This is a genomic window from Kocuria cellulosilytica (assembly GCF_040981245.1).
Taxonomy (GTDB): Bacteria; Actinomycetota; Actinomycetes; order Actinomycetales; family Micrococcaceae; genus Kocuria; species Kocuria cellulosilytica.
This window is the reverse complement of record NZ_JAVFWZ010000001.1, coordinates 395,755-453,425: the sequence shown is the minus strand read 5'-3', so window position 1 is coordinate 453,425 and position 57,671 is coordinate 395,755. Positions and strand designations below refer to the sequence as shown.

Below are 57,671 nucleotides of genomic sequence, written 5' to 3'. Positions count from 1 at the left end.
TCCGGCTCCTGTACCGACTCGTGGGAGGACCTGCCCGATGAAGCTGCACCGTCTCCGGCTGGAGAACTTCCGCGGCGTGACCGCCCGCGAGGTCGAGTTCCCCGACGCGGGGGTCGTCGTGCTGACCGGCCGCAACGAGATCGGCAAGACCTCGATGATCGACGCCCTGGACGCGCTGATCGAGCTCCCGGACAACAGCAAGCACAAGAAGATCACCGGGGCGAAGCCCGCCGGCCGGGACGTGCCCGTCCTCGTGGAGGCGGAGTTCTCGATCGGACCCACCCGGGTCGTCTACACCAAGCAGTGGCTGAAGCGGCCGTCCACGACCCTCCGCCACGTCGGCGGGGACGGCCGCACGCTCACCGGCCGCGAGGCCCACGACGCCGCCGAGCAGCTGTGGGGCGGAGCCGACACCGCGCTGTGGAAGGCCCTGCGCTTCATGCAGGCCGGCGGGCTGACCCAGAACGCCCTCACCGACAGCGCGGCGCTGCGCCGGGCCCTGGAGTGCCACGCCGGCCAGGCCCAGGGCGACGACCGCGAGGTCGCCTCCCTCTTGGAGCGCGTGCGCGCCGAGTGCGACAAGTACTGGACCTCGACCCGGAAGAAGAACGCCCGGTTCGTCCAGGCCGAGACGGACTGCCGAGCGGCCGAGGCCGCCGCCGCGGAGACCGCCGAGGAGCTGCGGGACATCACGGTGGTCGAGGAGGAGCTGGCGGAGCTCACCGAGGTGATCGCCGCCACCGGCCGGAAGCTCGGCACCGCCCGCGCGGAGAAGACGGAGCTGGACCGGGCCGCCGGGGAGATCGAGGCCGTCCAGCGGCAGCGGCAGGAGGCGCAGCGCCGCCGGGACGCCGCCCGGGCCGAGCTGGACCGGGCCGGCGAGCGCTCCGCCCGGCGCGCAGAGCTCGTGGCCGCGCTCACCGCCGACGAGGAGCGCAGCACGGCGCTCGCCGGGGAACTGCTGGCCTGCGAGCAGGAGCTCGCCCCGGTGCGCGAGCACGCCGAGGAGGCCGAGGAGCGCCGGGCCGCGGCCCAGGCCGCGGTGCAGGAGGCCCGCGCCGCCCACCGGTCCGCGCGGGAGGACCGGAAGCACCTCGACGACGTCGAGCGCCACCGCCGCGCGCTCGAGATCCTGGACTCCCTCGAGGCGGTCCGGGCGCAGCTGGCCGAGCTGGGTTCCCGCCCCGGCACCGAGATCGACGAGGAGATCGTCGACGAGCTCGAGCGGGCCGAGCGGGCGGCGGAGAAGGCCGAGGCGGAGCTGGCGGCCGGCAGCGCCCGGGTGGAGCTCACCGCGCTGGGCCGCGCACGCCCGATCGTGCGCGGCGGCGAGACCGAGGAGGTCGGCCCGGAGGAGCCGTGGTCCGTGCCGGTGACGGACGAGGTCGAGGTCGAGATCCCCGGCGAGTGGCGGGTGCGGGTTCTCCCGGAGCAGGGCATCGAGACCCGACGGGACGCCGCCCGCACCGCCCGCGAGCGGTGCGCCGCGCTGCTGGCGCGGCACGGCGTCAGGTCGGTCGCCGAGGCCCGCGCGGAGTGGCGCGAGGCCCAGGAGCTGGCGCAGCAGGTGCGCGAGGCCGAGGCCCAGCGCGACCGCCTGCTCGGCGGCGAGGACGAGAGCCGCCTGCGGGACGACCGGGACCGCCTCGCCGCCGCGATCGAGCAGTACGGCGGCCGGCGCGACGACGCGGTGCCGCTGCCGGAGACCGCCGCCGCCGCCCAGGAGACGGTGGAGACCGCCGAGGCCGCCCTCACCGAGGCCGAGGACGCCGTGCACCGCGCCGAGGCGGCCGCCGAGGCGGCCCGGTCCGCCCTGCAGTCCGCCCAGACCACGCTGCACTCCCTCCAGGGCGCCGCGCTCGAGCAGGAGCGGGCCCTCACCGCCGGCAGGGCCCGGCTCGAGGACGCCCGCCGCGAGCTGCCGGACGAGGACCTCGACCGTGCCGCCGCCGCGGCGGCCGAGGCGCTCGCCACGGTCCAGGAGGAGATCGAGGGCCACGAGTCGGCCCTCGCCGGACTCGACGCCGACCGGGTGCTCGGGGACCGGCAGCACGTCGCGGACGAGATCGAGGGGCTCGAGACGCTGCTGGCCGGGCGGCGGGGCCGCCACAACTCCCTGCAGGGCCGGCTCGAGGGCATGGGCCGGGACCGGGTGCAGCTGGCCCACGACCAGGCCGGGACGCGGCTCGAGGCGGCCCGGCGCCACCTCGCCGGGGTCGAACGACGGGCCGAGGCCGCCCTGCTCCTGGAACGGACCCTGCTGGAGCACCGCGAGCGCGCCCACGCCCAGTACGTCCAGCCGTTCCGCACCGAGGTGGAGCAGCTGGGCAAGGCGGTCTACGGCCCGGACTTCGAGGTCCTGGTGAGCGGGTCCCTGGAGGTCGAGCAGCGCAAGCTCCACGGCGACTGGCTGCCGTTCTCCGCCCTGTCCACGGGCGCCAAGGAGCAGCTGGTGATCCTCATCCGGCTCGCCACCGCCCTGCTCGTGGACCCGGAGGACGGCGTGCCGGTGCTGCTCGACGACGCCCTGGGCCACTCCGATCCGCAGCGGCTCCGCCGGCTCGCCTCGGCCATCACCACCGCCGGGGAGCGGACCCAGGTGATCGTGCTGACCTCGAATCCCGAGCGCTTCGTGAACCTGCGGGAGGCCCACCGGATCGAGATGTGAGCCCGGCCGGAACCACCACGAGTCGGGCGCTCGGGATCCGGGCCCACCGGCGCGTTCCCGGGCGCCTCCGTCACACAGGAACGGCTCGAGGCACGGCTCGGTATGATTTGCATCAGTACTCGCCGGCCCTCGCAGCACGTCCGCGGTCGGTGCCCCTGCCGGCAAGGAGTCGCGGACATGGTGCGTCCCGGATTTCGTCTCTTCCCCTCGATCCTCGGAGTGCTGGTGGCCCTGGTGCTGCTGGGCGCCGCCGGTCTCGCCCAGGCCGGCACGGCTCCGGTGCGCGCCCAGGCGCCGCCGGGGGCTCCGCAGGTCGTCCCGCTGACGGTGCCGCAGGCCGAGCACGGCGGGGCGGTTCCCTTCGCGGACGTGCCCACCACCCACGATTTCTACGAGGAGATCTCCTGGCTGGCCCAGACCGGGATCTCCACCGGCTGGTCCGGGCCCGACGGCACCCGGCTCTTCCGCCCCTACCAGCCCGTGCTGCGCGACCAGATGGCCGCCTTCCTCCACCGCACGGCCGGCTCCCCGGCCGTCGACGCACCGGCGACCTCACCGTTCGCGGACGTGCCCACCAGCCACGGCTTCTACGAGGAGATCTCCTGGCTGGCCCAGACCGGGATCTCCACCGGCTGGTCCGGGCCCGACGGCACCCGGCTCTTCCGCCCCTACCAGCCCGTGCTGCGCGACCAGATGGCCGCCTTCCTCCACCGTCTCGACCCGCTCCTGCCGGGCCGGGACGTCCCGACCGCTGAACTCGGCACCGGCTACGAGGCGGCCTACGCGGTCCGGACCGACGGCACCGTCTGGGCCTGGGGCGGCAACTACGCCGGTCAGCTGGGCAACGGCACCACGACAAATTCCTCTTTCCCCGTCCAGGTCGCCGGGCTCTCCGACGTCGAGAGCCTGGCAACGGGCGGTGCCTCCGTGTTCGCACTCACGGCCGACGGCGCCGTCTGGGCGTGGGGCGGGAACCACGCCGGGCAGCTCGGGATCGGCACCACGGCGGGCTCCCCCGCCCGGGTCAGCGTCCCCGTCCGGGTCACGGGACTTCCCGGGGTCGAGAGCCTCGCGACGAACGGACGCTCCTCGTATGCGGTGACCACGGACGGAACGGTCTGGGCCTGGGGCTCGAATGCCTTCGGCGAGCTGGGCAACGGCAGCACGACGAACTCCTCCGTCCCGGTCCGGGTCACGGGACTGCCCGGGGTCGAGAGCCTGGCGGCGAGCGGTGCCTCCGCGTACGCCCTGACCACGGACGGAACGGTCTGGGCCTGGGGCTACAACAGGAGCGGTGAGCTGGGGAACGGCACCACGACGAACTCCTCCGTCCCGGTCCGGATCGCCGGACTGTCCGGGGTCGAGAGCCTCGCGACGGGCGGTTCCTCGGTCTACGCGCTCCGCTCGGACGGCACGGTCCGGGCCTGGGGCGGCAACCACGCCGGGCAGCTGGGCAACGGCACCACGACGAGCTCCTCCGTCCCCGCCCAGGTCACCGGGCTCTCCGGGGTCGAGAGCCTCGCGGCAGGCCTCGCTTTCGCGCAGGCACTGACGGAGGACGGCACGGTCCGGGCCTGGGGCGGCAACTACGCCGGGCAGCTGGGCAACGGCACCACGACGAACTCCTCCGTCCCGGTCCGGGTCACCGGGCTCCCCCAGGTCGAGAACGTCGCGGTGAACGGCTCGTCCGCGTACGCCGTCACGGCGGACGGCACGGCCTGGGCCTGGGGTCTGAACGGATTCGGGCAGCTCGGGAACGGCACCACGACGAACTCGTCCGTCCCGGTGCAGGTCGCCGGCCTCCCCCCGGTCCGGGAGCTCGAGCCGATGCACCTGGCCGCGCACGCGCTCACGCAGGACGGCACGGTCTGGGCCTGGGGCCGGAACCAGGTGGGGCAGCTGGGCACCGGCACCACGGCGGACTCCCCCGTCCCGGCCCGGGTGAGCCGGATCAACGGCTGACCTGTTGCGTGCGGCGCACCACCCACCGGGCGGAGGCGCGTCACGCGGATCCGGAGGAGTCCCCCACCGGGCGAGCCTCCAGGAGCCCCACGAACATGGTCCGGTGCAGCCGGTCCACGTGCTGGTGGGAGATCTGCACCGCCGTTGCAGCGTCGCGTGCGGCCAGTGCCCGGACCAGCCCGATGTGGTCGTGGTTCGACACGTGCAGCTGCTCGATCGGGTAGGGAATGAAGTAGCCGTACAGCTGCTCGAGCACCTTCAGGTACTCCGCCGTGGCCGTCCCGACGGCGGCGACCTCCGCGACGGAGCGTCCGCGTCGCCTGACCAGCACCCCTCCGATCCGCAGCGGCTCCGCCGGCTAGCCTCAGCCATCACCACCGCCGGGGAGCGGCCCCGGGTGATCGTGCTGACCTCGGACCCCGAGCGCTTCGTGTACCTGCGGGAGGCCCACCGGATCGAGATGTGAGCCCCCTCGGGGTCAGGAGGTCGGCCCTCCACCCGAGGGCGCCATCGGGCCCACCACGCGGTAGGTCGCGCAGACGAACGCGCGGTTGCGGGCCACGTCCGTCAGCTCCAGGTCGAAGCGGCGGGGGAACAGGGGGCGGCCGGCACCGAGGGTGACCGGCGCGATGGAGACCATCAGCTGGTCCAGGAGTCCGGCCTCGGCGAACTGGGCGGCCAGGTCGCCGCCGCCGACGGCCCCGCGGCACGGGGATCCCTGCCGTGGCCGGCGCCCGAGCGGCTGTTCACCCTCCATCATCGTCGGTCGCCGGTGACGCACAAGAGCTCCTCGGCCACCCGGCCGCTTTCCTCGTCCCGGGCGGAGACACATCCGTCCCGCCCGCTCCTGGTCGACGTCGGTGTGAGGTGACGCACATAGAATCGACACCGACGACATGAGGGGTGACATGAGCATCGAGGACGAGCACCGCCCCCGGGACGCCGCACAGAGCACGAGACGGCAGGAGCCCGGCCGCGGGACCCCACCGGTGTCCGGAGCCCACGCGGCGGCGCTGCAACGGGCTTTGGACGAGGTGCGGGAGGTCGGGATCGAGGCGAGCGAGCTGCTGCGCCGGGAGGGCCTGAAGCCGGCCAGGCTCGCGCACGTTCCGCGCGGCGCCAGGTCCTATCCCGTGGTGGGCCACGCGTTCTCCCGGGTGGCGTGCGGCCACGGGTGGCACGTGGTGCGCGGCGTGGTCGTGGGCACGGACGGCCGGCTGTGGGCGCGCCGACGGGAACACGGCGCCACCCCGCAGCAGGACCTGGGCGCGTGGCGGCTGGACGTCGAGCCGCCCGGTGACGGACTCGAGCTGCCTCCGCCCGTGCAGTTCGACGGGACCTCCCTGCACACCCTGCGGAGGATCTCCGAGCACGAGTGCCTGAAGGTCGACCTCGTCGACCGCCTCATGGACGGCTACGCCCGGCTGCTCATCCTGCACCACCGCCGGAGGTCATGAGCGGGGCGAGCGGTTCCGGAGCAGGCCCAGGAGCACGATGACGGCCAGCAGCATCACCATGGCCGCGTAGCCGACGGCCGTGGGCACCAGGCCCGCCGCACCCGCGACGGCCCCGGCCGCCACGGCCGGGATGCTGTGCGAGAGGTAGCTGACCACGTAGATCGCCGAGAGCAGCCCCGCCCGCTCGTGCGGTGCCGCCTGCGGCAGGAGCAGGCGCAGCACCCCGAGGAAGCCGGCCCCGAAGCCGACGCCGGCCAGCACCGTCGCCGCGAGGTACAGGCCCACGGACCCGACGGCGAGCGCCGCGATCGTGGCGGCCATGCCCGCCACCAGGACGCTCATGCCCACGGCGAGCACCCGCCGGGGTGCGGTCGAGCCGAAGAAGAGGATCGCTATCCCGCCGGTGCCCGTCAGGGCCGCGACCACCACGCCGGTGAGCACCACGGAGTCCGCCCCGGTCAGCGAGCGCACCAGGCTGGGGCCCAGGGAGATGATCAGCCCGCCCAGGGACCAGCACGCGGCCGCGGCGGGCAGCACCCACACCGCCGAGCGCCGCACGGCCGGCGGGAAGGAGACGCGCGGGCGCAGCGAGGCCAGAGCCCCGGGGACCCGCTCCACGGTTTCGGGGCCGAGCGCTGTGCCGACGACCTGCAGCACCAGCAGCCCGAGCAGCACCAGGTAGACGGCGTCGATCATCCCCGGGGCGGCCGCGACGATGAGGCTCGAGGCCACCGCTCCCCCGGCCAGGCCCAGGATCGGCCCCGCCCCGGTGAGCACGGTGCCCAGCCCCCGGCGGCCCTCCGGCTCGAGCTCGATCACGTAGGCGCCGAGGGCGCCGGTGGCGGTGCCGGTCGCCACGCCCTGGACCAGGCGGGCCGCCACCAGGGTGGCCTCGCTGTCGGCGGCCACGAACACGACCATCGCGGCGATCTCCAGGACCAGGGCGGCCAGCAGCACCGGGCGGCGCCCCAGGTGGTCGGACAGCGACCCCACCGTGAGCAGCGCGGTCAGCAGGGCCACCACGTACGCGGCGAAGATGACGGTCAGCACGACCGGCGGGAAGCCCCACAGCTCCTGGTACAGCGGATACAGCGGACTCGGCGCACTGGAGGCGGCCAGCAGCACCACGAGCACGGACGCCTGCACCCAGAAGGCCGCACGGGCGGACAGCACGGGACCACGACGAGGTGCGGCACCGGGGACGGAGGGCATGCGGACCTTTCGGGACGGACCGGGGCAGCGCGAGGGCTGCGATCGAAGCTCACGGTAGCGCCCCGGAGGCCCCGCAGGAGATTCGCGCCGCCCCGGCGGGATGCCCGTGCCCGGCCCCGGCCCTCCGGGCGCCCGTCCTCCGGTGGATCAGGGGTAGAGGCCGCGGGTGCGGTGGGCGTCGGCCACGCGCTCGACGGCGGTGACGGTGGCGGCCTCGCGCAGGGTGAGGTCCCGGGCCGCGGCGACGTCGAGCAGGAGGTGCCAGGCGGAGAGCATGCGGTGCTCGAGCCGGTGGTCGACCTCCTGGCGGGACCACCAGTAGGCCTGGTTGGACTGCACCCACTCGAAGTAGGAGACGATCACCCCTCCGGCGTTGGCCAGGATGTCCGGGACGACCAGCACCCCCTTCTCGGTGAAGACCCGGTCGGCGTCGGCGGTGGTGGGACCGTTGGCGCCCTCGACGATCACCCGGGCGCGGACGTCGTGGGCGTTGGCGCCGGTGAGCACCCCCTCCACGGCCGCGGGCACCAGGAGGTCCACCTCCAGGGTCAGCAGCTGCTCGCCGGGGATCTCCTCGGTCCCGGGGAAGCCGCCGACGGAGCCGGTGGCGGCCACGTGCTCCTGGAGGGCGCGGATGTTCAGGCCCTCGGCCTGGTGGACGGCCCCGTACTGGTCGGCGACGGACACGACCTTCACCCCGGCCTCGGTGAGGAACAGGGCGGCGTCGGCGCCCACCTTCCCGAAGCCCTGCACCGCCGCGGTGGCCCGCGCCGCGGGAATGCCGACGTGCTCGAGGGCGGCCAGGGCGATGTGCACCACCCCGGCCGAGGTCGCCGAGGCCCGGCCCAGGGACCCACCGAGGCTCACCGGCTTGCCGGTGACCACTCCGGGCACGGTGTAGCCGGAGGAGACCGAGAAGGTGTCCATCATCCAGGCCATGGTCTGCTCGTCGGTGCCGATGTCCGGGGCGGGGATGTCCTTGTCGGGGCCGATGATGGGCAGGATCTCGGAGGTGTAGCGGCGGGTCAGCCGCTCGATCTCGGGGCGGGAGCAGCGGCGGGGGTCCACCGTGATCCCGCCCTTGGCGCCGCCGTAGGGGACGTCGATCAGGGCGCACTTCCAGGTCATCCACATCGCCAGGGCGCGGACCTCGTCGAGGTCGACCCGCGGGCTGTAGCGCACCCCGCCCTTGGCCGGGCCCCGGGAGACGTTGTGCTGGACCCGGTGGCCGGTCAGCACGTCCACCGAGCCGTCGTCACGGCGCAGCGGGATGGACACGGTCATCTCCCGCCGCGGGCGGGCCAGCAGGGCGTGCAGGCCCGGGCCGTAGCCCAGGGTGGCCACGGCGGAGGCCAGCTGCGCCTGGGCGTCGACCAGTGGGCCCGTGGTGTGGGAGGTGGTACCCATCTCGGGCAGGGACGACACGTCGGTGGTCATGGCAGCTGGTTCTCCTGGCGGCAGGGAAGGGAGGGCGCGGCACGAGCAACTCCTGCCGGCGGCAGTGTGACGTGCACAACACCAGTGTGCGCCCCGGGAGCCATCAGGAACAGTGACGATTAGTGGGTAGAAATCATCAGAATCGCTTCCCGAACAGATACTGATGCCTGAGGCCCGAGCAGGGCGGGCCATGTCCGAGCCACTTCCACTCCGCGTCAAGAGCCGGTTTCAAGCAGGAAAAATCCCGGGAACGAGAGTGAGGTATTACACCTCTGTACGCTACGCTGATGACCGAAAGATCCACATCACATGCCCGTGTGGTGTTCGAGCTCCCGGGCCGCGGCCCGACGATCCACCGCCTCCCACGCGCCACCGCAGACCGTCCGACCGTCTGGAGAATCGCCATGAACCCCACTGCCCCTCCCGCCCGCTCGTCCGCGGTGATGCCGGCATGAGCCCCTCCGCTGCCGTTCCGATGTCCGTGCCGATCGTTCCCCGCGTGAGCGTGGACGAGGCGCTCGAGGGCTTCTTCGGCCCCCTGGTCGACGTCCTCGAGTCGATCGTGTTCTTCGCCGTCCCGATCGGTGAGGCCCAGCTGCCACTGCTGGTCGTGTGGCTCTTCGGCGGCGCCGTGTTCCTCACGGTCCTCGTCGGCTTCAAGCCGTGGCGCGACATGCCGCACAGCCTGAAGATCATCCGCGGCCACTACAACCGCTACGACGACCCCGGGCAGGTCACCAGCTTCCAGGCCCTGGCCACCGAGCTCTCCGGCACGGTGGGGCTGGGCAACATCGCCGGCGTGGCCGTGGCCATCTCCATCGGCGGGCCCGGCGCCTCCCTGTGGATCATCATCGCCGGGCTGCTCGGCATGTCGGTGAAGATGGCCGAGGCCGTCCTGGGCCAGAAGTACCGCCGGGTGCACGCCAACGGCACGATCTCCGGCGGACCCATGTACTACCTGCGCGACGGCCTGGCCGAGCGCGGGCTGCCGCGGCTGGGCAAGGTGCTCTCCTACGCCTTCGCGGTCTTCATGATGATCGGCGCCCTGGGCGCGGGCAACGTCTTCCAGGCCAACCAGCTCGCCGCCCAGGTGACCCTGGCCACCGGGGGCGAGGACAGCTTCTTCGCCGGCTCCGCCTGGCTGATCGGCCTCGGCGTGGCCGTCGTCGCCGGGACCGTGATCCTCGGCGGCATCACCTCGATCGCCCGCTGGACCAGCAAGCTCACGCCCCTGATGGCCATGCTCTACCTCGGCTGCGTGCTCGTGATCCTCGCCGTGAACATCACCCAGCTGCCCGCGGCGATCGGCCTCATGTTCTCCAGCGCCTTCACCGGGGAGGGAGTCACCGGCGGCCTCGTCGGGGTGGCCATCATCGGGATCCAGCGCGCCGTGTTCTCCAACGCGGCCGGGGTGGGCACCGCCGGGCTGGCGCACTCCGTGACGAAGAACCGCCGGCCGGCCCAGGAGGGCTTCGTGGCCGCCTGGGAGCCGTTCATCGACTCCGTGGTCATCTGCACCATGACCGCCCTGGCCGTCATCGTCACCGGGCAGTACCTCAACACCTCGTCCGACGGGGTGGGCATCACCACCGCGGCCTTCGCCACGGTGAACGGGTTCTTCCCGTACCTGCTGACCGTGTGCGTGGTGCTCTTCGCCTTCTCCACGATCCTGAGCTACTCCTACTACGGCAAGAAGGCCACCGGCTACCTCTTCGGCGACAGCTGGATCGCCGAGCGCCTCTACGACCTCGTGTGGGTCGTCATGATCGTGGTCGGTGCGGCCGTGTCCCTGGACACCGTGATCCGCTTCTCCGACGCCATGTTCTTCCTGATGACCGTCCCGAACCTGCTGGGCGTCTTCCTGCTCGCCAAGGTGATCCGGAGGGAGGTCTTCGGCCACCGCGAGGACCTCCGCACCGGCCAGCTGCCCCTCGTGGCCCACGCCGACCGCAGCACCATCATGGGCAACCCGACCACGGGGGCCCGGACGGACACCGGCCCGAGCGTGGTGGAGACGTGATCCGCCGCGCCGCCTTCCGCACCACTTCCTGCGACCTCCTGGAGGAACCCCGATGAGCCCGACCGACATCCATGACATTGCCGTCGTCACCGCCGGCCAGGTGCCCGAGCACCTGCCGATGACCCGGGCCGTCGCCGCCCTGGAACAGGCCCTGCAGGACGGGCTGGACCCCGCGGCCGCCCTGCCCCGCAGCAGCGTCCCGCTGGAGAAGGGCAGTTTCCTGCTGATGCCCGGAGAGCACGGCGGATACGCCGGCGTGAAGGTGCTCACGGTCGCCCCCGGGAACTCCCGGCGGGGGCTGCCGAAGATCCAGGGCAACTTCATGCTCTTCGACGCCGACACCCTCCGGCCCCTGGCGCTGATCGAGGGCACCGCGCTCACGGCCATCCGCACCCCGGCCGTGTCCGCCCTGGCCGTCGACCACCTGGCCCCCGCCGGGAGCGCCGCCCTGCTCGTCTTCGGCACCGGGCCGCAGGCCCTGCACCACGTGCGCGCGGTCGCGGCCGTGCGGGCCCTGACCACGGTGACGGTGGTCGGCCGGACGGAGACGAGCACCGACGCGTTCGTCGACGGGCTGCGGGCCGAGGGCCACGACGCCCGCCGCGGCACGGCCGCCGACGTGGCCGGGGCGGACATCATCACCTGCTGCACCAGCGCCCGGGAGCCGCTCTTCGACGGCTCGCTGGTGCGGGACGACGCCGTCGTCGTCGCCATGGGCTCGCACGAGCCCGACGCCCGCGAGGTCGACGACGAGCTGGTGGCCCGCAGCACCGTCTACGTGGAGGACGTCGCGACGGCGCTGCGCGAGGCCGGCGACGTGATCATCGGCATCGAGCACGGGGCCATCGCCGCGGAGGACCTGCACGAGCTCGCCGACCTGGTCCGCAGCGGCCCCCGGCCCCGGACCGGTCCGGCCTTCTTCAAGAGCGTGGGCATGGGCTGGCAGGACCTGGTCACCGCCCGCGTCGTCTACGAGGACCTCGACCGCACCGACGACTGAGGACCCCGCTCGTCCGGGCGCCGGAACCGTGCACCCCGGCGCCCGGGCAGCACCCCACGCCCTAGGAAGGAACCCCATGAGAACGATCGTCATCGGGGCAGGAGCCATCGGCCTGTCCTCGGCGTACTACCTGCGCAAGAGCGGCGTCGAGGTCACCGTCGTCGACCCGGCACCGCCCGGGTCCAAGGCCTCGGCGCACAACGCCGGATGGGTGGTGCCCAGCATGTCGGCCCCGGTCCCGGCGCCGGGCGTGCTGCTCCAGGCGCTGCGCTGGATGCTGCGCCGGGACAGCCCGCTCTACGTCTCCCCCGTCCTCGACCCGCAGTTCGCCCGGTTCATGCTCACCATGCTCCGCCACTGCACCACCGCCCGGTTCGAGGCCGGGCTGAAGGTCCTGGCCGAGCTCGGCGCGGAGACCCTGCAGCTGTTCGACGAGATGGCCGCCGACGGGGTGGAGTTCGAGAGCCACACCGGCCCCCTGACCATGCTGTTCCGGGACGCCACGAAGCTCGAGGCCCACATCGGCGAGCTGGAGACCATGGCCGCCCTCATTCCCGGCTTCTCCTGGCGGGCCCTGGACCACTCCGGCCTGGACCGGGAGCTCCCGGACGTCGCGGGCGGAGTCGCCGGTGGACTGCAGACCCTGGGGGACCGCTCCCTGGACCCGGCCTCCTTCACCGCCGGCCTCGCCGCCGCCTGCGCGGGGGAGGGTATCGAGTTCCGCCTGGGCCGCTCCGCCTCCCTGCGGCAGGAGGCGGACGCCTCCGTCTCGGTGGTCGTCGGCGACGAGGTGCTGCGCGGCGACCGTGTCGTGGTCGCCGCCGGGGTCTGGACCGATCAGATCCTCCGGGGCATCCACGAGCGCGTGCTGCTGCAGGCGGGCAAGGGCTACGGCTTCGACCTGCCCCTGGAGGCCGGCGGTCCGGCGCACCCGCTGTACCTGGCGGAGGCCAAGGTGGCGGTCACCCCGCTGGCCGCCAAGGTCCGCGTCGCCGGCACCATGGGCTTCGGGGGCCTCGACGAGACCATCAGCGCGGTGCGCGCCGGAGGGGTCCTCGCCGGCCTGCCCGCCTACTTCACCCGGTGGCCCGACCTCTCCACGAAGCCCCAGCCGTGGACGGGGCTGCGCCCCATGACCCCCGACGGGCTGCCGATCATCGGGCCCCTGCCGCGGCACCCGCACGTGCTGGTGGCCACCGGACACGCCATGCTGGGCATCAGCCTCGCCCCGCCCACGGGCCGGCTGATCGCGGAGATGGTCACGGGCCGGTCCCCCGCCCGGCACCGGGCAGCGCTGGCCGCCGACCGCTTCTGACCGGCCGGGGCGGCCGGCCCCGCTATCCTGGGTGTGAAACCTTAAGCACCGCAGGAGGGAGGGGAACACCGTGAGCATGCCACTGACCTGGAACGACACCCCTGGGGAGTCGGTCGCCCGGCAGAGCTACCGGGAGCAGGCCGCGCGCATCATCCGGGCGCAGATCATCTCGGGACGGATCGAACCGGGCTCCCTCTACTCCATCGGGGAGATCGCCGAGAAGCTCAACGTCTCGATCACCCCGGTGCGCGAGGCCCTGCACGATCTCGCCCGGGAGGGCCTGATCGAGATGAGGCGCAACCGCGGCTTCCTCGTGCGCACGCCCTCCGGCCAGGAGCTCGACGAGATCGTCCAGATCCGGGCCATGCTGGAGGTCTCCGCGGTGCGGGAGATCACCGAGCGCGGCCTGGTCACCGACTTCGCGCCGCTGCGGCAGCTGAGCCGCAGGACGATGGTCTTCGCCGAGGCGGGCGAGTGGGTGGGCTTCCTGGACACCGACCGCGAGTTCCACCTGTCCCTCCTCGCCGCCCTGGGCAACCCGAAGCTGCTCGAACTCGTCGGCTCCCTGCGCGACCAGAGCCGCCTCTTCGGCCTGGACAAGATGGCCGGCTCGCCCGACTTCGTGGAGTCCACCCGGGAGCACGAGCTGCTCCTCGACGCCGTGGAGGAGGGCGATCCCGAGCGGGCGGCGTCGATCATGGCCCAGCACCTCCGGCACGTCCGGGGCGTCTGGGCCGGGGAGAGCGAGCCCGAGCAGGCCTGACCCGAGGTTCCGTCCGCGCTCCGGCTCCCTCTCGGTCGGGCCTGACCCGGGGTCCGGCCGCGATCTAGGGTTCGCTGCGGCGGCGCACGATCTCCGCGATCCAGACGGGCGCGAACGGGGACGTGCAGTTCGGCGGCGTCGGGTAGTCCTTGAGCACCTCCAGGCGCTCCCCGATCTCGAGGGCCCGGGCCCGGTGCTCGGGGTGCTCGATCCCGATCTGCGCCAGGCAGGAGTTCATCGCCCACTGCAGGCGGTCCGGGGCGTCCTGCATCTCCGCCTCGATGACGTCGAGCAGGCCGGCGAGGTCGAGGCCCTCGGGCCGCTTCCCCACGCGCTCGGTGGTCAGCGCCCAGCCGGCGCTCGCCACCACGGGATCCGGATCGGCGAATCAGGCCAGCCGCAGCTCCTCGGCGTGCGGGCTCTTCCGCACCACGTAGTTCACGAACCAGTCGTGCACCTTGGGAATGCGCGCCTCGCTGACCATGGCGTCCAGCTCGTCCCGCTCGAACGCCTTCGGGCGGCAGACCAGCAGCGCCAGCAGCCGCGCCGCGGTGTCCCCGGTCTCCCAGAGCCGGCGCGCGAGGTCCTGCCGTGTTCCCAGCCGCTTGGCGACCGCCCGCAGCTTCGTGAGGTTCACCCCGTGGTCGTCGCCGTGCCGCTCGTTCACCGCGCGCGCCCTCGGGTCCTCGAGGGCGGCCAGCTCGGCCAGCACCTCGGCCACCGTCGTCTCGGCCACCTCGGCCTCCTGTCCGTCTCGGGTGCGTCCCAGCCTACGAGGGACGCGACGCCGGCGAGCGCTCCCGTCGTCGTCGGCCGTCCCGGGCGTGGCGCACGGTCCGCGAAACCGACGGGTTCCGGCCGTCCCCGTTCTCGATCGCGAAGGAATCCGCCACGTCCTCGACGCACGGCATTCACGGCGTGCTGGCCCGCTGTTCGGATTGCCCTGGTGGGCTCGGTCGACGGAAGCACCCCCGACCCCCCGTGAGGACAGCACCGAGATGACGACAGCACAGACCCCGACGACGGCAGCGGTAGGACGCCGCGGACTCCTGAAGGCCGGCGGGGCGATGGGCGCCGCCGCCGCCCTGGCCGCGCTGATGGGCAACACCGCCCACGCCGCCCAGGGGCGGGCGCGCGGCGACGACACCATGCAGGCGCCGGACAACGGCGGCTACGGACCGCTGCGGCCCGCTCCGGGCGGCGAGCTGCTGCTGCCGGCCGGCTTCTCCTACGTGGCCTTCGGCCACACCGGCACCCCCATGAGCGACGGCACGCCGACGCCGGGCAAGCACGACGGCATGGCCGCGTTCGACGGCGGGAACGGCATGATCCAGCTGGTGCGCAACCACGAGCAGGCCGAGGGGCCGGCCTTCGGCGCGCGCAGCTACGACCCGAACGCCGCCGGCGGCACCACCAACCTGGTCTTCGACCCCGCCGCCATGGCGCTGGTCAGCACCTGGCCGTCCCTGACCGGCACCATCCGCAACTGTGCCGGCGGCCCCACCCCGGCGGGCACGTGGCTGACCTGCGAGGAGACGTTCACCGGCCTGGACGTGGCGCACCCGCACGGCTACGTGTTCGAGGTCCCCGCGGACGCCACCGCGCCGGTGGACCCGGTGCCGCTCAAGGCGATGGGCCGGTTCACCCACGAGGCGGTCGCGGTCGACCCGAGGACCGGCATCGTCTACGAGACGGAGGACCGCGGCACCTCGGGGTTCTACCGGTTCCTCCCGAACGACCGGGACAAGCTCTCCGCCGGCGGGACGCTGCAGATGCTGGCCGTGAAGGCCCAACCGCAGTACGACACCCGCTACAGCCAGCGCGTCGGCAAGCCCCTGCCGGTCGAGTGGGTCGACATCGCCGATCCGGACCCGGACAGCACCGACACCCTGGCCGTGTTCAAGCAGGGCCACCAGCAGGGCGGCGCGGTCTTCGCCCGGCTCGAGGGCGCCTGGTACGGCGACGGGTCGATCTACATCAACTCCACCAGCGGCGGCGACGCCGGTCTCGGCCAGGTGTGGGAGTACCGGCCCCGCGGGAACTCCGGCGGCCAGCTGGTGCTGGTCTACGAGTCGACCGACCCGGAGGTGCTGCAGGCCCCGGACAACCTCTGCGTCTCCCCCAACACCGGCGGCCTGGTGCTGTGCGAGGACGGCGGCGGCAAGGACCTGCTGCGCGGGGTCACCACCGAGGGCCGGATCTTCGACGTGGCGGAGCTGAACTCCCCGAACACCAGTGAGCTGGCCGGTGCCACGTTCAGCCCGGACGGCCGGATCCTGTTCTTCAACGTGCAGAGCCCCGGCATCACCTACGCCGTCACCGGCCCGTGGGAGAACGGCGCGCTGTAGGACGCCCGGGGTGCTCCGGCACCCGAGAAGAACCGCAGGGACGCCGCCGGGACGCCGCCGGGAGGACACCGGGCGGCGTCCCTACGCGGTGCCGGCCGGACCCGGGAACGGGCGGGCACTGAGCTCCTCAGCGGTGTCCCGGGCGCGGTCGAGGACCTCGGTGCGCGGGAGCAGCCGCGCGAGCGTGGCGATCCGGTGCGCGCGCTCCGCACCGAGCTCCTTCCGCACGGTGGCCCGCAGCGCCCGGTAGCGCTCGACATCGGGGCCGGCCAGCCCGGGGGCCGACTCGGACGTCTCGGCGGCGGCGAGGACCAGCTCGGCCGCGTCCGGGCGCCCGCCGGCGGCGAACAGCTCGGCGAGGATCCGCAGCGTGGTCCACAGCTGGGGCCAGTGGCCGGCGCGCCGCTGGAGCTCGAGCAGCGTGCGCGCCAGCTCCAGGGCCTCCGCCGCCCGCCCGGTCCGGGTGAGCGCGGAGAGCAGCGCCACCCGGGCGACCGCCGAGACCTGCTCGGCGCGCACACCATCGGCCAGCCGCGCGGCCTCCCGCAGGACGTCGGCGGCCGCTCCCGGGTCAGCGGCCAGCAGCACCTCCCCGCTCGCGTAGAGGGCGAACGCGACCCGGGACGCCGCGCCGCTGCGCTCGGCCGCCCGGCGGGCCGCGACCGCGTGCTCCTCGGCCATCTGCTTCGCCCCGTCCGCCGCGTGCGCCAGCGCCAGCACCGCGTGGGCGTCGACCGCGTACGCGTCCGGCAGGCCGGGAATCACCAGGACGTCCCGCCAGCAGCGCGCCGCCTCGCCCCGGTCCCCGGCGTACATCGCCGCGATGCCCCGGGCCGCCAGCGCCAGGTACCGCTCGGCCGGCGTCGAGGCCGCCCGGAGGGCCCGCTCCCCGAGCCGGCGCGCGCGGGCCGGCTCACCGCGCTCGTCGGCGGCGAGCGCGGCGGCTCCGAGGGCGAGCGCGGCGGCCGCGGTCCCGTCGAGGCCGGGGTGCTCCCCGACCCGCAGAGCCAGCTCGGACAGCACCGGGCCCGGGACCCAGTGCACGCACAGCCCGAGGGCGCCGACGGTGCGGGCGGCCGGTTCGAGGCGACCGGCCGCGAGGGCGCCGGCGACGGCGGAGGCCAGGTCCCCGCGGGCGAGCTCGAGCCCGCGCAGCGCCGCGCCGCACGCCGGACCGGCCGCCTCGCGGGCGCACCGCTCGGCGTGGCCGGCCGCCCAGGCCCAGAAGGCCGCGGCCGTGCCGTCGTCGGCGCGCTCGGCGGCGAAGGCCCGGATGATCCCGAGCAGCCGGTACCGCGTGGCCGCGCCGTCCTCCACGGACAGCACGAGCGAGGCCTGGACGAGCCGGGCGAGCCCCGCCCGGGCCTCACCCGGCTCGGGGGCGACCTGCTCGGCGGCCTCGAGGTCGAAGGTGCCGGTGAACGCGGACAGCCGGCCGAGCAGCGCGCGGTCGGGCGGGGCGAGCAGGGCGTACGACCGGGCGACGACGGCCCGCAGCGGCCCGTGCGCTCCGTCGTCGAGCTGCAGCCCCGACCCGATGCCCTCGAGGACGGGTCGGACGCCGAGCGCGGCCGCCTGCACGGCGGCCAGCTCCAGGGCCAGCGGGAGGCCGTCGAGGCGGCGGCACAGCTCGCCGATGTCGTGCAGAACCGGCGCGGGAAGCGGGGCGGCCGGACGGACGCGGCGCAGCCGGTCGAGGAACAGCCGCACGGAGGCCGTGAGCACGGCCCGGTCCGGGGCGTCCGCCGGGTTCGGCAGCGGCAGCGGCGCCAGCGGGAGGACCTGCTCGGCGGGCAGCGCCAGCCGGTGCCGGCTCGTCGCCAGGACGTGGACCCGCGGCGCCGCCCGGCCCACGGCCTCGACGAGCTGGCGGACCTCGCCGAGGACCCGCTCGCAGCCGTCGAGGACGAGGACGAGCGAGGAGGCCGCGAGGTACTCGAGCACCGCCGTCCGCAGCTTCCCGGCCGCGCCCAGGCCCAGGGCGGCCGCGACGCGGGCGTCCGCCTGCGCGGGGGCGGCGTCGTCGAGCTCGACCACAACGGCCGGGCGGGCGAGCCGCCGGGACAGTTCGGGCAGGGCCTCGGCGACGAGCCGGGACTTGCCGATCCCGCCGGGACCGGTGACGCACACCAGGCGGTGCGCGGCCACGGCCCGCAGCAGCTGTTCGACGTCGTCCTCCCGCCCGAGGAAGGCGTCCGCGGACGGCCGCCAGGCGGGCGGCACGGGCGGGGCGGCCGGCACCTGCCGGGCCGGTGGCGCCGGGCGCGCGGGCGACGACGACGGCCCCTCCGGCAGGTCGTGGCCGAGGATCCGCAGCTGCAGCTCCCGCAGGGCCGGTGCGGGGTCCAGGCCCAGCTCGCCGGCGAGGGTGCGGCGCAGCGCGGCGAACCGGTCGAGGGCCTCCGCCGCCCGGCCACCGCGGTAGAGGGCGGTCATGAGCAGCCCGTGGGCCCGCTCCCGCAGCGGCTGCTCGGCGACGAGCTCCTCGAGCGCGGACACGGCGTCGTCGACGGCCCCCGTCTGCAGGGCCAGCACGGCCCGGTCCTCCACGGTCCGCAGCCGCAGCTCCTCCAGCCGCGCGGCCTCGGCCACCGCGAAGCCGCGGTCGGCGAACTCGGCGTAGGCGGGGCCGCGCCACAGCGCCAGCGCCTCGTCGAGCGTCCCGGCCGCCTGGTCCGTCGGCAGCCCGGCGGCCCGCCGGCGGAGCGCCTCGAAGCGGCCGGCGTCGACCGCTCCGTCCGGCAGCGCCAGGCAGTAGCCCGCCGGTCCCGCCCGCACGGCCTCCCCGCCCAGGACCGCGCGCAGCCGGGACACCACGGTGTGCACGGCGCCGCGCGGCCGGGCCGGCACCGCGTCATCACCCCACACCGCCGCGACGAGCGCGTCCACGGAGACCGGGTGCGGGGCGTGCACGGCGAGCGCGGCGAGGGCCGCCCGCGGCCGCGCACCGGGCAGCGCGGCAGGCGTCCCGGCGCGCCGGACCTCGAGCGCCCCCAGGACGCCGATCTCCACCGGGTCCTGTGCCATGTCCCCCATTGTCCGCCGCTGACCGCGCGATGAAAGGTCCGTGACAGGGCCGGGGAGCATCGTGGGCACCAGGCCCACGACCACGAAGGAGGTGCCGTCATGGCGGTCCCACCCACCACTGCCGGCGCGCTGACGCCCGAGGCGCTGGAGCGACTGCGGAGCCGGACCCGCGGACGGATGTACCTGCCGGAGGACCCCGGCTACGACGAGGCCCGCGCCGTGTACAACGCGATGATCGACCGGCGGCCGGCGCTGGTCCTGCAGTGCCAGGACGTCGCCGACGTCATCGCCGGGGTCACCGCCGCCCGGGACACCGGCCTGGACCTGGCCGTGCGCGGCGGCGGGCACAACGGCCCCGGCCTGGGCACCTGCGAGGGCGGGATCGTGCTGGACCTCGCGCCCATGGACGGGGTGCGGGTGGATCCTGCCGGCGCCCGCGTCGTCGTCGAAGGAGGGGCGCGGTGGGGCGACGTGGACCACGCCACGCACGCCCTCGGCCTCGCCTGCCCGTCCGGGATCATCTCCACCACCGGGGTCGGCGGCCTGACCCTCGGCGGCGGGATGGGCTATCTGACCCGCAGATACGGCCTGACGATCGACAACCTGCTGGCCGCCGACGTGGTGCTCGCCGACGGGACCCTCGTGACGGCCGACGCCGAGCACCACCCCGACCTGTTCTGGGCGCTGCGCGGCGGCGGGGGCAACTTCGGGGTGGTCACCGCGTTCACCTTCCGGCTCCACCCCGTCGACACGATCGTGGGCGGACCCATGCTGTGGCCGGTCGAGCGCGCCGCGGAGCTGCTGCGCTGGTACCGCGACTTCCTGCCCTCCGCCCCGGAGGACCTCAACGGGTTCTTCGCCTTCCACATCGTCCCGCCCGCCCCTCCGTTCCCCGAGGAGCTGCACCTGCAGCGGATGTGCGGGGTGGTGTGGTGCTGGACGGGCCCGGCGGAGGGCGCCGAGGCCGCGCTCGCCCCGGCGCGGGCGCTGCAGCCGGCCCTGGACGGCGTGCAGCCGATGCCCTATCCGATGCTGCAGACCGCCTTCGACGCCCTGCTGCCGCCGGGCGACCAGTGGTACTGGCGGGCCGACTTCATCGGGGAGATCCCCGACGAGGCGGTGGAGCTGCACGCCCGGCACGGGGCCACGCTGCCCACGGTGCAGTCGACCATGCACCTGTACCCGATCGACGGCGCCGCCCACCGCCCCGGTCGCACGGACACCGCGTTCAGCTACCGGGACGCCACGTGGGCCATGGTGATCGCCGGGGTCGACCACGACCCCGCCCGGGCCGCGGAGCTGCGCGAGTGGAGCGCGGGGTACTGGGACGCCATCCACCCGTACTCGCTCGGCGGCGCCTACGTGAACATGATCATGGAGGAGGGCCAGGACCGGGTGCGCGCCGGCTACCGGGAGAACTACGACCGGCTGCTGGCGGTGAAGCACCGCTACGATCCGGACAACCTCTTCCACGTCAACCAGAACATCCGCTGAGCCGCCCGGGCGGGGGGCGTCCGCGGGCGCCACCCGCCCCACACCGGGAGCGGACGATCCGAAGGAGCCCCATGCACACCGGTCCCCGCGTCCTGGTCCTCGGCGCCGGCCCGGCGGGCCTGGCCACCGCCGCCGAGCTGGGCGCCCGGGGCGTGCCGGCCACCGTGCTCGAGCGCGGCCCGCAGCCCGGCGCCGCCTGGACGGGCCGCTACGACGCCCTGCGGTTCAACACCTCCCGGCGCCACTCCGCGCTGCCCGGGGCGCCGTTCCCGCGCGAGTACGGCCAGTTCCCCACCCGCGACCAGTACATCGCCTATCTGCGGCGCTACGCCGCCGACCGCGGCCTGGCCGTGGAGACCGGGGTGGAGGTCGCCCGGATCCGCCCCGACAGCGGCGGCTGGTGCGTCAGCACCTCGGCCGGCGAGCGGCACGCCGAGCACGTGGTGGTCGCCACCGGCGCCCTCAACCGGCCGAAGCTGCCGGCCTGGGCCACCGAAGACTTCGACGGCGAGGTCCTGCACTCCTCGGCCTACCGCAATCCCGCGCCGTTCGCGGAGCGCACGGTGGTGGTCGCCGGCGCCGGCACCAGCGGGATGGAGATCGCCCACCAGCTCGCGGTCGGCGGTGCCCGGCGGGTGCTGCTGGCCGTGCGCACCCCGCCCAACATCCTCCTGCGGGAGCTCCACGGCCTGCCCGGCGACCTGCCGGTCCCGCTGCTGCTGCGCCTGCCGGACGCGCTCGTGGACCGGCTGCTCTTCGCCCTCCAGCGCAGGACGGTCGGGGACCTCAGTGCCTACGGCTTGCCCCGCCCCTCCGAGGGCGCGATGGCCTCGATCAGGAGCCGCGGCGTCACGCCGGCGATCGTCGACGCGGAGGTCCTCGACGAGATCCGCAGCGGAGCGATCGAGTGCGTCCCCGCCATCGTCGGGCTCGACGGCGGCAGCGTGCTCCTGGCCGGCGGCCGGCGCGAGCCCGCCGACGCCGTCATCGCCGCCACGGGCTACCGGGCGGGCCTGGAGGACCTCGTTGGCGGCCTCGGCGTGCTGGACGACCGCGGCCTGCCGCGGGACGGCACCGGCCGCGAGGTGGCCCCGGGCCTGCGGTTCGTGGGGTACGTGTTCCGCCCGGGCCTGACCGGGTACGTCGGGACGATCGCGAAGCGGGTGGCGCGGGAGATCGCGGCCACGACCTCCTGACCGGATCGTCCACCGTGGCGGGCGGATCGGCGCGGAGCTTCTCTCCCGCCGTCGTCGCGGAGCGGCCGTCCTAGGTGGGAAGGCGCCCCTGTCCGTCGGTTCTGTCCAGGTACTTCTTGATGCAGTGGACCGCCCCGAGGTTCTCGGCGAACGGGTGGAAGTCCCCGAGCATCGTGACCTCGAAACCGAGGGACTGCCAGACATCCCGGTTCGCCTCATCCGTCCTGGCCAGATCGCTCCATGCGCCGTGCCCATAGGTGGGCAGCCACACGCGCTTCGTCCCGTCACTCCCGATCTGCGTCAGGGCGTTGTTGCCGGTTGCGAAGTACCAGGTGCGCAATCGGTCAGCCGGGTCGTCCACATGGGTGAGCGGAAGGGGATTCCGGTGGACGTCGAAGCCCAGGGTTTCCAAGTGGAGTGCGATGTTGTCGAACACCTCCTGCATGGCACCGGGCCAGAGCGGCACGTCCAGAATCTGCGCCGCCATCCGGGGGTCTCCCACAAGCAGCCGGTATCGGCCGTCGGCGCCCCTGCCCGCCAGGGTGATGAACATGTCGATGTGGAAGAGAGGCTGGACCGTTCCGGCCTTGTTGCCGAAGTGGACGATCTCCTGCCATTCCGCCCCGTCGACCGTGATCGGCCGGACCGCCTGAGCCGGCACGGGAACAGTGCTCCCCACGTAGTGCATCACCCGGGACTTGTCCAAGTACTCCGAGTACAGGCGTCGAACGGTGGCCGGAGGGCTTTCTCCCGGAGCCGGGATGATCGCTTGATACACGTAGCCCAGCGAGTTGGCGGGATAGTCTGCGCCGATCAGGAAGAAGTCGTCGCCGATGAGCAGGTTTCCCCCCTGGAAGTAGAGGGGGGCCTGGGTATGACCCATGTCGGTGTGGTTGCTCACGATGTCCGCGAGGAGTGCGTCCGCATAGCGGGGGAAAGAGAACGGCTCGACGAAGGCGGGGGTTCCCGCGCCCTCGTCCTGCACGATGGCATAGCCGTCCTCGGCCCACACCGAGAAGTGCAGATGGTCCGCGACGGTGATGACGTGGACGTCCCCTGGCCGGTCGGCCTCGAACCAGGCACGCACGTCGGACTCGACGGATTCATGGGTGATCACCTCGAGGTCGACCTCCGGGCCGAGCTTGGACAGCAGGTCCCGGTAAGCAGCGGCCAACGGGTTCGGGCGGCCGTCGACGTCCGTGACGGCATAGGAGGGGATGGCCAACAACATCCTGCCGATCTCCCCGTGGGTGCTCGACACCAGCCGCGGATTCCGAGGAGCCCTTCTGGCGGCCTCTGCTTCCGCGGCCTCCGCCATGACGGTGCGCGCCAGGTAGAGCTGTCGTTGCCCGGCTTCGGGAACATCCCCTTCGGTGCGCGGACGGAGTGCCGCCACTTTCGGGTAGTGCCTTTCCATCTTCTGCTCCGGCATGCCGATCTCCCCCCGGACGCGCGCGAACGATGTTTCCTGAAGCATGATCCGAACTCGAGGGGATGGGAAGATCGAAATGCAAGATGAAGAGCCGGCTGGTGCCGAGGTGGATGGATTCGTTCCCGCGTCTGGTAACTGTGGACGCAGTACTCGTTTCCCTCGCGACAGCGCGGCCGAGGACTGCAACCCAACGCCGACCGCTCCTGATAGCTTCAGCTCATGGGAGAGGCCGGAGAGTTCGACGACGACTACAACTTTCGCGACGACACTCCGGCGGACAAGGACCCCGACAGTCGTAGCCCCACACTCCGGCGGTACCACCGACTTCTCTGGAGCAAACCGCTCCCTGACGGGCGGCCGTTCGAGCTTCATGCTGGGCGCGCTTTGTCCCCGTATCTCGCGTATGAGGCAGACGGCCAAGGATTTGTTCTCGGCAGCGACGCCATCACGAGCTCCTACACCCGCTGGTCACGACCGAGATCTCTGGTCAACGCCATCGCTTCGCTGGACGAGGAGCAGCGGTCCCGCTACCTGAATCCGCCGTACACCATCGGCAGTGCGATGATCTGGCCCGTCAGGAAGAAGGACCGGCCCACCATGAACATGGCGCGCGGGTTCAGACTGCTGATCGCTGACCGCATGGACCTCACCCTCGAGTGCATCCGGCGTCACTACGCAGGAGAACCGTCGAGCCCCCTCGCCGATGTCATCAACGCCTACGCGGACTTCTTCGAACTCTTCGAAGGGTTCACGGAGTTCGTGGAGTTCTTCCACTTTCAAGACCTCGTGACACCCGACTACGACGAGGTCCGGTTCTACCTGCCGTTCGACAACTTCAAGCGTTCCGGGACACCGACCACAACCGACGAGTACGTGGAGTACCGGGAGAAGACGTTGGAGTTCATTGAAGGCCGGAAACGTCGGATGGCCGCGTGGGTCATGGAGCACCACTCCTGAAATTGAAGTGCGGCAGCAGTGCCGCAGCAACTGCATCTCCCCTCGAGCCAGACGCTGATTCACACTTCGCAGAGCACGGCCCGTCGCATAGCTGCAACGGACAGCCCGGAGCGTGCTCGCACGACGGAGGGTGACGTCGCCGTCATGCGCCGGCGGAGGGCGGCCTGGGCCGATCCCAAACCCGGGCGAATTCTTCGGCGACCAGTGGCCAGATCAGCCGGAGGCCGTCCGCTACCGAGGCGACGTCTTCGGCCAGTGGCCCGAAGGTGACGAATTCGTGGGGAATGACTCTGCCGGCCGCGTCTTTCCGGCCCAACGGATCCGGGAAACGCAGTGCCACCTTCTCGGCGACGCGGCGCCAGGCTTCCGGTTCATCCTCGACCCCCGAGAAGACTGCGTCGTATTCCGGGAGCGGATCCTGGAATCCTCCGTCACGGAGGAACCGGAACCCCCAGTTCCGCCCCCGAGTGGCCCAGATGAGGCTCATCTGAGACTCCTGAGAAAAATCCGCTTCTTCTCGCCCGCTTCCAGATCCATCTTGAAGCGGGTCAGCGTGGCAGTCAGGTAATCCCGCTTGGCCAGAGCATCGGCGTTCAGCACTTGAAGTTTGTCCCCGGCGAGCTTTGCCGCGTCGTTCAATACGTCCTGTGAGAGAGCAAGACCGACAAACTTCAGCACAGGGCCGATCGGACCGGGCGGCTTGATCTTGATTCCGACCAGCACGGCGGCCAGAGCTCCGGCACCACTCAGCAGTTTCTCGCCCACTTTCCCAGGGAGAAGCTTCAGCTCGGCCCATCGCAGGTGTCGCTCGAACGGAAGCACGGCGGCCAATGGCAGGATCAGGTCCAGACCGATTCGCTCGGTAACCTCGACCTTGCCCGCGTCGACCTTCGCTGACGACAGCAGCACGAAGTCCTCACCGACTGACAGCGCGTCGCTCGCTTCCACCAACCCCGCGAGCACCTGGCGCAGGTCTGCCATCTCATCGGCGGCCTTCTCGATGAGTAGATCCCTGAACTCGAACACGTCCAGGTTCGGCAGGAGATCAGATTTTGACAACGCCATGATCCAGATTCGCGGGAACTCGACGAGAGGCTTGCCGCCCTCCAGGAGGTCGTCCTTGAGTGAGAGCAGTCCGTTGTGGAAGGTGGTCAGCAATGCCTTGAGGTACCGTTCTTCCTCCCCGGCGTTGTCCAGCAGGCACTGACCGTCCACGAGCAGGAGTGCGACGTCAGAACCCAGCAAGGTCTTGAACGTGTCAATCCTGCGCTGGGCCTCCTCCGGTCCGCTCACGTCCTGCTCGAACCACTCGCCCGGATAGTCGTGCCAGATCAAACGCAGAGCGTCGAAAGGCTTCTTCTTCATCGCCTTGGCGTCAGGTTCATCCTTCAGCCTGACCGAGAACGAGTAGGACGTGGCGGAGAAATGGTTGGACATGGGCAGTCTCGCGGAGTTCTTCATGCCGAGATAGCTCTGATGCAGTCGAGCGCCCTGACCGGCATCGTCCGCCACGACGTGGAACAGATTGTTCTGCCGGTACTGGGGCTCCTGGGTGGCTCCGTAGAACGAAGAGAGCATCACGGTCTTGCCACTGCCACTCGCGCCGAACACCGCAATGTTCTGTTCCAGCACTCTGCTCGGTTTCATGTGCAAACCCTACGCCGGACAATCACTGATGGTGGGCTCCATGGCCCCCTTGCGACTCTCCGCGTCGGCCACTATGGACGATGAGCTGCTGCCGTGGTCACTGATCTGCCGGGTCAACTGCCCAGGCGTTGGAATTCCCACACGTCCACGGACCACGATCGGCAACGCCCCAGCCTCGGGGGCCGTCGAGCCCAGAAGTCCAGCCGCCACGAAGTCGACGTCCACGGTTGGGGATGGCCACGTCCGCGAGTGGGCGGGTCGGCGGATGAGGTCGCCGAGCGCCTCCGTGGGCACAGAAATTATGGTGGGTTCATTCTTTGAAAAGCTCCGGCGCTTCAAAAAAATAGACCGACCTAAACTATGCGATGTCCCACCCTCCTCCTAGTGCCGAGGGGTTGAAGTTCCTCAGCGGTTGATACGGTGGGGTCAGGGGTTATGGCAAACCGTCCTGCGGCCCCGTTGCTGTTGCGCCAGGGCGACCGGCAGACGCTGTTGCGGCTCGTGCGCTCCACCTCGGTGCGGGCCGGGCTGGCCCAGCGGGCGCGGATCGTGCTGCTGGCCGCAGAGGGCATCTCCAACACCGAGATCGCCCAGGAGGTGGGTGCGACCCGCAACACCGTGATCGCCTGGCGGGCCCGCTACGCTGCAGCCGGCATCGAGGGGCTGGCTGATCACGACCGATCAGGCCGGCCGCGGCGGATCGATCACCGGGCGATCGTGGCCGCCACCCTGCGGCCCCCGCCGAAGAAGCTCGGGGTCACGCACTGGTCCTCTCGGCTGCTGGCGACCCGGCTCGGGATCGATCACACCACGGTCGCCAAGGCCTGGCGGGAGTACGGGGTGGCCCCCTGGCGGGAGGGCACCTTCAAGTTCTCCACCGATCCGGAACTGGTGGCCAAGGTCGTCGACGTGGTCGGGATCTATCTGGCCCCGCCGGAGAACGCGGTGGTGCTGTGCGTGGACGAGAAGTCCCAGATCCAGGCCCTGGAGCGCACCGCACCGGGTCGGCCGATGCAACCGGGGAAGCCGGCGGCGCGCACCCACGACTACCTCCGGCACGGGACCTCGACCCTGTTCGCCGCCCTGGAGATCGCAACCGGCCACGTGACGGCGGCCTGCAAGCCGCGGCACCGGCGCCAGGAGTTCCTGGCGTTCCTCAAGCAAGTGGCCCGGGCCTACCGGAGCAGGAGCTGCACCTGGTGATGGACAACTACGCCGTGCATAAGACCGCCGAGGTCAAGGCCTGGCTGGCCGAGAACCCACGCTTCCAGGTGCACTTCACGCCGACTTCCGCGTCCTGGTTGAACCTGGTGGAGGTGTGGTTCGGGATCATCGAGCGCCAGGCCCTGCATCGGGCCGACGCCGCCTCCGTGGCCGAGCTGAACAAGCGGATCCGGGCCTTCGTCACCGGCTGGAACGAGCGTTGCCACCCGTTCGTGTAGACCAAGACCAGCGCGGAGATCCTCAAGAAAGCCAACCGCTCAACGACTTCAAAAACGGGCCACTAGGTGAAGGCATAGGCATATGCCCACGGCCTAGTCATGACAGCAGCAATCGCAACAGCAGGTATGTTCGGACTAGCACTACAACAGACTGGTGCGCTGAGTACGACGGAGTCTCGGCGAATAATTGCCACGATCCCACACAGAATATTAACTACGAAGGATGTCATGTCGAGGTTACTGAATCCTAAAACCCTTCTAGCAGCTAACACAGTGACACTGGGTCAACTGCTCAAAGAAGCAACATATGAGATACCCGACTATCAGCGTGACTTCAGCTGGGGAGAGGATGAACTACAAAAGCTATGGGATGATATTGTACATACTTGGCATAGAGCCTTTATTGGCGGCCAGCTGGCGACAGACATCGTAGGACATTTCTTAGGGGCCGTTGTTACTCAACAGCCAGCAAATAAGAAAAATGAACCAGAGGTTATAGACGGCCAGCAGCGACTAACGAGCATATCAGTGCTGCTAAGTGTCCTTTACGAGTTCGCCAATAAAATTGAAGACGAGAATATGCGAACCAACGTTGTAACTCAACTATTGGCGCTTATTGCCGAACCTCACGCTTCCGGGCGCGACCCTAAGTTAAGGTTAGCACGCGAACAAGATTTTTACAGCAATACCGTCGTACAAAAACTTACAATTGCTGACAGAGAAGCCTATTGGGCGACAGTTTCGCTAGATAAACAGCCGGTTCGTCAACGAATACGAGACGCTGTTCGCTTTTTTCATAAAAAAGTGGTTGCGACGTTAGAAAAAAAGACAGCTGATCATGACGCCGTCATCTCACAGCTGGTTGAAGTGGTGACCGGAGGGATGATGGTTTTGCATCTAGAAGTAGTTGACCACAGAATGGCTTATAAGGTTTTCGAGACTCTAAACTTTCGAGGGCTAGCTTTGTCTCAAGCCGACCTTATTAAGAATGAACTTGTACGACGCGCCGATGTTTCAGGCGACCGGCAACACGTTGTTTCAGACTGGGAAGAGGTTGCTAAAAACCTCGATAAAGTCAAAAAAATTACATTGGTGGAGTTTTTACAATATCATTTTGTTTCCAAATATAAACAAATCCGCGCAGGTGAACTTTTCGAGGCAGTGACAACACATTTAAATACCAGCTCTCTAACCGCCAAGGAATATACTCAAGATCTTGTGGAGGAGTCGAGTAGACTTGTTCAGCTTGTGGAGGGAGATACTGGATGGAGCACAACCACCAATGAGAATCTTGAAGAAATCCGTGACACGCTGAACCAGCGATTTGCATATCCTATTTTAATGTCAATTGCTGCTCGGTTTATGCATGCCCCCGATAGTCTCGAAACCTGGACTCGCCGAATCAGAGATTTTTGCTTTCGCTACGTGGTCATAGGCAGAAACCCTTTAGGATCCTTTGAGAGTGTCATAACGGAAGCAGCTAGGAATTTGCGTAATAGCAGCATTTGTGACAGCGTCGTGTTGGATTACCTCCAAACTGCTTCTCCAGACGCCGTATTTGTTAAACAATTCGCCGAGGCTACCGTAAGCACTAACAAGATGGGTTTTTATATTATCAGGAAGATTGAAGACAGCATATCTGCAGGGTCTGGTAAAACTTTTCCTCAAGGCTCAGCTCAACATCTCGAGCACATCATGCCAAAGAAACCCCAGATTGATTGGACGCATGTCTCAGAGGATCCCAACTATGATAGTTATTTGTACAGGATTGGCAATCTTTTGGGCCTTGAGCAGCCAATAAATAGCCATATCAAAAATAAAGCCTTCAAGTACAAATTGAGCAATCCTTTGCAAAAGGATTATGAGCACTCAATGTTTGCACTACCAAAAATTACAATGCAATTCGTCAATAAGAGTGAGCAGTGGGACTTTGACAGCATTGAATCGAGGCAGTTTGATATGGCCACGAAATATGCGGTACAGGCCTGGTCACTAAAATAATTCAGTTATCTTAACTATCAAAAGTTTGACTGGCACTGGAGGGATTGATTGAATTCTCAGGTTTCCCGATCCCTCCAGTGTTTGATACACAAAATGTTGCATCTTACAAATTTAGATTTACCACCCAAATGCCCTCTAGCATGGCATATGGCGGAGCATAAAGACGATATTCCATGATTCTCCCTGTAAAAATCACGTGCCTGCTGAAATTTGATTTCAATGCCTATCCTGGGATTCCAAAGCTGACGGATCATGGGCGCCCCAGGACGGCGGATTCAACTGTTCGTCGCAACACCGACGTTTTTCAACCCGACATCTCTCTGTGAATACGATGGCCGGGGTCGCCCACCCAAGCGCCTCGTGCGGGCGGTTGTTCACCAGTTTCCCGAACCTGGGGAGTTCCTCCGCCTTGTGGACGCTGAGAGTTGTGCCTTTAGGGAGGTACTGCCGTAGCAACCCGTTTAGGTTCTCGTTCGGCCCACGCATCCACGGGCTGGCCGGGGCGGCAAAGTGCACGCCCTCATCTAACCAGGCTGCCACGAGATCGTGACGGGCCATCGCCGAGCCTCGATCTGTAAATCTCGTGATCGTGCTCGGCGGTGTTGCGCCGCAGTTCCCGAGAGATCGTCGAGGGGGCCCGACCCAACCGGGTCGCGATCTCCCGTATTGACAGGCCCCGCCGACACAGCACTCCGATCCGCTTAAGTTTCAGCAGCGACAGGTACCGTTCCGAAGTCTGTGCCGCAGGTGATCTGACGGGAGCCAGCACGCCGAGCTCGGCCCGCCACCGGTATCCGGTCTTGCGCCCGATTCTGACCAGCGGGCAGGTCTCGCGCGTGCCCACGCCCGCGAAAATCAGTGCCCAGTACTCGTCCTCCAAGACGAGCCGCCGCTTGCGCCCTCTGGTTCCCGTATCCATCTCTTTCATCTACCTGGAGTGTTGCGACGACCTCTAGCACCCACCGTTGAATCCGCCCGCCGCCACGGGGTCAGTTGTCACGTGCCGCCGACATGCGGAGCGGTATTGCAAGTCACTTATGGTTTTCGCACGGAGACGGACATGGGCGTGAGGGCCACGGAGATCGGCGCGGTAGTGACCAGCAGGTTGCGGGATGCCGGCTCACGTACGATTACCACATGCAAAGCAAAGAGCGGGAACAGCACATTGCTGTGTTCGGCGAGAGCGGCAGCGGCAAGACCGTCATGGTCTCTTCGTTCTACGGAGCCATGCAGGAGCCCCAGTACCTGCAGAAAAGCCTGTTCCACCTCGTGGCCGACGACATCGGCCAAGGGGCTCGGCTGCACCGGAACTACCTGGGCATGAGGAATTCAGCGCAACTGCCCGGGCCCACCCGTTTTTCCGCCACGTCCTACTCCTTCTCGGTCAAGCTGAAGGACGGAGCTGATGCCAAGGGGGTGAAGGCCAAGCCGTTCGACGCACTGCGCCTCGTGTGGCATGACTACCCCGGAGAGTGGCTCGAGGAGGACGTGAGCGGGCCAGAGGAGGCCCAGCGCAGGGTCGACACGTTCAAATCCCTGCTGGGGTCTGACGTCGCACTCCTGCTGGTGGACGGCCAGCGGCTGCTGGACAACTCCGGGGAGGAGGAACGGTACCTCAAGTCGGTGCTGGGCAACGTCCGCAACGGACTGCTTTCGCTCAAGGACGACCTACTGGATGACGGCAAGCCACTCGTCGCCTTTCCGCGGATCTGGATCATGGCGCTGTCCAAGTCCGACCTGCTGCCGGACCTGGACGTGTTCAAGCTCAGGGATCCGATCATCGAGAAGGCCTGCGACGACGTAGAGGAACTGCGCAGGGTGATTGCCGGGCTGGTGGAGGCAGGCGACGCATTGTCAGTCGGTGAGGACTTCGTGCTGCTCTCCTCGGCGAAGTTCGCCGCAGGCGAGATCGAGGTGACCGAGCGCATCGGTCTGGAGCTGATCCTGCCGCTGGCCGCCATGCTCCCCTTCGAGCGACACCTCCGGTGGGCTCAGGCGAAGCTGATCCCGGGGAAAGTGGGCGAGCAGCTGCTGGTCAGGGCCAGGGGTCTGGCCGTGGCCACCGCGCTGCTCAGCGGCAAGGCCAAGTTGCCGGGCCCCATAGGAATGATGCTGCACCTCGTCGATCTCAAAGTCGTGGACGAGGCGGCAAAGCTCGCCGGGGACAAGCTCCGGGAGATCAATGCCGAAGCGTTGGCCCAGCGAGACTACCTGAGAGCCGCCTTGACCCGCTTCCAGATGGATCTAGAGAAGGGCGAAGAGGAGCAGACCTTTCTCAGGAGCCGTCGATGAGCCTCATCTGGGCCACCCGGGGACGGACCTGGGGCTTCCGGTTTCTCCGAAACGGGGGCTACGAGGACCCGCTCCTGGTCTACGACGAGGTCTTTTCGGGTGTCGGGGACGAGTCGGAGGTTTGGTGCCGCGTAGCAGAGAAGGGGGCGCTGCGGTTTCCGGACCCTCGGGGGCGGCAGGACAGAGCCGGCAGAATCATCCCCCACGACTTCGTCGTCCTCGGACCCTTAGCTGATGAGATCGACTCGGTTGAGGAGGGTCGCCGGCTGGTCTGGCCCCTGATCTCGCAAGAATTCGACCAACTCTGGGAGCTACCCAAGACACCCTCTACTACACGCTGACTTCAGCGGCACGCTTACCCTCGAAGCACTACCTCCACGCCAAAGTACGAAAATTCTCTTTTCCTGATCAGGGGACACGCCGTTGTCATTGATTTGTTTGAACAACTTGTCACTGGGAGCCATCCTGGTCCAGCACGATGCACTGTCGGGGTTCACCGCTATACCTAGCGCAACCTCGGTGAGAAAGAGTGACCCCGCATGATCGAGAACCCCCCGTTCGACAGCCTGCGCCCGCGTAGTTGGCTTGACGCGTTCCCTTGGATCAAGGGGGCCGCAGATCCACATGCCGAGGTGTGGTGGAACGATGCCATTGACGACACAGGCGCCGTCGTGCGCCGTCAGCGTCTCGCGCAGATTGCGGAACTTGCCATGGAGCGCTTGACACGTTGGACGATCGGGCAGGTCTTCCCGGGCCTCTCGCCCGAAATAGAACTGCAACGGCTTGAGCTGCCCGTCCGAGCAGTTAATGCGCTCGGACGGCGTGGCATTGTGCAGGGCGCCGATATTGCCAGCCTAACGCTGGAGTCAATCATGGATTGGCAGCAGGTAGGCATCGGCACGGTTGATGCAATGCTCCAGGCGTTGGCTGACGTCTCAACCTCGCTGGCAACACCACCAGTGATGACGTTGCCTAACGCGACCAGTTTCGAGATTGTATCCATCGATGAATATCGAGTTCCGAACCCACCATCTTCGTCCCTCGACGAGTATCAGTCACCCATCTCGGGTACGACGCTCACGGAGGAGGTTCGCTTACCGGATTACATATCATCGCTCGCCAATGACCTTACTCAGATTGCGCGATGGTATGCCACCATTGGCCTGCATCGCCAGCAGCTCCTGAGTAGCTCCCTCCCCTTAGGGGCACCGGATGAGATTCTCAAGGCGCGGTTGCGGCTGGAGGAGTTGCGAACCGAGGACGTCCTCGATGAAGCAGAGCTGGGGATGGACATCGCGAGCCTGTTCGACAGGGCCCTAAACAACATCGACAAACGCGCGGTGCACGTCCTCGCCAACCGTCTGTTTGCGGACGATGCGATGACCCTGGATGAATTAGGGCATGCCCACGGCGTCACGAGGGAGCGTATCCGCCAGATCGAGGGCAAGGCGCGTGGCGCGATGCTCGGTTGCATCGTGGATGGCAGCGCCCTGGAAATGGTCGCTGATACCGTCCGCACGCTTACTGGGACGATCCGTCCGCTCAAGGATTTGCTGGCGGTCATGCCAGCATTAGGCAAGATGGTCAAGTCTGTCCAACAGCCTGCCTGGCGGGTACTCGACCGGCTTGAGGACGTCTATGAGATTGAAGACGGTTGGTGCGTCGTCCCAACTATGTCCTCGGCCCAAACCATGACCCAAACACAACTCCAGGAGCGCGCCAATGCGTACGGAGTAGTGCTTCTCGATGACCTAAACCTCGTCGAAACCAGTCGGCCCGAGTGCCGGATCGAACTGACGACAGCATGGCTGACGTACTGTGGCTACATCATTGAGGGTGGACATGTGCTGACTCGCACTCAGTCCGTTGGCGATTACGGGGCCGCCATTCTATCAATCGCCGGGTCGCCACTCAGCGCCCAGGAGATCCTCGACCGATTCGTGTTCGAGCGCAGCGCCGGATCACTGCGCAACGCGATGGGCACGGATGAACGCTTCGAACGGGTCGACCGAGATCTATGGGCGCTCAAGGAGTGGGGGCTGGAGGCCTACGCGGGAATCCGGTCGATCATACGAGAGCAAGTGGCACATAGCAGAGGCCGCGCGGAGCTGAACGAGCTGGTCGAGTACATCACGGGGCAATACACCGTGAGCGCCAGCAGTGTCATCGCTTACGCCAGTGCACCACCGTTCACCTGCAGGGGAGGAATTGTGCGCTTGGCGGTGGGCGACCGGGAGATCCGCAAAACCCCCGAGCAAACGCGACGAATGTTTCGACGTCCCGGGGCCTGGAGCTACCGTGTTCGGATCACGACCGACCATCTTCGCGGTAGCGGATCGGCTGCCCCCATGGCGATCGCCAGTATTCTCGATCTGCAATTCGGCGAGACCCGGCAACTTGAATCGAGACTCGGCCCACAGTCCGTAGCCTGGACGGGAAGCCAGCCCCAGTTCGGCACTATTCGGCGCTTCCTCATGGAGGGGGACGTAGCTACTGGCACCGAGGCCTTTCTTGTCATCCACGACAACGGCACCTTCACGTTTGAGGTAGCCCCTGATTTGACCGGCAACCCATTAGTGGACGCCCTCATCCTGATCGGAGCACCGACAACAACCGGTATTAACCAGGCCAGGGCCGATCTGACGGCAGCCATTGGGCTACCTGAAGCTTCGCCGGTCAACAGCTTGATCGGCGGGTACCGCGATCGTGGGGACAGCGATATTGCCGACCTGCTCATCGATGCCCGCCAGATGTTGGAGACGGGACAAACCTCGGAGCTGCCCACCCCTCAGGCCGATGTCGACGCGATCTTGGATCTGCTGTGAGCGTCACACCATGCGGCCTTCGCTCTCTTGTTTTGAGCGATCGATACCGTAGTGATCAGGAGGATGTGGTCGCGAACTTTTTTGTGCCGGCCTTTACTGTTGCGAGCAGCTACAGCCGGGCGGTTGGTTACTTCACCTCGACCAGTTTGGCGCTCTACGCGAGGGGCATTGAGACCTTCGCCAAGCGCGGTGGGTCGATGCGCCTGATTGCTTCGCCCCACCTTGACGAAGACGACGTTATGGACATCGATCGGGGCTATGAGGTCCGCCAGGTAATCGAGCGAGCCACGGTCCGCGAGCTGGAAATGGAGTCCTGCGACACTGTGCTGGACGGGCTGAGCTTGCTTGGCCGGCTCATCGCCGAGGGACGACTGGACATCAAGCTGGCGTTTGTCCAGCACGAAGGACGCGTCGGGATCTACCACGAGAAAATTGGTGTTTTCCGCGACGAACTGGGTGATCTGGTGGGATTCACCGGCAGCAGCAACGAGACCTACGGTGGCTTGATGGCCAATTTCGAGTCCGTCGAGGTCTACCGCGGCTGGGTGGCCGGTGACGGCGCCCGTGCGCTCCGATTGGAGGCGGACTTCCAAGCAATGTGGGCCAACCAAACGCCGAATCTTAGCGTCACTCGCTTTCCAGACGTTGCTCGTGAGCATCTCATTAGGCTCGGGAGTGAGCGGCCCCATCGTTCCGTGCCGGGGCGAGATAATGCCCTTACTCCTTCGGTGGCTGCGGTCGAGGAACCGCTCCGGCTAAGCATCCCAGATCGGCTGACGGTGCGTGATTACCAAAAGGATGCTGTCCAAGCGTGGTTGGCGTGCCAGGGACGGGGAATCCTTAAGATGGCCACAGGTACCGGTAAGACCAAGACTGCCATGATTGCGGCGACACAGCTTGGAAATGCGTTGCGGCAGCACGAGCAGCCTCTCGTCATTTTGATTGTGGCACCGCTTCAGCACTTGGTGGACCAGTGGATTACTGAGGTTCAGGATTTCGGGATCCGGCCGGTGGCGGTGTACGAGTCGAGCCGGAAGTGGTTGCCGGTCGTGGAGGAACAGTTGGCCGAAGCCCGCATGGGTCAGCGGCCGATCGTGGCCATAGTGGCTACTAACGCCTCATTCTCTGGTGAGAAGTTCCAGTCGGTGCTGTCACGGATTACACAGCCGATGCTCATCATCGCTGATGAGGCTCATAACTTTGGCTCGTTGAGTTATCGCTCGTCGTTGCCGGGAAATGCCACCTACCGACTGGCACTGTCAGCCACACCTGAGCGCTGGTTTGACGATGAGGGTACCGACGCCCTCATCGACTACTTTGGCCCAATCGTGTTCGAGCTGGGGCTTGGAGAGGCCATCGAGATGGGTGCTTTGACCCGGTATCTTTACATGCCCCGTCTGGTCGAGCTCAACGACTACGAGGCTAATCTGTATGTTGATCTGACTGCTCAGATCGCCGCTCGGATGGCGGCCGGTGAGGAGCTGAGCAAGGCCGATCCCCACTCTCCGCTTGGCTTTCTGTTGCGCCAACGGGCCGGGGTGCTCGGGCATGCGGCAGGAAAACTCTCAGCACTGCGGGAAGACTTGTCCGCTCGGAGCTCCTCATGGTTCCAGCTCGTTTACTGTGCCGAGGGACATCGCCCAACCGAGCCCGGAGATCCCCAGGGCCCCAACCAGCTCCGCGAGGTTATGAACATGGTGGGCAACGAACTTCGCCTATCGGCTCACCCGTACATCTCAGAGACGCCGCGGATTGAACGCAAAAAGTTGCTTCGGCGTTTTAGCACCGGTGACGATCTCCGTGTCCTGGTGGCCATGCGTTGCCTGGACGAAGGCGTGGATATTCCCGACGCCCGAACTGGCTATCTACTGGCCAGCAGCAGCAATCCTCGACAGTTCATCCAGCGTCGCGGTCGTCTGTTGCGGCGGGCTGAGGGCAAGGAGCGTGCTGAGATATTCGACTACTTGGCAGTGCCACCGTCGGGAACACCGATCAACTTCACGGTGGAACGAGCCCTGCTCACTCGCGAGCTCCAAAGGGCTAATGAGTTTGGGAAACTATCGGACAACTACGAGGCCACACTGGAGGTGCTGCGTCCACTTAAGGAGCGCTACCAACTCATGGACATGTAGGTACCAACGATGAGACAACCCACGTCAATGGAAGGTCACAAGTGATTGAAGAACGCACCGAGAAGATGGTGCTTGAAGAACTGAGTAACGAGGAGCGCGCGCTTCTGAAGCGCGTGCTGGAGATTGAGCGGGCCAAACTTCACCTCACCGCCTATGAAGCAACTGATGACCTGTTGGTTGCAGTGAAAGAGATCATTCCGTGAAGCTCCAGTCAATTACGCTGACCAATTTCCGCCAATTCCAGGGCACGCAGACCTTTGAGCTAAGCTCGGACGCCATCAAGCCGGTCTCTCTGCTGTTCGGCGCCAATGGCGCTGGCAAGACCACCTTTCTGAACGCCTTTTCATGGGCGCTCTACGGCTCGATGTCAGACGATGTCGAGCAGCAGGAGCGCATGGTGACCGACATTGTTTGGCGCAACCTATCGATCGGTGAGTCTGCCGAGGTTGCCGTTGAAGTACTTTTTGAGCACGAGGGTCGCAACTACCGTCTGCTTCGCAGTGCAACACTCCGCAAGGAGTCGGACCACCAGGGCTCTTCTTCCCCTGAAATCCAGCTGTGGATGACCAAGCCGGACGGCTCGTCGGAAATTGTTGGCGCCCCGCAGGAAAAGATCAAAAGCATCCTCCCGCCGGGAGTCAGCCGCTTCTTTTTTTTCAACGGTGAGCGCATCGAAAACTTGGTCAAGAAAGGTGCCTACGCCGAGGTACAGAAGGACATTAAGGTGCTGCTCGATCTTGAGCAGGTCGAACGTGCCCTCGGTCACCTCCCCAAGGTGAATCGCAAGCTGACGGATGAGCTGAAAAGGCATGGTGGCGACAAGACCACCAAGATTCAAGAAGCCATCGACACGCTCACTGAGCGGCAGACCGACGCGCGCGAGGATCTGCAAGTGCTCGAAGGCAAGCTGGCAACTCTGACCGAAGAGCGCGACCGCACCATTGAACTGCTGCGCCAGCACGCCGAGGCGGCACCCATCCAAGCCAAGCGTGATGCAGTGACCAATCAGCTGGAGGCGGCACGGGCCGCACGCGATTCAGCCATCGCGGAGCGCGCTGCACTGGTGGCTACTCGCGGTTTCCAGGCCTTCACCGACACGCTCGGCAAATCCACGCAGACCATAGCCGACCGCCTGTACGAGAAGGGCGCACTTCCCGCCCCACTCAAGCGTGAGTTTGTCGACCAGTTGCTCCACGACGGCGCGTGCATCTGTGGAACACCGCTGACGGAACACACCACGCCCTGGGAGCACGTCAAACAGTGGCGCCAGCGCGCCGGACTGCAGGCTGTCGAAACTGTTTGGCAACGGCTCAGCGGTCAGATTGCTCCCTTAGCAGGAGCCCGCGATGAGTTGCGTGAGTCCCTTGCCACGCTAATGAAGCGCATCGGTGATGAGCGCGATCTGGTCGCCAGTCTTGAGGAACAAAAATCCGAGTTGGACGGCAAGCTGCGCAACAGCCGCATGGAGGGCGTCCAGGACTTGGAGACGAAGAGAATGGAACTCGACAGCCGCATCGCCTCCCAGAACCAGAGCAAGGGTGCGATCGAGGCCGAGCTCCGGACTATCGCCAAAGACATCGAGACGAGAACCAAGGAACGGTCCCGGGCGGAGGTCACCGATGAGCTTGCCGCCAAGGCACGGTCACGCTCAGACCTTGTCCAGTCAGTCGAAAAGGCGCTCAAAGAGATCCTCGCCATCCGCGAAGAGGACATGCGTCGGCGACTCGACGCCGAGCTGAAGACCGTCTTCAAAAGCATTACCCACCAGAACCATGTCCCAAAGCTCAGTGCAGGGTTTGAACTGACTCTGTACAAGACGGTGGGAGATGTCGAACTGCCCGTGCCAAAGTCGACCGGGGAAAACCAGATTCTAAGCCTCAGCTTTGTGGCCGCGGTTTCCAAGCTCGCGCGCGAAATCCGCAAGGGGAGCCGAGCCGAGGGACATCCCGCTGAAGACGCCGGCACCTATCCAATCGTGATGGACGCAGCCTTTGGATCACTGGACCAGGATTACCAGGAGACCGTCGCCCGGGCACTAGCCAAAATGGCGCCGCAGCTAATCGTCCTGGTGAGCAAAAGCCAGGGCCTCGGTAAGGTTGTCAGCGAACTGATGCCCTACGTCAGTCACCTCGGGGTTATCGAGACTCATACGACTGCCCCGGGCAACGTGGTGGACGATATAGAGCTCAATAACAAGTCTTACCCATACATCCGGTCCGCTGAATCGGATCACTCCCAACTAAAGGTGATCATGTGACGAACACACCCGTTGACGTCCGCATCCGGCGGCCACAGGAACATGAAGCCCTGATGATCGAGCTACAGACCGATGCACGGTTTCCCGCATTGAGGGACATCCTGCTCTTCGCGGCAGCCGTCGGCTTCCGCTATGAGCGGCGGGTTCAGTTCAATGCCATTGCCGGTGACCCCATCCGCTATGACACCCTCACAGCACCAACGTTCAGTGAAACACTGATTAATATGATTGTGGCCAATGTCGTGGCGGACGACCCCGAGATTATGGATGCGTCCCGTATTGAAGAGCGCATCAAAATTTTTGAGGAGTATGCCAATGGCGGCCTGGAGTACATCCAGGAGCAGGTCAATGTCCAGCACCAGCCCGCCGCGCTGGTGGTCCTTGATCTGGTCACCGAAGCTTTCGCCCGCGATGGCGGGGCCAAACCTGTATCGGTGGGTGACCTCCTCGGGGGCGTGACCTGGGGCTAGACGACCTGGGGCTAGACGTATGTAGTGACCGCCCCGCCCCAGGCGGTCACTACATACCGTCAAGCGGCGCCGATATCGTTGAGGGACATGCCAGGCGTTGGGACAAGGGAGCCTTATGGACCCGCAAGGTTGGGGATCACAGCGTCAAAAAACGGCCATCGGCCGCTCGGACCTCTCCGCACCAGTTCGACAGGCCCTGGCCGATGGCTTGTTCCAAGGCAGTCCCTCGGTCCTGGACTACGGATGCGGCCGAGGCCAGGACGTTGCTCGACTGTGTCAGCTGGGGCATGAGGCAGTGGGGTGGGACCCGCATTTCGCCTCTGACGTTCCCCTGGGGCACTACCAGCTGGTCTTTCTCACCTATGTCCTCAACGTCATTGAGGACCCTCTAGAGCGCCAGGAAACGTTGCGCAATGCGTGGCGGCATTGCACAGGGGTGTTGGCGGTGAGCGTGCGCTTGACGTGGGACCAACGTCGGGTCCGAGGGTCATCGATGGCTGATGGGACGCTGACCAGCAGGGAAACCTTTCAACACCTCTACGCCATTTCAGAGCTTCGCCACCTGGTGAGCGAGGTAACTGACGTCCATGTGGTTTCGCCGCGGCCGGGTACCGTCTACGCCTTCCGGTCGGCTCACGATCGTCTGGGCTATCTGGCGCGCGACGTATCAGCTGGGGGGGCGTTCGGGTATGAGACCTCGGCCAGCACGGTCGAGGCCCTCCTGGATTTTGCTCGACGCCACGGCCGCGCGCCCAAGTTCGAGGAGGTGCCAGCAGCGCACTTGCCCGAGCTGAGCATCTTGAGCACCACCCAGCTGCGTCGCCTCATCTCAACATCCCTGTCGCCTGCCGAGATAGAGAATGGGGCTCGACGGGCGACACTAGACACCATCCTTTTCCTGGCCATGGCGATGTTTGAGGGGCGCGGAAGGCTGGCAGACATGCCTTTGGCGGTACAGGAAGACGTTCGGGCACACTTTGCCTCGTACCGGCAGGCATGCCAGCGTGCTGACCGGTTGTTGATCAAACTTCGAGATGACACCTATCTCCGCGGGGCGATGCGCAACTCGGTCGGGAAGCTCACGCCCACTGCTCTGTACGTCCACAGCAGCGCCACCTCGCAGATGCCCATCGCCTTGCGTTTGTATGAACACTGCGGCGCGGTGGCTGCGGGGCGTCCTGCTGGCTGGAACATTCTCAAGCTCAACCACAGTGGCCGTCGGGTTGCCTGGTCGGCTTATCCTGACTTTAAGACTGATCCTCATCCCCGCCTGGCATGGACCTACGGGGTCTCCCTAGAGACCCTGGAGGCAGACATGCAGGACTTCGCCACGCGTCAAAACCGCCCCCTGCTTCACCGCAAGCACGAGTTCCTGGCAGCAGATCATCCCGATGTGCCGAAGTACCAGCGCTTGACGCTTGCGGAGGCGCGCCATGGCCTCTACGAAGATCCAGCTCGCATTGGTCTCGAAGAGGGCTGGGAAGCAGAGCTGGCTCGGTGCGGCGTGGAATTGCGCGGACACCGCCTCATCCGCAGAACATCATGACGGCAACAGCGACCGCATGGTTCCTTCGATAGGGCTGAGGTCGTCCAGGGGATTCCCCCACCAGGACAGCCGGATCGCCCCAGCCACCCGGTCCTCGTCCAGGCCCATGGCCGTCAAGACGTGCGAGGGGGTGTAGCGGCTGCTGGTGCACGCCGAACCGGCGGCTACGGCCGCCGCATCCCGCAGCGCCACGATCAGCGCTTCGCTATCAACGCCAGGGATGCTGACGTTCAGGATGTGCGGGGCAACATCGTGTTGGTCTCCGTTGAAGACGCCCCCCAGAGAGGCAATCAAGGCCATCAGTCTGCGCCGGAAATCCACGGTGTCCTCAAGCCATTCCTGATGGGTGTCACGCCGTTCCCTGACCGCTTCTGCCAGCCCCACGATAAGGGCGACCGACAACGTGCCCGGCCGCAGGCTGCGCTCTTGGCCCCCGCCGAACATCAAGGGCTCCAGCGGGGGCCTGCGGTACCCGCGGCGACGAGTGACCAAAGCGCCGATGCCCTTAGGGGCGCCCAGCTTGTGACCGCTGATGCTTACCAAGTCGATCGGGGCCTGGAGATCTTCCTGCGACCACTTGGCGAAGCTCTGGGCGGCGTCAACATGGAAGTAGGTGCCCGTCGACCGGAGGTACTCGGCGATCTGAGCCACTGGGTGACGCACTCCGGTCTCGTTGTTGACGTGCATGAGGGAGACCACCAACGTGTCCTCGCGCACCCGCTCCATGACCGCCTCCACCGATAGACGTCCGCCTTCATCGGGTTGAAGCAGCTCCACCTCGAACCCCTTGGCGGCCAGGTGCTCCAAAGGCTCCAGGACGGCCTTGTGCTCGGTGGCGCACGAGATGATGTGCCTCCGGCCGTGGGCTTCCCCATAGGGGGCGAGACCCAGCAAGGCAATGTTGTCCGCCTCGGTGGCCCCGCTGGTGAAGATCACCTCCTCCGGAGCGCACCCTGCCTCCTGCGCGATAGTCTTGCGTGCTTGTCCTACCGCCTTCTTGGCCACCGTGCCCCACTCATGGGTGCGGCTGCCGGCGTTGCCGAACTCCTCCACCATGTAACGGGTGACCACGCTTGAGACGCGTTCTGATACGGGGGTCGTCGCCGCCATGTCCATGTAAATCGGTTCCATTGAGCCCTCGCCTCATCCGGTCCTGTACGCGATTCTAATCCTGTTTGTACGTTATCAAAGAAACGTACTATCGTGGACTGATGTGAGCAGCCAACAACGTCCCGCATCGACCGTCATGGACTTCTCCGTGTCCTTCCCGGCCATGCGCGGGATCCAGGCAGGCCGAGAGTTCTACGTGATCATGTGCCCCTTGCGGTACCTGCCGCGCCTCTTCCACTTCGACGAAGAGGACGTTCCTGCCGAGCTGCGCGCTCAGCGAGCCTTGAACCGGAACCGGGTGCCCGCACTGGTCCATTACATCCTGGACAACCGACACGACTACGTCTTCAGTTCCTTGACCGCTTGTGTGGACGGGTCGATGACCTTCGAGGCGCAGGAGGAGAGCGGCCACGCCCATCGCCTCGGGGTCTTGCACCTGTCGATGGACTCTCACTTCCTCATTAACGATGGCCAACACCGTCGAGCGGCTATCGAGGAAGCCATGCGGGCAGATCCCAGCTTGGCTGAGGAAACCATCCCCATCGTCATCTTCGCCGACGAAGGCCTCGCCCGTTCCCAGCAGATGTTCGCCGACCTCAACCGCCACGCCGTGCGGCCAGCCAAGAGCATCGGCGTGCTCTACGACCACCGGGACGACGACTCCGGGATCGCGCGTCTGATCGTGCTGCAGTCCGATTTCTTCCGCAGCATCGTGGAGATGGAACGCAGCACTTTGTCGAAACGCAGCCGCAAGCTCTTCACCCTCTCGGCGATCTATAACGCCACGCAGGTGCTCCTGGCCGGAAGCCGCTTCGAGACGGTGGAGGAGGCGGCCACTGTGGCCCGGCGCTACTGGGAGGCCGTGGCCCATCACTTCCCGGACTGGCACGCCGTCCAGCGCGGTGAGCTCAGTGCCGGCACGGCCCGCAGCGAGTTCATCCACAGCCATGGCATTGCCTTGCACGCCTTGGGGCGCGTCGGGAATACGCTGATCCGCGATTACCCCAATGCCGACCAGTGGCAAGAACAACTGGCCGGCCTGGACAGCATTGACTGGCGTCGATCCAACGAATCCCTCTGGGAAGGCCGCGCCCTGATCGGTGGACGCGTCTCGAAGGCCAGCAACAACGTCGTTTTGACCACCAACGTTGTCCGTGCTGCCCTGGGCCAGGAACTGACCCCAGACGAGCAGCGGATTGAAGATGCCTACACGAAAGGCCGGTTATGAGTGTCGATCTAGGTCTGACGATCACAACCCGTCGCCGCCCCTTTGATGGGCGGCCCATGCAAGAGGTCATTGATGAACTGACCGAGGAGATCTGCGAGCTGTACTGCGCGGACGAGGTTCCCTGGGTGGTGGGATACTCCGGCGGCAAAGACTCCACGGCGGTCCTGCAGCTGGTCTGGTTGGCCCTGTCCAAGCTGACCCCTGAGGCACGGCGGAAGCCGGTGTACGTGATTTCCACGGACACCCTGGTGGAGAACCCTGTGGTAGCTGCTTGGGTGTCCAAGTCGCTGGAGAAGATGGCCACCGCAGCCGAAGAGCAGGACCTGCCCGTCCAGCCGAACCGCCTGACCCCGGAGGTCAAGGACACCTTCTGGGTCAATCTGATCGGCCAGGGCTATCCCGCGCCCCGGCCCAAGTTCCGCTGGTGCACGGAACGGCTCAAGATCAGGCCCAGCAACAGCTTCATCAAACGCGTCGTGCACAACCACGGCGAGGCCATCCTGGTGCTCGGCACCCGCAAGGCCGAAAGCGCAGCCCGCGCCCGCACCATGGAACACCACGAAAAGGGCCGAGTGCGGGACCGGCTCTCTCCTAACGGCAGCCTGCCCAACAGCCTGGTCTACAGCCCCATCGAAGCGTGGTCCAATGACGACGTCTGGATGTTCCTGATGCAGGTCAAAAACGCCTGGGGATACTCCAACAAAGACCTCCTCACCATGTACCAAGGGGCCTCCGAGGACAGCGAATGCCCGCTGGTCGTCGACACCACCACGCCCAGCTGTGGCGACTCCCGCTTCGGATGCTGGACCTGCACCCTGGTCGACCAGGACAAATCCATGTCCGCCATGGTGGCCAACTCCGAGGACCACGAGTGGATGGCACCCTTACTCACCCTGCGCGACAAGCTCGATGGCGGATGGGACGGATCCGGCGAGGACCCCTACCTGCAAGCACCAGATGAGGACCGCGCTCGAGCCGAAGAAAACGACCGGGAACGGGATGCCCGGATCCGTGGAGAACGCGACCGACAGCGCCGAGAGTTCCGGCGTAAGCGCGGCGGCGTCACCGTCTTCAACGGCAGGGCCGTCCACGGGCCCTACACCCAAGACGCCCGGGAAGAATGGCTCCGCGACCTCCTGCGCGCTCAAGGCGAGGTCCGCGAGCTCGGCCCCGAAGGCACCGAAGACCTCGAGCTCATCACGCTGGAGGAACTGGAAGAGATCCGTCGCATTTGGGTGTTCGACAAGCACGAGATCGAGGACAGCGTTCCCCGCATCTACGAGGACGAAACCGGCATGCCCTACCCCGGCAAACCTTTAGGCGACCAAATTGCCCTGGGCGCCGACGACATCGAGCTCTTGAAGGACCTGTGCGGCGACGATTCTATGCACTTTGAAATGACCCGGTCGTTGATCGGTGTGGAACGGCGCTACCAGACCATGGCGCGGCGCAAGGGACTTTTTGAAGAGCTCGAAGCCACCGTGCGTCGGTCGTACTTCGCGGATGAGTCCGACGCCTTGGGCCGCGCCAAGCAACTTGCCACCGTGCGTGACCTGCGGAATGGCAAAACCATGGCCCTGGACCTCTTATCTGATGAGGTTGACGACGCAACGGAGGAGCCCGATGCGCTTTCGTGAACTAACCCTGCATAACGTTGGCGTCTACCGTGGCCGCCATGTGGTCGACCTACAGACCCAACCGGGACGGCCGGTCATCCTGGTCGGCGGCCTCAACGGATGCGGAAAGACCACCTTTCTGGACGCGCTCCAACTAGCGCTCTACGGACGCCGAGCCAATCTCTCCAACCGGGGAAACAAGTCCTGGGAGAGCTTCCTGCGCGAGACCATCAGCCGAGGCGTCGACCCCAAAGACGGCGCCTCCATCGATCTGACTTTTGAGATCGATATCGAAGGAGACGTCCGTCTTTACCGGGTGGTGCGCTACTGGAACTCCACCGGCAAGGGCATCCATGAAGGCGTCAACGTCTTTGTCGATGGCCGCGTGAACTTCACCATCTCGGCCACCTGGGCCGAGCACATCGAGGAAATCCTCCCGCTGGAGATCGCCAATCTCTTCTTCTTCGACGGGGAAAAAATCGAGTCCCTGGCGGACATGGACACCTCAGCCGCGGTGATCCGCACTTCCATCCACGCCCTTCTGGGCATCGGCACGCTGGAGCGCCTAAGCACCGATCTGCTGGCGTTGCAACGACGACAAAAACCTCAAGCCGTTCCTGCAGCGCTTGATGACCGGCTGAGAACCGAGACCGAACGACTCGGCCACGTGGAACAGGACTTGGACGCGGCTCTTCAGCGGCTGGCGGGGGCCCAGATGCGACACCGCGAGGCCCAAACCAGGCTGGCAGAGGCCGAAGCGGTTTTCCAGCGCGAAGGAGGCAATCTCTACGAGCAGCGCGCCTCCCTAGAACAGGAACACCGCGAGGTCATGGCAGCACTGCGGGCAAGCGAGGACCAGCTGCGCTCACTGGCTGAAGGGACTCTCCCCCTCCTTCTGGTGCGTCTCCAATTGGAGCAGCTGAAAGTTGATGGAGCGCGCAACGCGCAGATTACCGCGGCTGCGCAACTGCATCAGCACCTGGACCAGCACCATGCCGAGCTAATGTCTCAGCTGAGCGCTGAGGCACGCAGTGAACTCGAACCACTCCTTGCCGCGCACAGGGACGATATTAAAAAAGACGCCTCTCAGGAGCTAATCCCTGGTGTGGGCCCTGAGGTAACTCGGCAGCTCGCCACCCTAGATGAACTGCTCATCCAGGCCGAAGCTTCCAGAAACACCCTCGTCGCTCAGCTGGAGGCGCTTTACACGCGTCGTGATGAGCTGGATACTCTGCTGGCTGGAGTACCCAGCTCCGATCTGATCACCAAGCAACTGGGAAGAAGGGACGAGGCGCGACTCACCGAGGCCAGAACGGCCGGAGAGGTGGAGGCCCTCGAGGACGAGGTCCAACGTCTACGCACTGAGCAGGAGAACAGCACCCAAGCCGTAAACCTAGCTGAGGCCGAACGGCGGGCAGCCGCCCTGCACGAAGATGAGGTGCAGCGCATGCTCAACCATACGGACCGGGTCCGGACAACCCTCGCAGAGCTCCGCCAACAGCTGATCGCTAGAAACCTCGGCAAGCTGGAAGTCGCCACGCTCCAAAGCTTCCAATCGTTGATGCGGAAAAAGAGTCTGATCCGTGATGTGCACATCAACCCGAAGGACTTCACCGTCCATCTGGAGGGTGCCACCGGAGTGGAAATTCCGGCGGCCCGGCTGAGCGCGGGTGAACGTCAGCTTTTGGCCGTGGCCCTGCTGTGGGGCATCGCCAAGGTCGCCGGCAAGGCAATCCCCATGGTCATCGACACCCCCCTGGGCCGCCTGGACAGTGTGCACCGAGAACGCCTGGTCGACAGGTACTTTCCGGAAGCCGGTGAACAAGTACTGCTGCTCAGCACCGACGAAGAAATCAACGAGCCCCTATTCCACAGATTAGCTCCCGCCATTAGCGCAACCTACCTTTTAGAGCACGATAACGAAAATCACACCACGTCAGTGAACCCTGGGTACTGGTGGAAGCGAGAAAACAATGTCGCTTGAGACCATTCGACTGTCCGAACAAGGCAAGAACCAATTACTAAAATTGAAACGGGCCACCGGCATTAAGCAGTGGAACGTCCTCTGCCGCTGGGCGCTATGCACGTCCCTTGCCGATCCAACCCCACCGTTGGTGCGTGACGTAGTGACAGACTCAAACGTCGAAATGACGTGGAAAACCTTCGCAGGTAGCCAAGCGCCCATTTATGAAGCTTTGATTACTCAGCGCGCCCACTTCGAGGGTGAAAAAGAACTAGGCCGGACCGCCGCAGCTCATATACATCGAGGAATCGGCGTCTTGAGTAGCCAAGTTAACAATATTGCCGGCTTGATGTCCGGGCCTAAGTCCCGAAATTTTGATTAGGGAAAATGATGTTGGACCGCTTCCGCGGACGTTAGGGTCGGAAAAAACCAGGACTTTGGAGGTCGCTTGAGAGACGGCGATGGCGGCGTGGAAGTTGCTATAGCGGCAGGCCAGAATCTGGGTACATGTCGGGATGTCACCAGCGGTAAGGATGCGGGGGATTCAGTGCTCATTTCCTGATCTTACGAAAGCAACCAGACATTCGGTGACCAACCAGCATGGAACAAGGACCAGTGCGCGGGTCCTCTAGGCGCCGTAGACGGATACGAAGGGTGGAGGATCAGGATGAGGTACTGGTGGGCGAGCCAAGGCAATAAGTTCCCCATCGTGATGGAGCAGCGCATCCTGTGGAGTCGCCCCACCGACAGCGGCGCCCTACCGTATAGCCGGGTGTGTTTGAAGGAAATGCGACGCGGAGACGTCGTCTTCCATTACTCCGGGCCCTTTCTTCGCGCCGTGAGTCGGGTAGGTGAAGAGTGGGAATCCGCGTCCCGGCCCCCCGGGCATCGGGAGAAAAGGTTCAATGAGGGGTGGCGGGTCCGGGTGGAGCCGCTGAAGCTCGACTTGGAGATCCCGTGGCAACGCGTGGCTGAGCTTATCAACCACGGCTCTCCTGGCCCTTTTACCTCCAAGGGCAAGCCGGCGCTCAAGTACGCCTCGCCGTTGAATGAGGAGGAAGGGCTTCGGCTACTTCAGGAGGCCGGTGTCTCCCTTTCACCGGATGGGGCGAACGCGGAAAGTCTACTAGGCTGCCCTGCTACCTCATGGGTGGGAGAGGGAAGTGACGGGGAGGCTTTGGGCACGGTCCGCCGCGAACAAGCCCATCTTCGTCGGCACCTGTTGCAGGGACGCACCGCAGCGCCTTGCTCTATTTGCGGTGAGGTGCTGCCCGCACGTTTGCTTATCGCCGGCCACATCAAGCCTCGGAATCTGTGCACCGAAGAAGAGCGCGTTGACTTCACTGCGGCTGCGATGCTGATCTGCGTTCTGGGCTGTGATGCCTTGTTTGAGTGGGGTTACATCGTCGTGGATACCACCGGCCATGTGGACCTCGGACGTCCCGCCGAGACGAAGGACCTTGAGGCCGCCGTGGATCAGCTCGTTGGCAAGACCTGCACGGTGCACAACGCCTCAACCGCAACGAATTTCGAGGCACACCGCTCCCTGATCACGCACAGCTCGTAGCGATCGACCCAGGGATGGACTAGGCGAATCCGGAGTTGAACCGCCAGAGACCAGGTCACTTGCCTTCCACCCCCCTACTGAGGCGTCCGCAGAAGCCTAGGTCACTGGACGTCTCTGTCCATGTGCGGCGCAAGATTCGAGTACTAGAGGTGCGCGCCGACGGCCGCATGGGCGCCCGCAACGAGGCCTACAACCTCGCTGCGAACCTTCTGACCTACCTCATCGGCCCCGAGTACATGCCCAAGGGCATGAAGGAGAACCTCCACCAGGAGTGGAACACCGCCCGAGGCAACAAGAAGGAGGAGGGCACCATGCAGGACCTGCCCGACCCCGTCGTCTGATACCCCCACCCTGACGCGCCGGAGCTGCCCGCAAGCCGCTCCGGCGCGTCATCGTGCCTCAAAGGGCGTAGTGGCTCCTTGGAGGTCATGTGCCCAGGCCAGGGGAATCTGTGTGCCAGAACGAAGGCATGGCCCTCACCATCATGGCCAACTGCCCGTGACGCGGAGCGACTCTGACAGCCCTCTCTACGCAGGCGAAGGAGCCTCCAGGGCTCGAAAACCCACTGTGCATTCTTCACACATGAAACTTTTGCATTTACTATTGCAATATCCCCATAGCCTCTCTAGTCTGTGAACACGCCAGAAACACTTTTCATTCGGGGGTAGTCATGAACACGCTGAGGATGCGCCGGGGGCGCTCCATCCACCTCATTGACATTGAGAATCAGCTGGGGACTCCGTTCTTCTGCGCCGAGCAGGTCGATGCGTGGTTCGACGACTACGTCCGCCTCGTCGACTACCAGGCGGGGGATCTAATCGTGATGGGCACCACGGCTCGGCCCACCGTGTGGGAGCTCGAACGTTCCACGGTGCCGTGCCGCAAGCTGTTCCGGCTGGGTGCTAATGGAGCGGACCTGGTGCTGCAGGAGGTGATGTGGGAGGAGAACCTGCCGGGGCGCTTTGACCGTATTGTGTGCGCCAGCGGCGATGGAGGATTCACCGATGTGGTGGCCGCATTGGGTGCCACCGGTGCTCACGTGGTGGTGGTGTCGCGGCTGTCTTGCCTGTCGAAGCGGTTGCGACTGGCCGCGGCGGATGTGATCGCCCTACCCGAGGACCGGTTCTACACTCCCCCGGCCACCCAGCAGGCCGCCTGATGCCCTACCGCACCGATCACCTCCGCAGTTCAACCGAGATGTGGGGCATGAACCGACCACCAACCGCGTCGCCGAGGACCGTCCCATCAGCCCTCCTCGACGCTCTGACGACCGGCAAGGTCATGCGGTGAAGCGGCGGACCTGCTGCCGGAAACCTCCCCAGGCTCCATGAACATCCCGAAGGACACCCGATGAACGCCGCCCTCGCCTATCAGCACGTCAGCCCCTCCGGGATCGCCAAACTGGCCGGGGTGTCCACCTCGACCGTGAGCAATTGGCGCACGCGCTACCCGGACTTCCCGCAGGCCACCGCCGGCACACAGAGGCGCCCGCTGTTCCCCCTGCCAGCCGTTCTGCGCTGGTTAGAGGCGAAGAACAAGCCGCTCAAACAAGACCCGGATCAGGCGGACTTCGCGCTGCTCAGCAGCCTGCGCGGCATCGTTCCGGCTGAGGACATGGCCCCGATCCTGTTACCCCTGCTGTGGTGGGCCAAGTGGAGCCGTGAGCCAGACACCCCGCTGCCGGAGTACGCACACTTTCCATTGGATCCGTCATGGGTGGGCGCCCCTGACTTGGACTACGCGTGCAAGGCCTCGCATTACCTCAACGAATACCTCTCCAATGGCCTCTACCGGGTGAGCGACTGGCTGGAGGAGCTCTCCACACCGGCTGAGCAGATGCTCGAGCATATTGGCGCCGCCCTGGGCACTGCCGATCCCCGCCGCGTGGCGGAGCAACTCCTCAGGACTGAGGCGGAACGGGCCCGCGGCGGCCTTGCCGCCACGATGACGTCCCCAGCCGTGAGTCAATTGCTGGTCCGGTCGGTCGGGGAACACGCCACCACGATCGCGGATCTGGCCTGCGGGGCCGGGCAGACCCTGCTGGATGCTCACGAGACCCATCCCCAGGCGCAGTTGTACGGCAACGACCCCAATAAGGCAGCCCTAGAGATCGCCGCCTGCCGGCTCTTCCTGGCCGACGTCCCGGTCGAACTGACTGCTCAGGATGCCTTGACCATCGATTCCACCTTCGATGCCGTTCTCATGCATGGCCCTTCCGGGATGCTGCACGCAGAGCAAAAGGCGCGGGCTGCCCAATTGCCGTTTGGCGGGGTGAGCGGCAGCCGATCTGATCTGGTCTGGGCCTTGGTGGCTTATCGAGCCCTGAATCCCGACGGCCGCGCCGCTGTCGTCGTGCCCCAGCGAGCGTTGTCGCGGGCTGGCAGCTCCAGCCAGGTGCTGTCCTGGATGATCGCCGAAGGAGTGATCGAAGCGATCATCTCCCTGCCGGTCAACCTCCAGCGCTACACCAAAACACCGAGCTACCTCCTCGTCCTCCATCGCCCCACCGAGCCGGCCCCAGCGAACGAGGTGCTGCTCATCGACCTCAGCCAGCATGCGGCTGCGGCGATCACCGAGACGGTCATCGAGGAAACCATCACCACCCTGGACACCTGGCGGGCCGGCGAGCCGATCCAGCACCCGAAGGCCCTCGCGGTGCCGGCCACCAAGCTGCTCTCCCCCGACGCGTCCCTGGCCCCGCAGGCTTGGCTGCAGAAGGTGCAACCGGTGGATGACCAGGACCTGCTGGAACAAGCCGAGCAAGCCCAGATGCGGTTGAAGGACGCCGAACGGGCCCTACAGGCCCTCACGATCCCGTCGGCGATCTTCCACGCATTGGATACGGCGGTGGAGACCTACCCCATCGGCAACGCCTTCCCCGCACATCGCGGCACCGCCCAAACCCACCGCACCGACACCGACCCCGATGCTCAGCCCGTCGACGTGCTCACCCCGCACGCCATGGACACCGGTCGTCCGGACCGGGTGCCCATCACCGTGCCCGCCTCTCCCTATGCAGCGGTCACGACCCGCGCCGGACAGGTCGCGGTCACCATCCGCAACGGGGGGAGAATCTTCGCCCGCGTGTGGGAGATCGAGGGGCTGCCGGTCAGCCGCGGGGTGACCGTGCTCGATATCAATCCCGCCACCCACGACCCCGAGTTCGTCGCCCACATGCTGATGGCCGAGGTCAACCAAGCCACCCTCAGCGGCCAACTCACCCCCACCCTCAAGCTCGAAAAAATGCGCCTCCCCCACCTACCCCTCGACGCCCAACGCGCCGCCGGAGCCACCTACAAACAACTGCGCCTCACCGCTGAGGCGGCCACACAGTTAGCCAACAACGCCCACGCCCTGCTCACCGCCGCAAGCAACACCATCGCCACCGGCCAATTCACCCTCCACTAACCAGCACCCCCGGCGCCCGTTGCCTCACCCGCAGCCCACAACCAACCTCACCCGCCCCTACTGCCGGCGCATCGCTGCACCTCTTGCCTGCGGCCGCGCCCCCTCTCCAGGAGACTCACCCATGGAAACCCCGACGTTCACCCACTACCCGCTCACCGACAGCACATCGCTGTCTCAGCTAATCGGCCCCGCCACCTCCCGGTGCGGGATCTACGTGCTGACCTTCGCCAATGGTGACCAATACGTCGGCCAAGCCAAGAATGTGCTCACCCGATTCACCGACCACTACACCCGCTGGGGCCGAGACATTCGCAGCCTTCACTTCGCCCCCGTGGCCACCCAACACCTGAACCTCTACGAGCTGCTCACCATCCGGCGACACCTGGCCACTGGGGCGGTGCTACGCAACGAGGTACACACCACGGTCAGCGCCGCCCGCCCCGGCATGTCACCAATCCTGGACCCGGACACTGCCGAGGCGATCGAACGAGCGCTACTAACGCCGATAGAAGAAATGGACCACCTCCCCCGCCAGATCCCACCACCCAGCGGAGCCACCCCCCGACGCAACACCACGATCCTGCTCACCCACCCTGACGCACACAGCGTCCTCAACGTACTGGCCACTCTCGTGCGCTACGCCATACCTGACCCCGCCGCCACCGAGGGGCGATACTGGAAGGTCAAGGCCCCCCTATCGAAAGCCCATGACGGGGCGAAAAATCTGGCGACCCTGGTCGTCCAGAACGTTCCCTTCGTCCATGTCCGCGAAGAAAGCCCGAAAAGAATCACCGTAGAGGTACACCTGGATCCACAACCCGTCATTAATCCCGACTATGGGGCAGAGGATGTCCCTTTCCCCTACATGCTCAAAGGTTCCCCGATTCAGCGGGCGCACCTAAGCCCTGATACCACGATCCAGGCCTTGACTGATGATGCGGTCTTCCGCCTCGCCGCCCGACGCACCGTCCGCCGGCTCATGCACAAGGGACAGGCCACCACCATGCACATCCCCGATCCAGCACTGGCCGACACAGTATTTCGCCACATCGCCGGACTCGACACGGCAACACCATAATTCCCTACTGGACAGCACCTTAGGAGACCACTATGAGTGGATCCGTCAATAGAAGCATCAGTATATGGGTTGCGCTCATGCATGGAAATTTCAACAAGCCAGGAGGGCCGCCCAAGTCATTACCCTCACAGGCTGATTGGAGACAGGCGGCACCGTCGGGTCACCGAGGACGGCACCTTCTACAGCTTCGACCACTGAAAGAACATCGCACCTCCGGCGACAAGAACCTGCACCCCGCCGACGCCGAGAGCGCGCTCTAGCAATACCTTGGTGCCGTCGTGGCCTCCGTGGTTGAAGCTCTCCGCTAGCGTGGGGCGAGACCGACAGGGCGTTCGCATTCCTGTCTGGAAGCTTCTCTATGCCCGTCGAGCAGCTGCGCGCCAGGTCCGTATAAGCCTGGCCGCTCATGCGCTCACCGACGTAGAGTTCCCCGAGGATCCGCCGCGTAACGCGACCAGCGCGATCCTCACGAAGGAGCTACGCACCGTGATGAGCCGATGACCCGCCCCGACCTGCCCGCCCTGCTGGCCGACCTGCGCCAGGAGGGGGACCTGCTCGAGGAGCTGCTGCGGCCGCTGTCCGCCGAGGACTGGGACCGCCCCACCCCGGCGGAGGGGTGGACGATCCGCCACCAGGTCGCCCACCTCACCTGGACGGAACGGACCATGCTGACCGCACTCGAGGAGCCCGAGGTCTTCGCGCAGCTGCGAGAGCGGTTCCGGGCGGAGGCCGACGTCGTCGACCGCGGCGCCCAGGAGGGTGCCGCACGGCCCCCGGCCGAGATCCTGGCGTCCTGGCAGGACAGCCGGCGTCGGGTGCTCGAGCGGCTCGTCGCCGTGCCGGAGGGCGAGCGCATTCCGTGGATCGGCCCGCCCATGGGCGCGCCCATGATGGCCAGCGCCCGGATCATGGAGACCTTCGCCCACGGCCAGGACGTCCGCGACGCCCTCGGGGTCGCCCCGGTCGCCTCGCACCGGCTGCGGCACGTCGCCCACCTCGGCGTGGCCACCCGCGACTACGCCTTCCGGCAGCGCCGGCTGGAACCGCCGGCCGAGCTGTTCCGCGTCGAACTCACCCATGAGGACGAGACCTGGACCTGGGGACCTGCAGAGGCAAGTCAGCGCGTCCACGGCCCGGCCCTGGACTTCGCCCTGCTCGCCACCCGGCGACGGCACCGCCAGGACGGGGACCTCGTCGCGGAGGGCCCCGACGCCGACGCCTGGCTCGACATCGTGCAGGCCTTCGCCGGGCGACCGGGGCCGGGGCGGGCGCCGCTGTTGTAGACCGGACGAGGAGTAGGCGCGAATCCAGGCAGGAGCATCCCTCGGTTGCAGCTCCGGTGGAGCGGTGGGCCGGGATGCAGGACACCCGTTGCCAACCGGACAAGAGTTCTCGTGGTGGTTGCCACTGAGCGACTGCCTGCACTTCCGCGTCACGCCCATTCGGTCCGGCGCTCCGCCGGGCGCTCTCAGCGGCGCCGGCCCGTTCCCTGCGGCGCGCACGGTCGCGCCACGACACTGACCGATCCGGTGTTCAGCGCCTGCCACTCGCGGTACCGGGCCTCATTGGCCTCCTCGGCGTCCGAGAAGCAGTGACGCGGGAACCGCCCCTCCAGTGAGAACGTCGGCTCCTTCGCCCCGCATTTGGTGCAGGTGACGGTGAAGAGCAACTGGTATCCATCCGGTGGCACCGGGAAGCGCCGCGGCGATCCCGCCGTCGTCCGTTGTCCTCGTGAAGCCACCGTGGCACTCCTTCCGAAGCACTGCGCCAGATGCCTGGATCGCATGCGCCTGCATTCACTACTGTGAATGGACAGATGTGGGGACGCCGGGGATCTTGCGCCGGCCCCGCTTACGTGGACGACAGGAGCAGTCATGGAAACAGCAGCAGTGACCCAGTGGATGTTCGTGGCCGAGTGCCCCATCCCGAACGACGTCGCCGAACTCATGGTCCCGGGAGAACAGCCTGTGGCCGCCTACAAGACCTTCCGCGACAGCGCTGTCTTCACCACCAAGCGGTTGATCGTCCGCGACGCCCAGGGCATGGCCGGGCGGAAGGTCGAGGTGTACTCCCTGCCGTACTCGGCGATCAACATGTGGTCGTCCGAGAACGCCGGCACCTTCGATCTCGATGGTGAACTAGAGCTCTGGACCCGCGCCGGGCGCATCAAGATCAGGGTCGGCAAGAAGGTCGACGTCCGGCGCCTCGACATGCTCATCGCGCAGTCGATGCTGGGCGTTGAGCACTGAGGCATAGGCCCACGCACGCGGTCCCCCGCACGAGTGACCCGCGGGCCGGTCGCCTGCGCCTCCGCGCCACATCCGAACGTCGACGCTGGTCTAACCCCGCCCGAGACCGGTCCCCGCGGCACCCTGTGACGTGACAACTTTCTTCGACGTCCGCGCCCCGAGTTACGTTTGCAGCGGTAATCGTCCCTCGTCCGTGAATGGCGCCATGAAGTTCAACACACCCCCCAACTGGCCCCAGCCGCCCTCCGGCTGGACACCTCCGCCGAACTGGTTCCCCGACCCGGCGTGGGGTCCCGCACCCGACGGTTGGCAGTTCTGGGTCGAGGACGCGCAGCCCGCTTCCTTCCCGACCGCTACGAGGAAGAAGAAGACATCGTCCTTCCCGACGCGGCTGAAGAAGATCTGGGCCTCCGCACTCTCCTCCGACAGCCGGCACTGGATCTTCGGCGGGACGGGTTCGATCGCCGGACTGCTTCTGGGAGTGATGGTGGGCGCCGGCGCCTCGGGCCCGGTCACGCCTGCCACTTCGGGTTCCGACATCACGCCGGACGCTGGAAGCGCCGACGTGAGCTTCGGGTCCACTGACATCGAGACCGCCGTCGACGACTGCGGGCTGACGGACGCCGTCGGCATCACGATCGGCGACGAGGGGCGCAGCGTATCGATCCAGACCATCGGCGAGGACAACACCTACGGTGCCGAAGTCTCCGAAATGGCGTGCGTCCTGCAGGGACTGGACGCCTCGGACAGCGTCATCGCTCGCATGGACAGCACCCGAGCCCTCGACGGGCGACAGACGGGCACGTGGGACGACTTCGAGGCGTCCTGGGGGTACCACCCCGACGACGGCATCAACCTGGTGATCGAGGAGGTGAAGTAGCGTGCCGGATCTGGACTTCGTGGCCGTGGACTTCGAGACGGCCAACGGCAAGAGGGAATCGGCGTGCGCCGTGGGCGTCGCTGTCGTCCGGAACGGCCGGGTGCAGTCCTCGGAGTCGTGGCTCGTCAAACCTCCACCGCCGGCGGATCACTTCGAACGGAGGAACACCGCCATTCACGGCATCACCCGGGAGCAGTGCATGGCCGAGGGACTCTCCTGGCCGGAGACAGCCCAGCGCTTGAACCGGCTCTGCGCCGACCTGCCCGTCGTTGCGCACAACGCGTCCTTCGACGAGTCCGTGTGGCGGGCCGCCAACCGGGCCGCGGGCGTGGAGGCTCCCCTGCCGCGGTTCCACTGCACGCTCCAGCTCTCGCGAGGCCATCTCGACCTGGTGGACCACAAGCTCCCCACCGTGGTGCGCCATCTCGGACTGGATGACTTTCCGCACCACCAGGCCGAGGCCGATGCCCTGGCCGCAGCGCAGGTGACCGTGGAGCTGGCCCACCGCACCGGGGCGTCCACCGTGGACGAACTCTGGCAACGAGCGCCGCGCCGCTCCACCACTGGCTCGTCGCCCGCACGTCCCGCGAGCTCCCGGCGCGCCCCGGAATCGGTGTACCGCACGTCCGTGGAGCGGCCGGCCACCGGTCCGTCGCTCGCCGATCCCACTGTTCCCACACCGACCACCCTTGAGGACGAGGTCGTGCTGATCACCGGGGATCTCTCCTTCGGAACTCGTGAGGAGATCCAGGAGCGCATGCGTGGGGCCGGCGCCGTGGTCGCGCAGAGCCCCACGAAGAAGGTGACGTGCCTGGTGATCGGCGCCGGGGCCCAGGTCCGCAATCCACCGCTGACCGGCGCCACCGGCAAGGAGAAGAAGGCCGCCGAGCGCATCCAGGAGGGTCAGCGCATCGCCGTGATCGGGGAACCGGAACTCCGAGAGCTGCTGGAACGGGCAGAGGCCGGAGCGCCGGTCGAGGACGACGTCGACCCGCCCGCAGTGCTCGACGACGCAATTCCGGTCAGCTCCATCCCTCCGGATTCGGCCACGGCCCCGCGGGAACCGCAGGCCGCCTCGGAGCAGCCCACCGTGTCTGTGTCGGCCTCGGAAGACCCTGTGCTTGCTGGGACCTGGACCGCCGAAACCCACGCGGTGCCGAGGATGGAAACTCCGCCCCGGCCGGGTTCCGCGGAGTCCTCCTCGGCGCCGTACGCCGCACCACCCCGACAGCCCTGGGACCCCCCGCTGTCCGTCCGCCCGCGGCAGCCGTGGGACCCTCCGTTGCCTGTTGAGGCGTCACCCCGGGTGAAGCCGCAACGTCGCTGGGTGTTCCACGTCGTGATGTGGTCGATCATCCTGTTCCTGATCGTGGGCATGACAATCGTCGGCGCATTGCTGAGCCTCGTCGGGGTGCCGGAGTTCGTGTGGTCCACCATCATTGCGCTCTCTTGGCTCATCGCTCCGTTGGTATTCATCGCCTGGCTGATCGTGACCGTCATCCGGTGGGTGAAAGGGCGTCGATGACAGGTCCATCGCAGCCGGGACGAGAACGACCTTCCACGGCAACCACCCGGAGATGGCCGGTCTTCCCTGGCTCGGCGTCCAACGCTTCAAGACCGCACATTTCTGCATTGTGACCGCTCGGTAAAAAAGGGCGCCCACTCCCCGTTA

Annotated in this window: 44 protein-coding genes and 3 pseudogenes (1 of these 47 running past the window's edge); 35 read left to right on the top strand and 12 right to left on the bottom strand. The window is 66.7% G+C overall.

Annotated elements, in window-relative coordinates:
• The 3 genes from RCG67_RS02065 to RCG67_RS02055 all read left to right on the top strand — a co-directional run.
• A protein-coding gene (locus RCG67_RS02065; protein ID WP_368824620.1) for a metallophosphoesterase family protein crosses the window boundary here: on the top strand, positions 1-41 show its 3' end. It extends 1,099 nt beyond the left edge of the window; only the last 41 of its 1,140 coding nucleotides appear in the window; its start codon lies off the left edge, out of view; it ends in the stop codon at positions 39-41.
• On the top strand, positions 38-2,668 hold the full coding sequence (locus RCG67_RS02060) for an AAA family ATPase (protein ID WP_368824619.1): 2,631 nt from the start codon (positions 38-40) through the stop codon (positions 2,666-2,668). Before RCG67_RS02065 ends, RCG67_RS02060 begins: the two co-directional genes overlap by 4 nt.
• Positions 2,669-2,845: 177 nt before the next feature.
• Complete coding sequence (locus tag RCG67_RS02055; protein ID WP_368824618.1) at positions 2,846-4,630, top strand: RCC1 domain-containing protein; 1,785 nt, start codon at positions 2,846-2,848, stop codon at positions 4,628-4,630.
• Between the two features lie 40 nt (positions 4,631-4,670).
• Here the strand turns inward: RCG67_RS02055 and RCG67_RS02050 are convergent, their stop codons facing one another.
• A complete protein-coding gene (locus RCG67_RS02050) occupies positions 4,671-4,961 on the bottom strand; it encodes a hypothetical protein (protein ID WP_368824617.1) in 291 nt (96 codons plus the stop codon).
• 147 nt (positions 4,962-5,108) lie between these two features.
• Positions 5,109-5,387, bottom strand: coding sequence for a dihydrofolate reductase family protein (locus RCG67_RS02045; protein WP_368824616.1), 279 nt, complete (start codon positions 5,385-5,387; stop codon positions 5,109-5,111).
• A gap of 151 nt (positions 5,388-5,538) precedes the next feature.
• Here RCG67_RS02045 and RCG67_RS02040 point away from each other — a divergent pair, with 151 nt between their 5' ends.
• Positions 5,539-6,087, top strand: coding sequence for a hypothetical protein (locus tag RCG67_RS02040; RefSeq protein WP_368824615.1), 549 nt, complete (start codon positions 5,539-5,541; stop codon positions 6,085-6,087).
• Here the strand turns inward: RCG67_RS02040 and RCG67_RS02035 are convergent.
• On the bottom strand, positions 6,082-7,299 hold the full coding sequence (locus tag RCG67_RS02035) for an MFS transporter (protein ID WP_368824614.1): 1,218 nt from the start codon (positions 7,297-7,299) through the stop codon (positions 6,082-6,084). The two genes, RCG67_RS02040 and RCG67_RS02035, sit on opposite strands and share 6 nt — an antisense overlap.
• Before the next feature lie 147 nt (positions 7,300-7,446).
• A complete protein-coding gene (locus RCG67_RS02030; protein ID WP_368824613.1) occupies positions 7,447-8,736 on the bottom strand; it encodes a Glu/Leu/Phe/Val family dehydrogenase in 1,290 nt (429 codons plus the stop codon).
• Positions 8,737-9,187: 451 nt separating this feature from the next.
• On the opposite strand from RCG67_RS02030, the gene RCG67_RS02025 reads away from it, so the two are divergent.
• From RCG67_RS02025 to RCG67_RS02010, 4 genes are all read left to right on the top strand, one after another.
• Positions 9,188-10,756 carry an alanine/glycine:cation symporter family protein gene (locus tag RCG67_RS02025; protein ID WP_368824612.1) on the top strand — a complete coding sequence of 523 codons (1,569 nt, stop codon included), beginning with the start codon at positions 9,188-9,190 and terminating at the stop codon, positions 10,754-10,756.
• 52 nt (positions 10,757-10,808) lie between these two features.
• Positions 10,809-11,756, top strand: coding sequence for an ornithine cyclodeaminase family protein (locus RCG67_RS02020; protein WP_368824611.1), 948 nt, complete (start codon positions 10,809-10,811; stop codon positions 11,754-11,756).
• A 76-nt stretch (positions 11,757-11,832) separates the two neighbouring features.
• The gene (locus RCG67_RS02015) at positions 11,833-13,071 is read left to right on the top strand and encodes an FAD-dependent oxidoreductase (protein WP_368824610.1); all 1,239 of its coding nucleotides are present in this window, start codon (positions 11,833-11,835) and stop codon (positions 13,069-13,071) included.
• 76 nt (positions 13,072-13,147) lie between these two features.
• Positions 13,148-13,834: a GntR family transcriptional regulator gene (locus RCG67_RS02010; protein WP_368824716.1), complete on the top strand. Its 687-nt coding sequence runs from the start codon at positions 13,148-13,150 to the stop codon at positions 13,832-13,834.
• A 64-nt stretch (positions 13,835-13,898) separates the two neighbouring features.
• Here RCG67_RS02010 and RCG67_RS02005 read toward each other — a convergent pair.
• Positions 13,899-14,570 (bottom strand): annotated as a pseudogene (locus RCG67_RS02005) (DNA alkylation repair protein).
• A gap of 262 nt (positions 14,571-14,832) precedes the next feature.
• Between RCG67_RS02005 and RCG67_RS02000 the strand changes: the two are divergent.
• Positions 14,833-16,182 (top strand): alkaline phosphatase PhoX, encoded by a 1,350-nt coding sequence (locus tag RCG67_RS02000; RefSeq protein WP_368824609.1) that lies wholly within the window; start codon positions 14,833-14,835, stop codon positions 16,180-16,182.
• A gap of 81 nt (positions 16,183-16,263) precedes the next feature.
• On the opposite strand, the gene RCG67_RS01995 is transcribed toward RCG67_RS02000, so the two are convergent.
• Entirely contained in the window at positions 16,264-19,209 is a 2,946-nt protein-coding gene (locus RCG67_RS01995; RefSeq protein ID WP_368824608.1) for an AfsR/SARP family transcriptional regulator, read from the bottom strand.
• Positions 19,210-19,308: 99 nt separating this feature from the next.
• Here RCG67_RS01995 and RCG67_RS01990 point away from each other — a divergent pair, with 99 nt between their 5' ends.
• Complete coding sequence (locus RCG67_RS01990; protein WP_368824607.1) at positions 19,309-20,703, top strand: FAD-binding oxidoreductase; 1,395 nt, start codon at positions 19,309-19,311, stop codon at positions 20,701-20,703.
• A 71-nt stretch (positions 20,704-20,774) separates the two neighbouring features.
• Positions 20,775-21,899, top strand: coding sequence for a flavin-containing monooxygenase (locus tag RCG67_RS01985; RefSeq protein WP_368824606.1), 1,125 nt, complete (start codon positions 20,775-20,777; stop codon positions 21,897-21,899).
• Positions 21,900-21,969: 70 nt separating this feature from the next.
• Here RCG67_RS01985 and RCG67_RS01980 read toward each other — a convergent pair whose 3' ends face one another.
• A complete protein-coding gene (locus RCG67_RS01980) occupies positions 21,970-23,331 on the bottom strand; it encodes a hypothetical protein (protein WP_368824605.1) in 1,362 nt (453 codons plus the stop codon).
• A gap of 219 nt (positions 23,332-23,550) precedes the next feature.
• Between RCG67_RS01980 and RCG67_RS01975 the strand changes: the two genes are divergently transcribed.
• A complete protein-coding gene (locus tag RCG67_RS01975; protein WP_368824604.1) occupies positions 23,551-24,288 on the top strand; it encodes a DUF6994 family protein in 738 nt (245 codons plus the stop codon).
• A 142-nt stretch (positions 24,289-24,430) separates the two neighbouring features.
• On the opposite strand, the gene RCG67_RS01970 is transcribed toward RCG67_RS01975, so the two are convergent.
• On the bottom strand, positions 24,431-24,775 hold the full coding sequence (locus tag RCG67_RS01970; protein WP_368824603.1) for a hypothetical protein: 345 nt from the start codon (positions 24,773-24,775) through the stop codon (positions 24,431-24,433).
• The gene (locus RCG67_RS01965; RefSeq protein ID WP_368824602.1) at positions 24,772-25,935 is read right to left on the bottom strand and encodes an ATP/GTP-binding protein; all 1,164 of its coding nucleotides are present in this window, start codon (positions 25,933-25,935) and stop codon (positions 24,772-24,774) included. The genes RCG67_RS01970 and RCG67_RS01965 overlap by 4 nt, the downstream gene beginning before the upstream one ends.
• Before the next feature lie 435 nt (positions 25,936-26,370).
• Between RCG67_RS01965 and RCG67_RS01960 the strand changes: the two are divergent.
• A pseudogene (locus RCG67_RS01960) lies at positions 26,371-27,377 on the top strand (IS630 family transposase).
• Between the two features lie 228 nt (positions 27,378-27,605).
• Complete coding sequence (locus RCG67_RS01955; RefSeq protein WP_368824601.1) at positions 27,606-29,378, top strand: DUF262 domain-containing protein; 1,773 nt, start codon at positions 27,606-27,608, stop codon at positions 29,376-29,378.
• Positions 29,379-29,973: 595 nt separating this feature from the next.
• Here the strand turns inward: RCG67_RS01955 and RCG67_RS17605 are convergent.
• A pseudogene (locus RCG67_RS17605) lies at positions 29,974-30,099 on the bottom strand (helix-turn-helix domain-containing protein); the annotation flags it as partial.
• 416 nt (positions 30,100-30,515) lie between these two features.
• On the opposite strand from RCG67_RS17605, the gene RCG67_RS01940 reads away from it, so the two are divergent.
• From RCG67_RS01940 to RCG67_RS01905, 8 genes are all read left to right on the top strand, one after another.
• Positions 30,516-31,670: an ATP/GTP-binding protein gene (locus RCG67_RS01940; RefSeq protein WP_368824599.1), complete on the top strand. Its 1,155-nt coding sequence runs from the start codon at positions 30,516-30,518 to the stop codon at positions 31,668-31,670.
• Complete coding sequence (locus RCG67_RS01935) at positions 31,667-32,011, top strand: hypothetical protein (protein ID WP_368824598.1); 345 nt, start codon at positions 31,667-31,669, stop codon at positions 32,009-32,011. Before RCG67_RS01940 ends, RCG67_RS01935 begins: the two co-directional genes overlap by 4 nt.
• 198 nt (positions 32,012-32,209) lie before the next feature.
• Positions 32,210-34,495, top strand: coding sequence for a sigma factor-like helix-turn-helix DNA-binding protein (locus RCG67_RS01930; protein ID WP_368824597.1), 2,286 nt, complete (start codon positions 32,210-32,212; stop codon positions 34,493-34,495).
• Positions 34,496-34,560: 65 nt separating this feature from the next.
• The gene (locus tag RCG67_RS01925) at positions 34,561-36,627 is read left to right on the top strand and encodes a DEAD/DEAH box helicase family protein (RefSeq protein WP_368824596.1); all 2,067 of its coding nucleotides are present in this window, start codon (positions 34,561-34,563) and stop codon (positions 36,625-36,627) included.
• Positions 36,628-36,668: 41 nt separating this feature from the next.
• Positions 36,669-36,830, top strand: coding sequence for a hypothetical protein (locus RCG67_RS01920; RefSeq protein ID WP_368824595.1), 162 nt, complete (start codon positions 36,669-36,671; stop codon positions 36,828-36,830).
• Positions 36,827-38,884 (top strand): AAA family ATPase, encoded by a 2,058-nt coding sequence (locus tag RCG67_RS01915; protein ID WP_368824594.1) that lies wholly within the window; start codon positions 36,827-36,829, stop codon positions 38,882-38,884. The genes RCG67_RS01920 and RCG67_RS01915 overlap by 4 nt, the downstream gene beginning before the upstream one ends.
• A complete protein-coding gene (locus RCG67_RS01910) occupies positions 38,881-39,354 on the top strand; it encodes a DNA phosphorothioation-associated protein 4 (protein WP_368824593.1) in 474 nt (157 codons plus the stop codon). The genes RCG67_RS01915 and RCG67_RS01910 overlap by 4 nt, the downstream gene beginning before the upstream one ends.
• Before the next feature lie 115 nt (positions 39,355-39,469).
• A complete protein-coding gene (locus RCG67_RS01905) occupies positions 39,470-40,900 on the top strand; it encodes a DNA phosphorothioation-associated putative methyltransferase (protein WP_368824592.1) in 1,431 nt (476 codons plus the stop codon).
• Here RCG67_RS01905 and dndA read toward each other — a convergent pair.
• Positions 40,895-42,031, bottom strand: a complete 1,137-nt coding sequence (gene dndA, locus RCG67_RS01900) for a cysteine desulfurase DndA (protein WP_368824591.1) — start codon at positions 42,029-42,031, stop codon at positions 40,895-40,897. The two genes, RCG67_RS01905 and dndA, sit on opposite strands and share 6 nt — an antisense overlap.
• 115 nt (positions 42,032-42,146) lie before the next feature.
• On the opposite strand from dndA, the gene dndB reads away from it, so the two are divergent.
• The 10 genes from dndB (at position 42,147) to RCG67_RS01850 (ending at position 54,153) form a co-directional block, all read left to right on the top strand.
• Positions 42,147-43,238, top strand: coding sequence for a DNA sulfur modification protein DndB (gene dndB / locus RCG67_RS01895; protein ID WP_368824590.1), 1,092 nt, complete (start codon positions 42,147-42,149; stop codon positions 43,236-43,238).
• Between the two features lie 56 nt (positions 43,239-43,294).
• Complete coding sequence (gene dndC, locus RCG67_RS01890; protein ID WP_368824589.1) at positions 43,295-44,875, top strand: DNA phosphorothioation system sulfurtransferase DndC; 1,581 nt, start codon at positions 43,295-43,297, stop codon at positions 44,873-44,875.
• Positions 44,862-46,838, top strand: coding sequence for a DNA sulfur modification protein DndD (dndD, locus tag RCG67_RS01885; protein WP_368824588.1), 1,977 nt, complete (start codon positions 44,862-44,864; stop codon positions 46,836-46,838). Before dndC ends, dndD begins: the two co-directional genes overlap by 14 nt.
• Positions 46,828-47,199: a DNA sulfur modification protein DndE gene (gene dndE, locus RCG67_RS01880; RefSeq protein ID WP_368824587.1), complete on the top strand. Its 372-nt coding sequence runs from the start codon at positions 46,828-46,830 to the stop codon at positions 47,197-47,199. The genes dndD and dndE overlap by 11 nt, the downstream gene beginning before the upstream one ends.
• Positions 47,200-47,784: 585 nt before the next feature.
• Complete coding sequence (locus RCG67_RS01875; RefSeq protein WP_368824586.1) at positions 47,785-48,384, top strand: hypothetical protein; 600 nt, start codon at positions 47,785-47,787, stop codon at positions 48,382-48,384.
• Between the two features lie 149 nt (positions 48,385-48,533).
• Positions 48,534-48,725: a hypothetical protein gene (locus RCG67_RS01870; protein WP_368824585.1), complete on the top strand. Its 192-nt coding sequence runs from the start codon at positions 48,534-48,536 to the stop codon at positions 48,723-48,725.
• Positions 48,726-49,054: 329 nt separating this feature from the next.
• Complete coding sequence (locus RCG67_RS01865) at positions 49,055-49,543, top strand: PIN domain-containing protein (RefSeq protein ID WP_368824584.1); 489 nt, start codon at positions 49,055-49,057, stop codon at positions 49,541-49,543.
• A 191-nt stretch (positions 49,544-49,734) separates the two neighbouring features.
• A complete protein-coding gene (locus tag RCG67_RS01860; protein ID WP_368824583.1) occupies positions 49,735-51,792 on the top strand; it encodes an N-6 DNA methylase in 2,058 nt (685 codons plus the stop codon).
• A 121-nt stretch (positions 51,793-51,913) separates the two neighbouring features.
• Positions 51,914-52,870, top strand: a complete 957-nt coding sequence (locus tag RCG67_RS01855) for a GIY-YIG nuclease family protein (RefSeq protein ID WP_368824582.1) — start codon at positions 51,914-51,916, stop codon at positions 52,868-52,870.
• A gap of 497 nt (positions 52,871-53,367) precedes the next feature.
• Complete coding sequence (locus RCG67_RS01850; RefSeq protein ID WP_368824581.1) at positions 53,368-54,153, top strand: TIGR03084 family metal-binding protein; 786 nt, start codon at positions 53,368-53,370, stop codon at positions 54,151-54,153.
• A gap of 185 nt (positions 54,154-54,338) precedes the next feature.
• Here RCG67_RS01850 and RCG67_RS01845 read toward each other — a convergent pair whose 3' ends face one another.
• A complete protein-coding gene (locus tag RCG67_RS01845; RefSeq protein WP_368824580.1) occupies positions 54,339-54,539 on the bottom strand; it encodes a hypothetical protein in 201 nt (66 codons plus the stop codon).
• Positions 54,540-54,744: 205 nt separating this feature from the next.
• Here RCG67_RS01845 and RCG67_RS01840 point away from each other — a divergent pair, with 205 nt between their 5' ends.
• The 3 genes from RCG67_RS01840 to RCG67_RS01830 all read left to right on the top strand — a co-directional run bounded on the left by RCG67_RS01840 (position 54,745) and on the right by RCG67_RS01830 (position 57,524).
• Positions 54,745-55,119 (top strand): PH domain-containing protein, encoded by a 375-nt coding sequence (locus RCG67_RS01840; protein WP_368824579.1) that lies wholly within the window; start codon positions 54,745-54,747, stop codon positions 55,117-55,119.
• Positions 55,120-55,324: 205 nt separating this feature from the next.
• A complete protein-coding gene (locus RCG67_RS01835; protein WP_368824578.1) occupies positions 55,325-55,999 on the top strand; it encodes a hypothetical protein in 675 nt (224 codons plus the stop codon).
• Position 56,000: 1 nt separating this feature from the next.
• Positions 56,001-57,524: an exonuclease domain-containing protein gene (locus tag RCG67_RS01830; protein ID WP_368824577.1), complete on the top strand. Its 1,524-nt coding sequence runs from the start codon at positions 56,001-56,003 to the stop codon at positions 57,522-57,524.
• Positions 57,525-57,671: the final 147 nt, after the last annotated feature.

Bases quoted from the DNA above. Each gene is read 5' to 3' on its own strand.
- RCG67_RS02060 (WP_368824619.1), top strand. From the start codon at position 38: ATGAAGCTGCACCGTCTCCGGCTGGAGAACTTCCGCGGCGTGACCGCC.
- RCG67_RS02055 (WP_368824618.1), top strand. From the start codon at position 2,846: ATGGTGCGTCCCGGATTTCGTCTCTTCCCCTCGATCCTCGGAGTGCTG.
- RCG67_RS02045 (WP_368824616.1), bottom strand. From the start codon at position 5,387: ATGGAGGGTGAACAGCCGCTCGGGCGCCGGCCACGGCAGGGATCCCCG.
- RCG67_RS02040 (WP_368824615.1), top strand. From the start codon at position 5,539: ATGAGCATCGAGGACGAGCACCGCCCCCGGGACGCCGCACAGAGCACG.
- RCG67_RS02035 (WP_368824614.1), bottom strand. From the start codon at position 7,299: ATGCCCTCCGTCCCCGGTGCCGCACCTCGTCGTGGTCCCGTGCTGTCC.
- RCG67_RS02030 (WP_368824613.1), bottom strand. From the start codon at position 8,736: ATGACCACCGACGTGTCGTCCCTGCCCGAGATGGGTACCACCTCCCAC.
- RCG67_RS02025 (WP_368824612.1), top strand. From the start codon at position 9,188: ATGAGCCCCTCCGCTGCCGTTCCGATGTCCGTGCCGATCGTTCCCCGC.
- RCG67_RS02020 (WP_368824611.1), top strand. From the start codon at position 10,809: ATGAGCCCGACCGACATCCATGACATTGCCGTCGTCACCGCCGGCCAG.
- RCG67_RS02015 (WP_368824610.1), top strand. From the start codon at position 11,833: ATGAGAACGATCGTCATCGGGGCAGGAGCCATCGGCCTGTCCTCGGCG.
- RCG67_RS02010 (WP_368824716.1), top strand. From the start codon at position 13,148: ATGCCACTGACCTGGAACGACACCCCTGGGGAGTCGGTCGCCCGGCAG.
- RCG67_RS02000 (WP_368824609.1), top strand. From the start codon at position 14,833: ATGACGACAGCACAGACCCCGACGACGGCAGCGGTAGGACGCCGCGGA.
- RCG67_RS01995 (WP_368824608.1), bottom strand. From the start codon at position 19,209: ATGGCACAGGACCCGGTGGAGATCGGCGTCCTGGGGGCGCTCGAGGTC.
- RCG67_RS01990 (WP_368824607.1), top strand. From the start codon at position 19,309: ATGGCGGTCCCACCCACCACTGCCGGCGCGCTGACGCCCGAGGCGCTG.
- RCG67_RS01985 (WP_368824606.1), top strand. From the start codon at position 20,775: ATGCACACCGGTCCCCGCGTCCTGGTCCTCGGCGCCGGCCCGGCGGGC.
- RCG67_RS01980 (WP_368824605.1), bottom strand. From the start codon at position 23,331: ATGCCGGAGCAGAAGATGGAAAGGCACTACCCGAAAGTGGCGGCACTC.
- RCG67_RS01975 (WP_368824604.1), top strand. From the start codon at position 23,551: ATGGGAGAGGCCGGAGAGTTCGACGACGACTACAACTTTCGCGACGAC.
- RCG67_RS01970 (WP_368824603.1), bottom strand. From the start codon at position 24,775: ATGAGCCTCATCTGGGCCACTCGGGGGCGGAACTGGGGGTTCCGGTTC.
- RCG67_RS01965 (WP_368824602.1), bottom strand. From the start codon at position 25,935: ATGAAACCGAGCAGAGTGCTGGAACAGAACATTGCGGTGTTCGGCGCG.
- RCG67_RS01955 (WP_368824601.1), top strand. From the start codon at position 27,606: ATGTCGAGGTTACTGAATCCTAAAACCCTTCTAGCAGCTAACACAGTG.
- RCG67_RS01940 (WP_368824599.1), top strand. From the start codon at position 30,516: ATGCAAAGCAAAGAGCGGGAACAGCACATTGCTGTGTTCGGCGAGAGC.
- RCG67_RS01935 (WP_368824598.1), top strand. From the start codon at position 31,667: ATGAGCCTCATCTGGGCCACCCGGGGACGGACCTGGGGCTTCCGGTTT.
- RCG67_RS01930 (WP_368824597.1), top strand. From the start codon at position 32,210: ATGATCGAGAACCCCCCGTTCGACAGCCTGCGCCCGCGTAGTTGGCTT.
- RCG67_RS01905 (WP_368824592.1), top strand. From the start codon at position 39,470: ATGGACCCGCAAGGTTGGGGATCACAGCGTCAAAAAACGGCCATCGGC.
- dndA (WP_368824591.1), bottom strand. From the start codon at position 42,031: ATGGAACCGATTTACATGGACATGGCGGCGACGACCCCCGTATCAGAA.
- dndB (WP_368824590.1), top strand. From the start codon at position 42,147: ATGGACTTCTCCGTGTCCTTCCCGGCCATGCGCGGGATCCAGGCAGGC.
- dndC (WP_368824589.1), top strand. From the start codon at position 43,295: ATGCAAGAGGTCATTGATGAACTGACCGAGGAGATCTGCGAGCTGTAC.
- dndD (WP_368824588.1), top strand. From the start codon at position 44,862: ATGCGCTTTCGTGAACTAACCCTGCATAACGTTGGCGTCTACCGTGGC.
- dndE (WP_368824587.1), top strand. From the start codon at position 46,828: ATGTCGCTTGAGACCATTCGACTGTCCGAACAAGGCAAGAACCAATTA.
- RCG67_RS01865 (WP_368824584.1), top strand. From the start codon at position 49,055: ATGAACACGCTGAGGATGCGCCGGGGGCGCTCCATCCACCTCATTGAC.
- RCG67_RS01860 (WP_368824583.1), top strand. From the start codon at position 49,735: ATGAACGCCGCCCTCGCCTATCAGCACGTCAGCCCCTCCGGGATCGCC.
- RCG67_RS01855 (WP_368824582.1), top strand. From the start codon at position 51,914: ATGGAAACCCCGACGTTCACCCACTACCCGCTCACCGACAGCACATCG.
- RCG67_RS01850 (WP_368824581.1), top strand. From the start codon at position 53,368: ATGACCCGCCCCGACCTGCCCGCCCTGCTGGCCGACCTGCGCCAGGAG.
- RCG67_RS01840 (WP_368824579.1), top strand. From the start codon at position 54,745: ATGGAAACAGCAGCAGTGACCCAGTGGATGTTCGTGGCCGAGTGCCCC.
- RCG67_RS01835 (WP_368824578.1), top strand. From the start codon at position 55,325: ATGAAGTTCAACACACCCCCCAACTGGCCCCAGCCGCCCTCCGGCTGG.